57 protein-coding genes, 1 tRNA gene, 1 other RNA gene, 1 pseudogene and 1 other annotated feature (2 of these 61 cut by a window edge) are annotated in these 57,671 nt (G+C 34.1%); of the genes and pseudogenes, 53 read left to right on the plus strand and 7 right to left on the minus strand.

Features of this window, described 5'->3' with window-relative positions; all coding sequences use genetic code 11:
* The 14 genes from gltX to mprF form a co-directional block, all read left to right on the plus strand.
* On the plus strand, window positions 1–7 hold the 3' end of the coding sequence (gene gltX, locus AC3B6G_RS04720; protein WP_489849252.1) for a glutamate--tRNA ligase. The gene continues 1,484 nt to the left of window position 1, outside the view; only the last 7 of its 1,491 coding nucleotides appear in the window; the start codon falls outside the window, past its left edge; the stop codon is at window positions 5–7.
* Between the two features lie 111 nt (window positions 8–118).
* Window positions 119–1,543: a cysteine--tRNA ligase gene (gene cysS, locus AC3B6G_RS04725; RefSeq protein ID WP_489849253.1), complete on the plus strand. Its 1,425-nt coding sequence runs from the start codon at window positions 119–121 to the stop codon at window positions 1,541–1,543.
* A gap of 6 nt (window positions 1,544–1,549) precedes the next feature.
* Complete coding sequence (locus tag AC3B6G_RS04730; protein WP_489849254.1) at window positions 1,550–1,969, plus strand: Mini-ribonuclease 3; 420 nt, start codon at window positions 1,550–1,552, stop codon at window positions 1,967–1,969.
* Complete coding sequence (rlmB, locus tag AC3B6G_RS04735; RefSeq protein WP_489849255.1) at window positions 1,959–2,726, plus strand: 23S rRNA (guanosine(2251)-2'-O)-methyltransferase RlmB; 768 nt, start codon at window positions 1,959–1,961, stop codon at window positions 2,724–2,726. The genes AC3B6G_RS04730 and rlmB overlap by 11 nt, the downstream gene beginning before the upstream one ends.
* A gap of 24 nt (window positions 2,727–2,750) precedes the next feature.
* The gene (locus tag AC3B6G_RS04740) at window positions 2,751–3,272 is read left to right on the plus strand and encodes an NYN domain-containing protein (RefSeq protein WP_489849256.1); all 522 of its coding nucleotides are present in this window, start codon (window positions 2,751–2,753) and stop codon (window positions 3,270–3,272) included.
* A gap of 143 nt (window positions 3,273–3,415) precedes the next feature.
* A complete protein-coding gene (locus AC3B6G_RS04745; protein WP_489849257.1) occupies window positions 3,416–3,991 on the plus strand; it encodes a sigma-70 family RNA polymerase sigma factor in 576 nt (191 codons plus the stop codon).
* A gap of 56 nt (window positions 3,992–4,047) precedes the next feature.
* A complete protein-coding gene (gene rpmG / locus AC3B6G_RS04750; RefSeq protein WP_489849258.1) occupies window positions 4,048–4,197 on the plus strand; it encodes a 50S ribosomal protein L33 in 150 nt (49 codons plus the stop codon).
* A 9-nt stretch (window positions 4,198–4,206) separates the two neighbouring features.
* A complete protein-coding gene (gene secE / locus AC3B6G_RS04755; protein WP_489849259.1) occupies window positions 4,207–4,380 on the plus strand; it encodes a preprotein translocase subunit SecE in 174 nt (57 codons plus the stop codon).
* A 93-nt stretch (window positions 4,381–4,473) separates the two neighbouring features.
* A complete protein-coding gene (gene nusG, locus AC3B6G_RS04760; protein ID WP_489849260.1) occupies window positions 4,474–5,025 on the plus strand; it encodes a transcription termination/antitermination protein NusG in 552 nt (183 codons plus the stop codon).
* A gap of 114 nt (window positions 5,026–5,139) precedes the next feature.
* A complete protein-coding gene (gene rplK / locus AC3B6G_RS04765) occupies window positions 5,140–5,565 on the plus strand; it encodes a 50S ribosomal protein L11 (RefSeq protein WP_489849261.1) in 426 nt (141 codons plus the stop codon).
* Between the two features lie 93 nt (window positions 5,566–5,658).
* A complete protein-coding gene (gene rplA / locus AC3B6G_RS04770; protein ID WP_489849262.1) occupies window positions 5,659–6,351 on the plus strand; it encodes a 50S ribosomal protein L1 in 693 nt (230 codons plus the stop codon).
* A 69-nt stretch (window positions 6,352–6,420) separates the two neighbouring features.
* Window positions 6,421–6,531: a sequence feature (ribosomal protein L10 leader region), on the plus strand.
* A 23-nt stretch (window positions 6,532–6,554) separates the two neighbouring features.
* Window positions 6,555–7,070: a 50S ribosomal protein L10 gene (rplJ, locus tag AC3B6G_RS04775; protein ID WP_489849263.1), complete on the plus strand. Its 516-nt coding sequence runs from the start codon at window positions 6,555–6,557 to the stop codon at window positions 7,068–7,070.
* Window positions 7,071–7,106: 36 nt separating this feature from the next.
* Window positions 7,107–7,472: a 50S ribosomal protein L7/L12 gene (gene rplL / locus AC3B6G_RS04780; RefSeq protein ID WP_489849264.1), complete on the plus strand. Its 366-nt coding sequence runs from the start codon at window positions 7,107–7,109 to the stop codon at window positions 7,470–7,472.
* A gap of 141 nt (window positions 7,473–7,613) precedes the next feature.
* Complete coding sequence (mprF, locus tag AC3B6G_RS04785) at window positions 7,614–10,238, plus strand: bifunctional lysylphosphatidylglycerol flippase/synthetase MprF (RefSeq protein WP_489849265.1); 2,625 nt, start codon at window positions 7,614–7,616, stop codon at window positions 10,236–10,238.
* 62 nt (window positions 10,239–10,300) lie between these two features.
* Here mprF and nrdF read toward each other — a convergent pair whose 3' ends face one another.
* The 3 genes from nrdF to nrdH form a co-directional block, all read right to left on the minus strand.
* The gene (gene nrdF, locus AC3B6G_RS04790; protein ID WP_489849266.1) at window positions 10,301–11,275 is read right to left on the minus strand and encodes a class 1b ribonucleoside-diphosphate reductase subunit beta; all 975 of its coding nucleotides are present in this window, start codon (window positions 11,273–11,275) and stop codon (window positions 10,301–10,303) included.
* 93 nt (window positions 11,276–11,368) lie between these two features.
* Window positions 11,369–13,537 carry a class 1b ribonucleoside-diphosphate reductase subunit alpha gene (gene nrdE / locus AC3B6G_RS04795; protein ID WP_489849267.1) on the minus strand — a complete coding sequence of 723 codons (2,169 nt, stop codon included), beginning with the start codon at window positions 13,535–13,537 and terminating at the stop codon, window positions 11,369–11,371.
* A gap of 100 nt (window positions 13,538–13,637) precedes the next feature.
* Window positions 13,638–13,886, minus strand: coding sequence for a glutaredoxin-like protein NrdH (gene nrdH / locus AC3B6G_RS04800; protein WP_489849268.1), 249 nt, complete (start codon window positions 13,884–13,886; stop codon window positions 13,638–13,640).
* Window positions 13,887–14,110: 224 nt separating this feature from the next.
* On the opposite strand from nrdH, the gene AC3B6G_RS04805 reads away from it, so the two are divergent.
* The 16 genes and pseudogenes from AC3B6G_RS04805 (at window position 14,111) to tsaD (ending at window position 25,145) form a co-directional block, all read left to right on the plus strand.
* Window positions 14,111–14,713 (plus strand): class I SAM-dependent methyltransferase, encoded by a 603-nt coding sequence (locus tag AC3B6G_RS04805; protein WP_489849269.1) that lies wholly within the window; start codon window positions 14,111–14,113, stop codon window positions 14,711–14,713.
* A complete protein-coding gene (gene tadA, locus AC3B6G_RS04810) occupies window positions 14,688–15,197 on the plus strand; it encodes a tRNA adenosine(34) deaminase TadA (protein WP_489849270.1) in 510 nt (169 codons plus the stop codon). Before AC3B6G_RS04805 ends, tadA begins: the two co-directional genes overlap by 26 nt.
* 27 nt (window positions 15,198–15,224) lie before the next feature.
* Window positions 15,225–15,311, plus strand: an RNA gene (gene ffs / locus AC3B6G_RS04815) — signal recognition particle sRNA small type.
* Between the two features lie 142 nt (window positions 15,312–15,453).
* Window positions 15,454–17,217 (plus strand): annotated as a pseudogene (gene dnaX / locus AC3B6G_RS04820) (DNA polymerase III subunit gamma/tau); the annotation flags it as partial.
* Window positions 17,218–17,482: 265 nt separating this feature from the next.
* Window positions 17,483–17,794: a YbaB/EbfC family nucleoid-associated protein gene (locus tag AC3B6G_RS04825; protein WP_489849271.1), complete on the plus strand. Its 312-nt coding sequence runs from the start codon at window positions 17,483–17,485 to the stop codon at window positions 17,792–17,794.
* Window positions 17,795–17,812: 18 nt separating this feature from the next.
* Complete coding sequence (recR, locus tag AC3B6G_RS04830; RefSeq protein ID WP_489849272.1) at window positions 17,813–18,412, plus strand: recombination mediator RecR; 600 nt, start codon at window positions 17,813–17,815, stop codon at window positions 18,410–18,412.
* Between the two features lie 11 nt (window positions 18,413–18,423).
* On the plus strand, window positions 18,424–18,666 hold the full coding sequence (locus tag AC3B6G_RS04835; RefSeq protein ID WP_489849273.1) for a YaaL family protein: 243 nt from the start codon (window positions 18,424–18,426) through the stop codon (window positions 18,664–18,666).
* 62 nt (window positions 18,667–18,728) lie between these two features.
* The gene (gene tmk, locus AC3B6G_RS04840; protein WP_489849274.1) at window positions 18,729–19,379 is read left to right on the plus strand and encodes a dTMP kinase; all 651 of its coding nucleotides are present in this window, start codon (window positions 18,729–18,731) and stop codon (window positions 19,377–19,379) included.
* Between the two features lie 12 nt (window positions 19,380–19,391).
* Entirely contained in the window at window positions 19,392–19,718 is a 327-nt protein-coding gene (darA, locus tag AC3B6G_RS04845) for a cyclic di-AMP receptor DarA (protein ID WP_489849275.1), read from the plus strand.
* A complete protein-coding gene (holB, locus tag AC3B6G_RS04850) occupies window positions 19,718–20,749 on the plus strand; it encodes a DNA polymerase III subunit delta' (RefSeq protein ID WP_489849276.1) in 1,032 nt (343 codons plus the stop codon). Before darA ends, holB begins: the two co-directional genes overlap by 1 nt.
* 13 nt (window positions 20,750–20,762) lie before the next feature.
* Window positions 20,763–21,158, plus strand: a complete 396-nt coding sequence (locus AC3B6G_RS04855) for a DNA replication initiation control protein YabA (protein ID WP_489849277.1) — start codon at window positions 20,763–20,765, stop codon at window positions 21,156–21,158.
* A gap of 2 nt (window positions 21,159–21,160) precedes the next feature.
* Entirely contained in the window at window positions 21,161–22,036 is an 876-nt protein-coding gene (rsmI, locus tag AC3B6G_RS04860) for a 16S rRNA (cytidine(1402)-2'-O)-methyltransferase (protein ID WP_489849573.1), read from the plus strand.
* Between the two features lie 12 nt (window positions 22,037–22,048).
* Window positions 22,049–22,801: an acyl-[acyl-carrier-protein] thioesterase gene (locus AC3B6G_RS04865; protein WP_489849278.1), complete on the plus strand. Its 753-nt coding sequence runs from the start codon at window positions 22,049–22,051 to the stop codon at window positions 22,799–22,801.
* Window positions 22,802–22,806: 5 nt separating this feature from the next.
* Window positions 22,807–23,520: a tRNA (adenosine(37)-N6)-threonylcarbamoyltransferase complex dimerization subunit type 1 TsaB gene (gene tsaB, locus AC3B6G_RS04870; RefSeq protein ID WP_489849279.1), complete on the plus strand. Its 714-nt coding sequence runs from the start codon at window positions 22,807–22,809 to the stop codon at window positions 23,518–23,520.
* Window positions 23,504–24,097 (plus strand): ribosomal protein S18-alanine N-acetyltransferase, encoded by a 594-nt coding sequence (gene rimI, locus AC3B6G_RS04875; RefSeq protein WP_489849280.1) that lies wholly within the window; start codon window positions 23,504–23,506, stop codon window positions 24,095–24,097. Before tsaB ends, rimI begins: the two co-directional genes overlap by 17 nt.
* A 16-nt stretch (window positions 24,098–24,113) precedes the next feature.
* Window positions 24,114–25,145 (plus strand): tRNA (adenosine(37)-N6)-threonylcarbamoyltransferase complex transferase subunit TsaD, encoded by a 1,032-nt coding sequence (tsaD, locus tag AC3B6G_RS04880; protein WP_489849281.1) that lies wholly within the window; start codon window positions 24,114–24,116, stop codon window positions 25,143–25,145.
* A gap of 30 nt (window positions 25,146–25,175) precedes the next feature.
* Here tsaD and AC3B6G_RS04885 read toward each other — a convergent pair whose 3' ends face one another.
* Window positions 25,176–27,137, minus strand: coding sequence for an ABC transporter ATP-binding protein (locus AC3B6G_RS04885; RefSeq protein WP_489849282.1), 1,962 nt, complete (start codon window positions 27,135–27,137; stop codon window positions 25,176–25,178).
* Between the two features lie 160 nt (window positions 27,138–27,297).
* Here AC3B6G_RS04885 and AC3B6G_RS04890 point away from each other — a divergent pair, with 160 nt between their 5' ends.
* The 6 genes from AC3B6G_RS04890 to AC3B6G_RS04915 all read left to right on the plus strand — a co-directional run bounded on the left by AC3B6G_RS04890 (window position 27,298) and on the right by AC3B6G_RS04915 (window position 36,224).
* Window positions 27,298–27,933, plus strand: coding sequence for a redox-sensing transcriptional repressor Rex (locus AC3B6G_RS04890; protein WP_489849283.1), 636 nt, complete (start codon window positions 27,298–27,300; stop codon window positions 27,931–27,933).
* A 190-nt stretch (window positions 27,934–28,123) separates the two neighbouring features.
* The gene (locus AC3B6G_RS04895) at window positions 28,124–31,069 is read left to right on the plus strand and encodes a glycoside hydrolase family 32 protein (protein ID WP_489849284.1); all 2,946 of its coding nucleotides are present in this window, start codon (window positions 28,124–28,126) and stop codon (window positions 31,067–31,069) included.
* Window positions 31,070–31,196: 127 nt separating this feature from the next.
* On the plus strand, window positions 31,197–31,481 hold the full coding sequence (gene groES, locus AC3B6G_RS04900) for a co-chaperone GroES (protein ID WP_489849285.1): 285 nt from the start codon (window positions 31,197–31,199) through the stop codon (window positions 31,479–31,481).
* 41 nt (window positions 31,482–31,522) lie between these two features.
* On the plus strand, window positions 31,523–33,145 hold the full coding sequence (gene groL / locus AC3B6G_RS04905) for a chaperonin GroEL (protein ID WP_489849286.1): 1,623 nt from the start codon (window positions 31,523–31,525) through the stop codon (window positions 33,143–33,145).
* A gap of 130 nt (window positions 33,146–33,275) precedes the next feature.
* Window positions 33,276–35,111: an APC family permease gene (locus AC3B6G_RS04910; RefSeq protein WP_489849287.1), complete on the plus strand. Its 1,836-nt coding sequence runs from the start codon at window positions 33,276–33,278 to the stop codon at window positions 35,109–35,111.
* Window positions 35,112–35,129: 18 nt separating this feature from the next.
* Window positions 35,130–36,224, plus strand: coding sequence for a glycosyltransferase family 4 protein (locus tag AC3B6G_RS04915; protein ID WP_489849288.1), 1,095 nt, complete (start codon window positions 35,130–35,132; stop codon window positions 36,222–36,224).
* A 31-nt stretch (window positions 36,225–36,255) separates the two neighbouring features.
* Here the strand turns inward: AC3B6G_RS04915 and AC3B6G_RS04920 are convergent, their stop codons facing one another.
* Complete coding sequence (locus tag AC3B6G_RS04920) at window positions 36,256–36,918, minus strand: YigZ family protein (protein WP_489849289.1); 663 nt, start codon at window positions 36,916–36,918, stop codon at window positions 36,256–36,258.
* Window positions 36,919–36,967: 49 nt separating this feature from the next.
* Between AC3B6G_RS04920 and AC3B6G_RS04925 the strand changes: the two genes are divergently transcribed.
* From AC3B6G_RS04925 to whiA, 16 genes are all read left to right on the plus strand, one after another.
* Window positions 36,968–38,305: an ATP-dependent helicase ComFA gene (locus AC3B6G_RS04925; protein WP_489849290.1), complete on the plus strand. Its 1,338-nt coding sequence runs from the start codon at window positions 36,968–36,970 to the stop codon at window positions 38,303–38,305.
* Complete coding sequence (locus AC3B6G_RS04930) at window positions 38,295–38,969, plus strand: ComF family protein (RefSeq protein ID WP_489849291.1); 675 nt, start codon at window positions 38,295–38,297, stop codon at window positions 38,967–38,969. The genes AC3B6G_RS04925 and AC3B6G_RS04930 overlap by 11 nt, the downstream gene beginning before the upstream one ends.
* Window positions 38,970–39,084: 115 nt before the next feature.
* A complete protein-coding gene (gene secA / locus AC3B6G_RS04935) occupies window positions 39,085–41,448 on the plus strand; it encodes a preprotein translocase subunit SecA (protein WP_489849292.1) in 2,364 nt (787 codons plus the stop codon).
* Window positions 41,449–41,515: 67 nt separating this feature from the next.
* A protein-coding gene (prfB, locus tag AC3B6G_RS04940; protein WP_489849293.1) for a peptide chain release factor 2 occupies window positions 41,516–42,632 on the plus strand; the annotation gives its coding sequence in 2 pieces (ribosomal slippage) (window positions 41,516–41,587 and window positions 41,589–42,632; 1,116 coding nt in all).
* Between the two features lie 21 nt (window positions 42,633–42,653).
* Window positions 42,654–43,853, plus strand: coding sequence for a PDZ domain-containing protein (locus AC3B6G_RS04945; RefSeq protein WP_489849574.1), 1,200 nt, complete (start codon window positions 42,654–42,656; stop codon window positions 43,851–43,853).
* A gap of 67 nt (window positions 43,854–43,920) precedes the next feature.
* Window positions 43,921–44,238: a PspC domain-containing protein gene (locus tag AC3B6G_RS04950; protein ID WP_489849294.1), complete on the plus strand. Its 318-nt coding sequence runs from the start codon at window positions 43,921–43,923 to the stop codon at window positions 44,236–44,238.
* Window positions 44,239–44,247: 9 nt separating this feature from the next.
* Entirely contained in the window at window positions 44,248–44,604 is a 357-nt protein-coding gene (locus AC3B6G_RS04955) for a phage holin family protein (RefSeq protein WP_489849295.1), read from the plus strand.
* A 5-nt stretch (window positions 44,605–44,609) separates the two neighbouring features.
* Window positions 44,610–45,626 (plus strand): HPr(Ser) kinase/phosphatase, encoded by a 1,017-nt coding sequence (hprK, locus tag AC3B6G_RS04960; RefSeq protein WP_489849296.1) that lies wholly within the window; start codon window positions 44,610–44,612, stop codon window positions 45,624–45,626.
* Window positions 45,623–46,441, plus strand: coding sequence for a prolipoprotein diacylglyceryl transferase (gene lgt / locus AC3B6G_RS04965; protein ID WP_489849297.1), 819 nt, complete (start codon window positions 45,623–45,625; stop codon window positions 46,439–46,441). Before hprK ends, lgt begins: the two co-directional genes overlap by 4 nt.
* A gap of 20 nt (window positions 46,442–46,461) precedes the next feature.
* Window positions 46,462–47,481, plus strand: a complete 1,020-nt coding sequence (locus AC3B6G_RS04970) for an NAD(P)H-dependent glycerol-3-phosphate dehydrogenase (RefSeq protein WP_489849298.1) — start codon at window positions 46,462–46,464, stop codon at window positions 47,479–47,481.
* A 30-nt stretch (window positions 47,482–47,511) separates the two neighbouring features.
* Window positions 47,512–48,402, plus strand: a complete 891-nt coding sequence (gene galU, locus AC3B6G_RS04975; RefSeq protein ID WP_489849299.1) for a UTP--glucose-1-phosphate uridylyltransferase GalU — start codon at window positions 47,512–47,514, stop codon at window positions 48,400–48,402.
* 90 nt (window positions 48,403–48,492) lie between these two features.
* Entirely contained in the window at window positions 48,493–49,413 is a 921-nt protein-coding gene (trxB, locus tag AC3B6G_RS04980; RefSeq protein WP_489849300.1) for a thioredoxin-disulfide reductase, read from the plus strand.
* A gap of 95 nt (window positions 49,414–49,508) precedes the next feature.
* Entirely contained in the window at window positions 49,509–51,536 is a 2,028-nt protein-coding gene (gene uvrB / locus AC3B6G_RS04985; protein WP_489849301.1) for an excinuclease ABC subunit UvrB, read from the plus strand.
* Between the two features lie 20 nt (window positions 51,537–51,556).
* Complete coding sequence (gene uvrA / locus AC3B6G_RS04990; protein ID WP_489849302.1) at window positions 51,557–54,421, plus strand: excinuclease ABC subunit UvrA; 2,865 nt, start codon at window positions 51,557–51,559, stop codon at window positions 54,419–54,421.
* Window positions 54,422–54,485: 64 nt separating this feature from the next.
* Window positions 54,486–55,463, plus strand: coding sequence for a gluconeogenesis factor YvcK family protein (locus tag AC3B6G_RS04995; RefSeq protein WP_489849303.1), 978 nt, complete (start codon window positions 54,486–54,488; stop codon window positions 55,461–55,463).
* A gap of 28 nt (window positions 55,464–55,491) precedes the next feature.
* Window positions 55,492–56,430, plus strand: a complete 939-nt coding sequence (gene whiA / locus AC3B6G_RS05000) for a DNA-binding protein WhiA (RefSeq protein WP_489849304.1) — start codon at window positions 55,492–55,494, stop codon at window positions 56,428–56,430.
* A gap of 61 nt (window positions 56,431–56,491) precedes the next feature.
* Here whiA and AC3B6G_RS05005 read toward each other — a convergent pair whose 3' ends face one another.
* Both AC3B6G_RS05005 and AC3B6G_RS05010 read right to left on the minus strand, forming a co-directional pair.
* Entirely contained in the window at window positions 56,492–57,097 is a 606-nt protein-coding gene (locus AC3B6G_RS05005; RefSeq protein WP_489849305.1) for an ATP-dependent Clp protease proteolytic subunit, read from the minus strand.
* Window positions 57,098–57,216: 119 nt separating this feature from the next.
* A tRNA-Arg gene (locus tag AC3B6G_RS05010) sits at window positions 57,217–57,288 on the minus strand.
* A 273-nt stretch (window positions 57,289–57,561) separates the two neighbouring features.
* Between AC3B6G_RS05010 and gap the strand changes: the two genes are divergently transcribed.
* Window positions 57,562–57,671, plus strand: partial view of a type I glyceraldehyde-3-phosphate dehydrogenase gene (gene gap, locus AC3B6G_RS05015; RefSeq protein WP_489849306.1) — the start only. The gene runs 901 nt beyond the window's last position; only the first 110 of its 1,011 coding nucleotides appear in the window; it begins with the start codon at window positions 57,562–57,564; the stop codon falls past the right edge of the window.

Genomic DNA, 57,671 nt, shown 5'->3' on the forward strand with positions numbered 1-57,671 from the left:
AAAATAATTTTTTATTAATTGGTCTTGCCAAGTCATTTAATGATTCGGCAGACCTTTTTTAATTCGATTGGTATGATAAAATGAATTATAACGTTAAGAGGAGCGGAGGAATTGAACTTTGATTAAAATATACAATCAATTAACGAATAAAAATGAAACATTCGAACCGTTAAAAAGCGGCGAAGTTAGCATGTATGTCTGTGGACCAACTGTTTATAATTATATTCATATTGGAAACGCTAGAAGTGTAGTGGCTTTTGATACGATTAGACGTTATTTTGAATATTGTGGTTATCATGTTAACTATATTTCTAATTTTACCGATGTTGATGACAAAATGATCAAAGCAGCCAATGAAGCTGGGATTACCGTCCGTCAATTAGCGGATAAATTCATTCAAGCTTATAAGGAAGATACAGCCGCATTGAATGTGGAACCAGCTACTGTTAATCCCCGTGCGACAGATAATATTACGGAAATTATTGCTTTCGTAAAAGATTTGATTGCCAAGGGGTACGCTTACGAAGCGAATGGAAGTGTTTATTATCGGGTTCGTAAGTTCAACGGATATGGCCTTTTAGCCCATGAAAGTATTGATGATTTAGAAAGTGGTGCTAGTCAACATGTTAATAGTGAAGAGTTAGCTCAAAAAGAAGATCCTCTTGATTTTGCATTATGGAAAGCATCTAAGCCAAACGAGATTTCATGGGATTCACCATGGGGGAAGGGCCGTCCTGGTTGGCATATCGAATGTTCTACAATGGCTACTAAGTATCTTGGAGATACAATTGATATTCATGGAGGAGGAGAAGATCTTGCTTTTCCTCATCATGAAAATGAACGTGCCCAAAGTGAAGCTAAGACTGACAAACGATTTGTTAATCATTGGATGCACAATGGTTTCGTAACTGTTGGGGATGATAATGAAAAAATGAGTAAGTCATTAGGTAACTTTGTGACTGTTCACGATATTGTTAAAACAACTGATCCACAAGTTGTTCGTTTTTTGATGTCTACAACCCAATATCGGCGTCCAATTCAATATAATAAAACGAGCTTGGAAACAGCTTCAGCTAACTTAAAGAAGATTCGAACTGCATATAGTAATTTAGCATATCGTTTAGATCATGCTGAATCTGATAATGATCCAAAAGTTGATCAGGAAGTTCGTCAGATTCAAGCTGATTTTCAAGATGCAATGGATGAAGATTTTAATGTTCAAAACGGAATTGATAAGGTTTATGAATTAGCAAAGCTAGGAAATGTTTATTCTCAACGAGAAGTTGCCTTTAAGGGAACAATTGAATTAATGCTGAAAAAATTAAGAAGTCTAGCAAGTATTTTTGGAATTGATTTAAAGGTTGAAGAACAAACTAACGATGGAATTAGCGATGAAGATATTCAATCAATGATCAATGAGCGAAATCGGGCAAGAGAAAATAAGAATTTTGCAGTAAGTGATCAAATTCGTGATCAATTAAAAGAAATGGGTGTTGTTTTAGAAGACACTCCTCAAGGAACTAGATTTAGAAGGGAATCATAGGATTTAATGGATAGAGAAAAAGTTGATTATAATCAATTGAACGGGATTGCTTTAGCCTATTTAGGAGATGGAGTTTATGAAGTTTACGTTCGGCGGCATTTGCTTGCATTAGGTCTAACGAAACCGAATAAGTTACAAAAAACGGCTACGCGATACGTATCAGCAAAGGCCCAATCTGCTTTGATTAGTTTAATGGAAAAAGATAATATTTTGACTGATGAAGAACAATCAGTGTTTAAAAGGGGTCGGAATGCAAATAGTTATACTCATGCTAAAAATACAAAGGTAATTACTTATCGAATTTCCACAGGATTTGAGGCTTTAATGGGCTATTTGGACTTATCTAATCAAGATGATCGATTAGATAAACTTTGTGATTGGTGTATTAAACAGGTCGATGCAGGAAGGACACAATATGAACAATAATAAGGATAATCAAAATAGTGATTTCGTGATTGGTCGTCACCCCGCTGTTGCGGCTTTAAAAAGTAACCAATCTATTAATAAAGTCTTCCTACAAACTGGAATTCGTAAAACTGACGGGGTTGTAACGGAAATTATAAAGTTGGCAAAACAAAAACGGTTAGTTATTTCCATGGTTCCGAAAGCTAAACTAGATCTATTGTCTGATCATCAAAACCATCAAGGTGTTATTCTAGCAGTTGCTCCATTTGCATATGCTTCAATCGATGATGTTTTTGCTAAAGCAAAGGAACAAGGAACTGATCCTTTTATTTTGATTCTTGATTCAATTGAGGATCCTCATAACTTAGGTTCTATCATGAGAACTGCGGATGCTACCGGAGTATCTGGAATTATTATTCCTAAGCATCGAGCTGTTGGATTGACTTCTACGGTTGCTAAATCTTCTGCAGGAGCAATTGAACGGGTTCCAGTTGTTAAAGTAACGAACTTAGTAAATACGGTTAAAGATTTGAAAAAAGAAGGCGTTTGGGTCTTTGGAACTGATATGAAGGGTGAAAACTACCGAAAATGGAACGGAAACGGAGCCACAGCATTGGTAATTGGAAATGAAGGTAAGGGAATTTCACCATTACTTAAAAAACAAGTTGATCAAATGCTTACCATTCCAATGGTGGGGAAGGTCCAAAGCTTAAATGCTAGTGTTGCTGCTGGACTATTGATGTATCAATGCTTTAACTCACGAAATCCGCTTTCTTAATCTATAGAAAAGAAGGCATATTGAATGAAGCAGGAATTGTTAATTATTGATGGTTACAATGTTATTGGCCATTGGCCTGAACTAAATCAACTGAAATTGGATAATCGTTTAGACGAGGCTCGTAATAAATTATTAGAAGAGTTATCTGAATATAAAAAGTATCGGAACAAGAAAATGATTGTTGTTTTTGACGCAATGTATGTTCCTGGATTATCAAAACGTGATAAGCATTATAACTTAGACTTGGTTTGGACGAGTAAAAATGAAACAGCTGATAGTTATATTGAATCATTGGCAAGGAGAAAGCAGTCTAGATTTGTTCAAGTAGTTGTTGTAACTAGCGATAAGGCTGAACAATGGACTGTTTTTTCAACGGGAGCATTAAGATTGCCAGCCCGCGAATTGTATGAGGATGTTAAACGTGCTAAAAGAGAAATCAAGCAACACATTAAGTCTTATCAGGGGATTAGACATGTTCGTAAATCGCCTTTTAATCATGACCAGTTAGAAAAGTTAGCACATTTGAGAGACAATCTTTCTAAATAGTTTTTTATGCTTAAATTAATATTCAATATTTGATTTTTAATATTTTAAAATTGGTATAGGTTTATTGAATTTTTGTTCGCTTGTCAGCAATATATACTTCTTGTAATTTATTAAATAATATAAATCAAGGAGCGATATCCGTAATGCTAAAATGCAAAAATGATAAAGAATACGATCAAATTTTAATAAATAAAATTATTCATCATGATGAAATGGCATTTGAAACATTATTCGTAAAATATAAACCAATTGTGAATAAAATTTGGGGTAGTTATTATTTGAATGATTTTGAAATTGATGATTGGTATCAAGAAGCAAGGATCGTCATGTTTAAAATCATAGAAGAATTTGATAATAATAAAAAAGTTTCGTTTGGTTGTTATTATCGAAGTAGTCTAAAAAATCGATTTTTCGATTTATTAAGAAGAAGAAAGGCACAGAAACGGATTCCTGATCAGTGCCTAACGTCATTTAATGCTAACCAAGAAATATTAGAGGATATTTTAATGGATGGGAAAGCTGCTTGTCCTGAGAAAGTAACGATTATTAATTCAATCCTAAAAGATAATATTAAAGAGTGTTCTGGACTTGAAAAAAGAGTATTGATCAGTGTGTTAAATCGTAAGAGTTATCATGAAATTGCACTTCAAGAACATTGTTCTGTTCAACAGATTGTTAATGCTTTTGAGCGATGCAAAAAGAAATGTAAGTTTCAGTAATTTATTGACGATTATAGGTTCAAATGATAGTATTATTTTGATTAGAGGAGTACAAAATGACTCAAAGAAAAATCGCGTTAGAATGTTCGGTTTGTGGTTCACGGAATTATTCTGTTACTACTAACGAGAAGCGTTCAACAAGATTAGAAGTAAAAAAATATTGCAAACACTGTGGAAGACACACTTTGCATCGTGAAACGCGTTAGGAGGATCTTATGCGATTATTTAAGTTTTTGAAGAGTGTTATTCAAGAAATCAAAGAGGTTGTTTGGCCAAATGCAACTCAAACTAGAAATGATACTGCAACTGTTATTGGAGTTTCAGCATTTTTTGCCATTTTCTTTGCAATTGTTGACTCACTAGTTCAATTGTTATTGAAAGTATTGTAAAAATAGATCTCTATCATTAGGTTGATAGAGAACTTTTTTATTGTGATATAATTTTAATTAATGTGGAATGAGATATAAAAGGAGAGCTTTCAAATGGTAGAATCTGCTGAAAAGAAATGGTATGTCCTTCATACGTACTCTGGTTATGAAAACCGAGTTAAGTTAAACATTGAATCTCGTAAAGATTCAATGGGCATGTCAGACTACATTTTTCAAGTAATTGTTCCGGCTACGCCAGAAGAAGAAAAGAATAAAGATGGTCAAGAACAAGTTAAAATGGATAAGACTTTTCCAGGTTACGTTATTATTCAGATGGTAATGACTGATCAATCCTGGTATATTGTCCGAAATACCCCAGGAGTTACTGGTTTTATTGGTTCTCATGGACAAGGTAGTAAACCAACACCATTGCTAGATAGCGAAGTTGACTTAATTCTAAAACGGTTGCATCAAGATCCTAAACCAAAAGCTATTCATGTTGATGTTGGTGAAAATGTTACTATTACTGACGGAGCTTTTTCAGGACTTTCTGGTAAGGTGACTGAAGTAGATAATGAAAAATCTAAATTGAAAGTTAATATTGATATGTTTGGCCGTGAAACAAATACTGAACTTGATTTCAGTCAGGTAAAACCTGCTGAATAAACTTGTTCTTTTGAAAAAAGTGTGGTATATTCATAAAGTATGTTTAATCATACATGTGGGAGGAGAAATTTGTATCTCCAATTACCACACACGGACTTTAAGGAGGTATGTCTCGTGGCAAAAGAAGTAGCTAATGTTGTTAAATTACAAATTCCTGCGGGTAAAGCAACCCCAGCTCCTCCAGTTGGACCTGCATTAGGTCAAGCTGGAATTAATATCGTGGGCTTCACTAAGGAATTCAATGCACGTACTGCTGATCAAAATGGATTACTTATTCCAGTTGTTATCACTGTATATGCTGACCGTTCATTTGATTTCGTAACTAAGACTCCTCCAGCTGCTGTTCTATTAAAGAAGGCTGCTGGTGTTAAGAGTGGTTCTGGTGAACCTAACACTAAGAAAGTTGCTAGTGTTACTAAGGATCAAGTTAAAGAAATCGCAGAAACTAAGATGAAAGATCTTAACGCAGCTGATGTTGAAGCCGCTATGCGTATGATCGAAGGTACTGCACGTAGTATGGGATTCACTGTTAAAGATTAATTCTATTACTATGAGTAACGCCCGAGATGCACAAATGTGCATCGTGTGGGAGGTATAATCCGTTACAACCACAATTGCAAGGAGGAAAAACTGATGGCTCGTAAAAGAGGTAAAAATTATCAAGATGCCGCAAAACAAGTTGATGCTGATAAAGCATACAATGCTAAAGATGCGGTTGAATTAGTTAAAAAAATTGACTTCGCTAAGTTTGATTCTTCAATCGAAGTTGTTTACAAACTTAACGTTGATACTAAACAAGCAGATCAACAATTACGTGGTGCTGTTGTCTTACCAAATGGTACAGGTAAAGACCAAACTGTAATCGTATTTGCTAAGGGTGAAAAAGCTGAAGAAGCTAAAAAAGCTGGTGCCGACTTTGTTGGTGACTCTGATTTAGCTGAAAAGATTCAAGGTGGATGGTTAGACTTTGATGTTGCCATTGCTACTCCTGATATGATGGCCACTGTTGGTCGTTTAGGACGTGTTCTTGGACCTAAAGGTTTAATGCCAAACCCTAAGACTGGAACTGTTACTATGAACGTAGAAAAAGCTGTTGCTGATTCTAAGTCTGGTAAGGTTACTTATCGTACTGACCGTGATGGTAATGTTTCTGTTTTAATTGGTAAAGCATCATTTGATGCAGATAAGTTATACGGAAACTTTGAAGAAATTAACAACGTAATCACTAAGAACCGTCCAGCTTCTGTTCGTGGTACTTATATTCAAAACGTTTCTATTTCTTCAACTTTCGGTCCTGGTGTTAAGGTTAACCCAGAATCATTCTAGTTATATTTCACATGAAATAGTAAAAAATTCCTTTCTTTCATAATTGTCATATGTTATGATTAATGATGAATTGAATAACAATCTCTACCTAAGACTCAGGTGGTTTATCCTTAATATCCTGACGAGGAAACAAATGTTTCTCTATGTCTCTAGGTGGCGTAGGGATTTTTTATTAAGTCCCGTGATTTGGGAGGTGAACAAGTATGCGTGAAGATGTATTAAATGCTAAAAAAGATTTAGTAAAGACTTTTACTGATAAGTTTGAAAAAGCAAATTCCGCAATTGTTGTTAATTATCGTGGTTTAACTGTTCAAGAAGTTACCGATTTAAGAAAACAATTACGTGATGCCGGTGTATCAATGAATGTTGTAAAAAACAACATTGTTAGCCGTGCCGCTGATGCAGCTGGTTATGATGACCTTAAGTCCACTTTTGTTGGACCTACTGCTGTTGCTTTTTCTGATGAAGACCCAATTGCTCCTGCTAAAATTCTTAAGAATTTTGCTAAGGAAAATGATGCTCTTGTTATTAAGGGTGGAATTATTGAAAAGAAGGTTGCTTCATTAGAAGAAATCGACGAATTTGCTGCATTGCCTAGCCGTGATGAATTACTTTCTACTCTTGCCAATATCTTACAAGCTCCTATTCGGAACTTTGCTTATGGTGTTAAGGCAATTGCTGACAGTAAAGACGGCGACGATGATGCCGCTAATGCTTAATTAAAAAATATTTATCCAAAAATGGAGGAAATTAAAATGGCTTTCGATAAAGATAACATTATTGATCAACTTAAAGATGCTTCAATTACTGACTTAAACGATTTAGTTAAGTCTATTGAAGATGAATTTGGTGTTTCAGCATCAGCTCCAGTTGCTGCTGCAGGTGCTGCAGGTGGTGACGGTGCTGCTAAGGATAGCTTCGATGTTGAATTAACTGAAGCAGGTAGTGCTAAGATTAAGGCTATTAAGGCAGTTCGTGAAATTACTGGCTTAGGCTTAAAGGACGCTAAGGACTTAGTTGACGGTGCTCCTAAGGTTATTAAGGAAGGCGTAAGTAAAGATGACGCTAACGAAATGAAAGAAAAACTTGAAGCAGCAGGTGCTACTGTTACTTTGAAGTAATTCTTCAAAACCTTAATTTAAAGCGTGTGATATTTTTATGTCACACGCTTTTTATTATGGTATAATTTTACCCGAGTTTTATTTTGAATATTAGATTGATAAAGGCTTTCAATTTAGTTTCAAACGAAGGGAGAACTTTCTTTGAAAAAATTATATCAACAAATACGTCAATTTATTGAAGAAAGATGGGGCATTATAAAAGTTATTTTTGCTTTTTCTTTTTTTATTTTTGTAATTCGTGAATTGGTAAGAATTATTCTTGATAGTAATAAAGAACATTCTTATGTTAAAATTGATTTTTTGAATTTACATTGGTCCACTTTTCTTATTTTGGTGTTATTAGGACTTTTATCTGTCTTCCCAATGATTATTTATGACTTTGCAGTTGTAAAATTCTTAGGAGAAAAATTCAAACCGATTAAAATCATTACAAATGGTTTTATTGCCAATACTTTTACAAATCTGATTAACTATCGAAATCAACTTGATGCCGGAATTAGATCTAAATTATATTCAGATGATTTTGATAATGAGGATATGGCTAAAACCATTCATAAGTTCGATGTCTTTTTTCCAGCTGGATTAGCATTATTTAGTGGTCTTGCATTAATTATAGCGTTGTCTATAAGTAGTGTTTCTTATTTAGATAGTTATTGGTTTTGGTACCTAGGATATTTCTTATATTTTCCAATTAGATATTATATTCATAAAAGACATAATCCTGGAGAATATGAAAACGTCACTGTTAAACGAACATTAGAATTATGTTCTGCTTCGATTTTAAAGTATGTAATTAAAATTATTTTGTTTTTGATGATTGGTTATTTAATGATTGGAAGAATTGAATATTCATTTATTTTAGTTTTTCTAATTTTTATATTAGCTAACATCATTGGTAAATTTTCTTTATTACCTGCTGGATTTGGAGCATTTGATTTTATCTTAATCATAGAACTTTCAATGATTGGTGTTCCAATTAGTGTTGCAATTGCTTGGGATATTGTCTATCGATTGATTTATGATATTATTCCATTTATATGTGGATTATTATTGTTCTTATATATTTATGGTAAAAAAGTTAATGATTTTTTGGATGACTTACCAAAAACAATTATTCAAAGAGTTGCTCAAATTATTGTAACAGGGTATTTATACTTTGCAGGAATAATGTTGTTGCTATTATCTACGGTTCCAAATATTGCATTATCTAATCAAATTTATTTATCGTTGGAACCATATTCATTTTATTTTTTGAATCAACTAACAACAATTGTATTTGCCATTGTTTTGATTGGTTTAGCAAGAGGAATTGGTTCAAAAGTAAAACGGGCTTTTTGGCCAGCTTTAATCGTTTTGTTAATTTCAATGGGGAATACGCTTTGGAAACAAGATTTTCCAATAACCATGTGTGTCACGTTTATCTTTATTCTCCTATGTCTATGGTGTTCTCATGGAATTCTTTATCGAACTAGATTATCTCATTCTTGGGGACAGATAATAATGGATATTATCGTATTTGCGGGAACCTTTATTTTATATACAATTGTAGGAATATATAATTTTATTTCTTTTCATAGTCATCATTGGCAATTACATCATTTTAATAGTGCTTATTTCTTTCCATCTCAACAAATTTGGTTGGCTGGATTTATTGGCCTAATTGCGGCTAGTTTAATTTTAGTGCTAATATACCGTTTCTTATCTTCTGGAAAAGATACTTGGCTAGAAGAGGGCTTTGATAGTGAACGGGTTCATCATGTTATTGATGAATTCGGTGGTAATGATGTTAGTCATTTAGCTTTTGTTCGAGATAAACACATTTATTTTTATACCGAAAATGGAGAAGATCAAGTCTTCTTTATGTACAAACATATTGCTAATAAGTTAATTATTATGGGTGAACCTGTTGGAAATTCTGATAAAATTGAAGATGCACTTGATAAATTCATGGTTGATGCTGATCAACAGGGATTGTCATTAGTATTTTATGAAGTTGGAGAGAATTTTACGATGATGCTTCATGAAAAAGGTTTTGATTTCACGAAGACGGGTGAGGAAGGATTGGTTGATCTTTCTAAATTTACCTTAGTCGGGAAAAAGCATCGCGGAGAACGAGCGTTGATTCATAAGTTCGAGCGAGAAAATTATAAATTTGAAATTTTAAATCCACCTTTCTCCAATGATTTTATTAACGAACTCAGGAACGTTTCTGATCAATGGTTGCATGGAAATCCAGAAAAAGGGTTTTCATTAGGATATTTTGATGATTATTATCTTCAACAAGCTCCAATTGCAGTTATGAAAGATGAAAATGGAAAAGTAATGGCATTTGCTAATTTAATGCCGACTGGCGATCATAATATTACTTCTATTGATTTAATGCGTTCTGATAATGACTCACCATCAGGAATCATGGATGGTATTTTCATTAATTTATTCCAAAAATCGTTAGAGGATGGTTATCATTACTTTAATTTAGGAATGGCGCCACTTTCTAATGTTGGAGAGTCTAGGTTTAGTTTTATTGATGAAAAGATTGCAAATTTAATTTATCAATATGGACAAGCTTTTTATAGCTTTAAGGGGTTACGTTCATATAAAGAAAAATATGTTAATAAATGGGTTCCAAGATACATTACTTATCGTCGAAGAAGTTCTTTAGTTTTTACGATGATTCAAATTTTGATCATTGTAAATAAAAAAATGACGAATAATCATGAAGATAAAAATAAATTATTCCGTTGGATTTTCACTAAAAACGATTAATATTGATTTTAAATAAAAAAACAGTTCATAATATTTATATTATGAACTGTTTTTTATTTTGATTATTTTTTATCTTTTGGATACCATTGGGTGTAATCTTGATCACTCATTGCTTCAACGTTACCTAGTCTATAACCATTTCCTACTTGAGAGAAGAAATCATGGTTTGCAGTAGAGGTTGAAATTCCATTCATAACAATTGGATTAACATCATCAGCAGTATCTGGGAATAATGGGTCTTGACCAAGGTTCATTAAAGCCTTATTAGCATTATAACGAGTAAATGTTAGGACATCGTCTTCCCAGCCAACATTACCATAAAGGATGTGAACATATTTTTCTTCGTTTGCATACAACTCATATAAGAAATTGTACATCCAGTCCTTGGTTTCTTGTTTTTGATTATCGCTTAATTGGTTAAAAGCAAGTTGAAATTTATAGCCAATATAAGTTCCATGAACAGATTCATCACGTAATATTAATTTAATAATTTCAGCTACGTTAGGTAATTTGTTATGACCTAGGTACCAAAGAGGAGTATAGAATCCAGAGTAGAATAAGAATGTTTCAAGAAAGACACTTGAAATTTTCTTTTTTAATGGTTCTTCATCATCATGGTATAATTCGTAAATTTTCTTTGTTTTATTTTGAAGAAATTCTTCACTGTCACTCCAGTTAAAAATTTCAGTGATTTCTTCAGGCGTATTTAGTGTCGAAAAAATGGAGGAATAACTCTTAGCATGGACAGATTCCATAAATTGAATATTATTTAAAACAGCAGTTTCATGTTGAGTTCTAACGTCTTTTCTAAGGGCAGCCATTCCATCTTGTGATTGAAGCGTATCCAAAAGAGTTAAACCACCAAATACGTGGCTAACGACCCATTTATGATCGTCATCTAATTCTCGCCAGTCTTTTAAATCATTAGATAAAGGAACCCGCGTATCTAACCAGAATTGTTCGGTTAGTTTTTCCCAAGTGGCTTTATCAATTTGATCACTAATTGCATTCCAATTAATTGCTTTATAATTATTCATTCTTTAGATACCTTTCTTTAATTCGCAAAATAAAATAGTCAATACAAGCAGACCTGCATTGACTATATCATAGCTATAACAGACCACGTAATTCTAAATTACACAGCTTTCACATTCACTGGCACCAACTTCTTGTTCATCATCAGTATAAGTTCTAACGTAGTATAAGGACTTAATTCCCTTATGATGAGCATAATTTCTTAGAATTGTTAGATCACGAGTTGTCATTTTGTCAGTTCGTCCATTCTTCCATTCGTATAATCCGGTCGGAATTGTTGAACGCATGAATAATGTTAAACTCATGGATTGATCAACGTGAACTTGAGCAGCAGCATAAATATCAATTACTTTTCGCATGTCAGTATCATAAGCTGATTTATAGTATTTAATTGTGTCATTTGAAAGATAAGGAGCGGGATAGTAAACTTTACCGACTTTTGATTCGTATCTTTCTTCGATACGGCTAATAATAGGATGTAGACTAGCAGTTGTATCGTTGATATAAGAGATAGAACCATTAGGAGCAACAGCCATTCTATTTTGGTGATAAATGCCGTCCTTCATTACAGCTTGTTTTAACTCCTCCCAATCTTTAGCACTAGGAATAAAGATGTCTTTGAATAGAGTTTTAACAGCTTGAGTTTTAGGGCCCCAATCTTTTTGGGTATATTTATCAAAATAACTACCATCAGCATATTTACTATTTTCAAAATTATTGAAGGTTTCGTTACGTTCGATTGCAATTTTATTTGAGGCTTTTAATGTCCAGTAGTTAAGAAGCATAAAATAAACACTAGTGAATTCAACTGATTCATTAGAACCATATTCAATTTGATTTTTAGCTAAGAAACTATGTAATCCCATAGCTCCTAAACCGATTGAGTGGGCCAACTTATTACCATGTTGAACAGAAGGGACTACATCAATGTTAGAGTGATCAGTAACAAAGGTTAATGCTCTTGTCATTGCTTCTACAGATTTACCGAATTTTTCACCATCTAACATTAGGTTAGCAATATTAGTGGATCCTAAGTTACATGAGACATCAGTTCCAAGTTTGGTAAAATGTTGTTGATTATCAACCGTAGAAGGTTTTTGAACCTGCATGATTTCTGAACATAGATTACTCATTACAATCTTACCATCGATTGGATTAGCTCGATTAGCGGTATCAACATTAATAATATAAGGATATCCAGATTCTTGTTGAAGTTTACCTAATTCGGTTTCTAATTCACGAGCTCGAATCTTTTTCTTGTTGATTTCAGGATTTTTAACCATATTATCATATTCTTTAGTGATATTAACATATGAAAAAGGTTCACCATAAACTCTTTCAACATCATATGGACTAAATAAATACATATCCTCATCATTTTGAGCAAGTTCATAAAATTTATCTGGGACAGTTACACCTAATGATAAAGTCTTTACCCGAATTTTTTCATCTGCATTTTCTTTTTTAGCCGATAAGAATGAAATAATGTCAGGATGGAACAAGCTCAGGTAGACAACTCCAGCTCCTTGACGCTGACCTAGTTGGTTTGAGTATGAAAAACTGTCTTCTAGTAATTTCATAACTGGAACAACGCCACTTGCGGCACCCTTAATATGCTTAATAGGATCTCCTGCAGCTCGAAGATTAGAAAGATTGATTCCAACCCCACCACCAATTCTAGATAGTTGTAAAGCGGAGTTAATTGTTCTACCAATTGTATTCATATCGTCAGTTGTTTGAATTAAGAAACATGAAACTAATTCTCCCCGACGTTTCCGTCCGGCATTTAAAAAGCTGGGTGTAGCAGGTTGATAACGTTGATGAACAATTTCATCAGCTAGTTGTAATGCTAGTTGTTCATCACCATCAGCAAAATATAATGCATTCATTGCAGCTCGATCATTGAAATTTTCAAGATAATATTCATTATCATTGGTTTTTAATGCGTATTGAGCATAAAATTTATATGCAGCCATAAATGATTTAAAATGAAAGTTTTGTCTTTTAAGATAATCATATAGTTTTTCGATGAAAGCAGGACTGTACTTATTAATGAAACCTTCTTCGATGTAGTCATTATCAATTAAAAAAGCAAAACGTTCTTTTAAAGAATTGAATGGTTTAGTATTTGGTTGAACATTTTCTTTTAAGAAAGCAGCCAGGGCTTCTTGATCCTTATTAAGTTGAATTTTACCATCAACAGGGATGTTGATTTCATTATTTAAATCATAATAAGTCACATTTTTTAAATCACTTAATGCCATAATTTCACTCTTTCTGTTAAAATAAAAATATTAAATAAATTTGGCGAGACCCATTTGGGTTTCGCCAATGTTAAAATATATTTTATTGATCTTTAAATTATTAAAATGCTAATTGTTGGTTGTTAGCAATTTGGTTCAATTTAGCTGGTTGAAAACCAGTAAAGGTGTCAAATCCTTCGGCATCAACAACGGGGACACGCATAAATCCGGAAGCTTTTAATTCATCAACATATTGTGGTTGCTCACTAATGTTTTTTTCTTCAAAATTAATGTTATGTTCCGTTAAAAATCTTTCAGTCATTTTGCATTGCATGCAGTTGTTCTTTGAATATACAGTTACTTGAGCCATATGAATCACCTTTCTTAATGTATCATTTCTTTGGATTCGAAAATTAATTACAAGAATTAGTTTACACCACTGAAAGTAAATTTCAATAGATAAAAACACTATATTTAGTGTTACATGTCTTAGTTAGCTACTAAATATAGTGTTTCACAACTTAAAATATTTTTATGTAAATTTTTTGCTTGACAATCAAAAAACATCAATAACAAAAAAAGGAAGCTTTTATAATGACAGAATTTTATTATACATCAAATCCACAGGTTGGTCACGATTTAAAAACAGTAAAAATTAATTTATTAGGAAATGATTTTACATTTACAACGGACAACGGTGTTTTTTCAAAACATGCAATTGATTATGGATCCCGAACTTTGTTAAATAACTTGAGTTTAGATAATTTACCAGCTGGTTCAATTTTAGATTTAGGATGTGGATATGGACCAATTGGAATTAGTTTAGCTAAAAAATTTCCAGATCGTCAGTTCGTACTTTCGGACGTAAACAATCGGGCAATGAATTTAGCTAAAAAAAATGCGACTGATAATAATGTAAATAATATAGTAGTAAAAGAGTCTTCAGTATACGATCAAATTGAAGATAAATTTGCTGCAATTATTACTAATCCACCTGTAAGAGCTGGGAAAAAGATTGTAGATGCAATGCTAATAGGTGCTAAGGAACATTTAGTTGATAATGGTAGTTTAACGATTGTATTACAGAAAAAGCAGGGAGCTCCTTCTGCTAAAAGGGTAATGGAATCACAATTTGGAAATGCAAAAATTTTAAAACGAGATAAGGGATACTATGTCATTACAAGCATCAAAAGATAATTTTTACATGAAGGAAGCACTTTCAGAAGCTCAAGCAGCTTTCATATTGAATGAAGTTCCAATTGGCGCAGTAGTTGTTTATAATGATTGTATTATTGGGAGAGGGTATAATCTACGTGAGTTAAGTGAGGATGGAACTAACCATGCGGAAATACTTGCAATTCAGGAAGCTTGTGCAAAGCTAAATAGTTGGCGGTTAGAAGATTGTACAATGTATGTAACGGTTGAACCATGTTTGATGTGTGCAGGGGCAATTTTAAATACTAGAATTCCTAGAGTGGTGTATGGTGCAAAGAATCCTAAAGCTGGCGTAGTCGATAGCTTGTATCATACCTTCAGTGATGAACGATTTAATCATCAAGTTGAATATCAACAAGGGCTCTGTGAAGAACAAGCGGCTAATTTGTTAAGAAAATTTTTTAAACAAGCACGAAAAAAACGAAAATTAGCAAAAAAGAAACATTTGGTAGACAAACAGGAATAAATAAGTTATGATAATAAATGCCGTAAGGCCTTGAAGCAAAGAAGTGCTTACGAACCGTGTCAGGTCCGAGAGGAAGCAGCACTAAGTATCCTACCTCTTGTGCTTCATGTAATTAGAAATTAAGCTCTTAATCATTTTTGGTTAAGAGATTTTTATTTTTAAAGCCTTTTTATGAAGAAAGGGCTTTTTTTATTGTTATAATAGAAATATAATTTTTATATGATTATAGCGAGATTTGATGGAAAGGAAGTTGTGCATGAGTTATCAAGCATTATATCGTGTTTGGCGCCCCCAACGTTTTGATGAATTAGTAGGGCAAGAAGTCATTACGACAACTTTAAAGAATGCAATCATTACAAATCAAATTAGTCATGCATATTTATTTGCTGGACCCCGTGGAACTGGAAAAACATCGGCTGCTAAAATTTTTGCGAAGGCAGTTAACTGTCCTAATTCAAAAGATGGGGAACCTTGTAATAAGTGTGCGATTTGTAAAGCCATTACTAAGGGAACTTTAAACGATGTGATTGAAATTGATGCAGCTTCAAATAATGGTGTTGAAGAAATTCGTGATGTTCGTGATAAAGCTAAATATGCGCCAACTGAAGCCAAATATAAAGTTTATATTATTGATGAAGTTCATATGCTATCGATCGGTGCTTTCAATGCTTTATTAAAAACATTGGAAGAACCACCTGAAAATGTGATTTTTATATTAGCTACGACTGAACCGCATAAAGTGCCAGCCACGATTATTTCACGAACACAACGGTTTGATTTTAAACGAATCAAGCCTCAAGCAATTCTTGATAGAATGGAATTTATTTTAAACAGCAAGAAATTAAAGTATGATGACAGGGCTTTAAAAGTAATTGCAAAAGCTGCTGAAGGTGGGATGCGGGATGCTTTGAGTATCTTGGATCAAGCGCTTTCTTATGGGGATGACACGGTAACGTATGAAAATGCCTTGCAAGTTACCGGAAGTGTTACCAAACAATTATTACATGAATATTTTGCATCAGTAGTTGATCAAAATGTTAAAAAAGCATTATTGGATGTCCAGAAGATATTTGAAGAAGGTAAGGATGTTAATCAATTTATTGATGATATGATTAACTATTGCCAAGATATTTTGTTATATCAACAATCACCAGAAATGGTGGAAGAAGCTGAATTAGGAGTTCTTGATGATAATTTTAAATCTGATGCTGAAGCTGCTTCTGATCAGTTGATATACCGAATTGTTGAACAATTAAACGGGATTCAATACCAAATGCATTTTTCGAACCATCCTGATGTTTATTTGGAAGTTTTAACCGTTAAAATTGCTACACTTCCAAAGAATGTTTCCAAGAGTAACGATAGTGTAAATAAACATAATGCTGAAGAAGTTCAAGAATTGAATCAACAAGTTAAATCTTTGCAAAATCAACTTGATGAGTTAAGACAAAACCAATCAGAAAATGTTAAAATAATACATGCAGAATCTGAAAGTTCTAATCAATCAGATGAGGTCAGTGTTCCTAAAAAACATGTAGAAGAAAATGCTTCAGTAGAAAAGACTAACAAAGAACCTGAGCAAAATATTGCTGATAGTATTGATGTTAAGGCTGTTTACAACGTTTTAGATAATGCTACTCGTGATGATGTTAATAGAATTAAGGACGTGTGGTCTGAATTACAACAATCTTTATCTGTTACCCAACAGTCAATTCTGGGGGATTCCGTCCCTGTTGCTGCTAGTAATGATGGTGTCGTAATTGATTTTGAATTTGATTTTATGTATAAACGAGCCTTTGAAGATGCTCATCTACTTTCTGAGATTGATGAGGGCTTTAGTAAGACAATTGGGTATGCCCCTAAGGTTATCTTTATTTTTAATGAACAATGGTTAAAATTAAGGGATGAATATCTGAAGGAAAATCATTCAATTTCAGATGACGATTCTCAAAATAATAATCAAGTTGATGATTATCATGAAAATATTAATTATGACGATCAACCACCTTATGACGATCCACAAGATATTAATTACGATAATCAGCCACCTTATGATGAAGAACCCCCTCAAAATCCAGAAGATTTATTTGATGCAGGTTCGATTGATGTTAATGAATCGAAAAATCAACATTCGCTCAATCGTTCTGATGAAAATTTACCAGTTGATGAGACTGATTCTGCTAATAAATCATCAGCCAATAAGGAAGATAAGGATATTAGACGTATGAAATCTCTGTTTGGTGATGCTTTAAATATTAAAAATGATTAAAAAGGAGATACTAATTATGATGAACGGAATGAACATGAATAAAATGATGAAACAAGTAAAAGAAATGCAAGCTAAGATGGGTGCAGAACAAGAAGAATTAAATAAAACTGAATTTGTTGGAATGTCGCCTGATAATATGGTAAAAGCTACTTTTACTGGTGATCATAAAATGAAAGATTTACAAATTGATCCTAAGGCAATCGATCCAGATGATCCAGATATGTTATCTGACTTAGTTATAAGTGCAACGAATGATGCTTTATCTAAAATTGATGGGGCAACTCAAGCCACATTAGGTAAATACACTCGTGGTATTCCAGGAATGTAGTTTAATAAGGAGGGTCTAATGCAGTATCCAGAATCACTTGCTAAATTGATTGATAGTTATATGCATTTACCTGGCATTGGTCGTAAAACGGCAATTAGATTAGCTTATTATACCGTTAACATGAACAAGGATGATGTTAAGAACTTTTCTCAATCATTAGATGATGTTAAAGAAAAATTGAGATATTGTTCAATTTGTGGGAATCTAACGGAAGAAGATCCATGTGAAATATGTCGTGACCCAAGTCGTGATCAAACTAAGATTTTAGTTGTTGAAAGTCCTAAGGATATTATGGTCATGGAGAACATGAAGGATTATCATGGCCTTTATCATGTCTTGAATGGTGTTCTTTCGCCGATTGATGGTAAAGGACCTGAAGACTTGAATATTAGTAGTTTAATTAAAAGACTACAAAAACATGAAGAAGTTAGTGAAGTGATTATAGCTACGAATGCCACTCCTGAGGGTGAAGCGACAGCAATGTATCTCGCAAAATTGATCAAACCAGCTGGAATTAAAGTGACTCGCTTAGCTCACGGTTTGTCAGTTGGTAGTGATATTGAATATGCTGATGAAATGACTCTTTATAAGGCCATCCAAGGTCGGACTGAAATTTAGGAAGTGAAATTATGTTTGGAAAACGACATTTAGATTTTAAAAAGGAGTTTGATGGCTTCTTATTAGATTCCATTAATCAAGCAAAATCAGAATGGAACCATGCCCAAGAAACAGAAGAAGCAATTTCTGAAGTTGATGATGAAATCGTTGCGCAAACACAATTAGAACGACAAAAATACTTATATTTATATCGTGAAGCCCGATTTAGAAAAGTTCATAACAATCGAATTCAGTCTTCTGTGATTGGTTATTAAAATGTGTCTTAATTCGTTTAGAATAAGGCACTTTTTTAATTTTAGTGAAGGAGTTATAACATATGAATGGAAAATTCATTACTTTTGAGGGACCTGATGGTGCTGGTAAAACAACTGTCTTGAATAGATTAAGGGAAAAATTAAATTCTGTTTTAGCTGATCGTTTTATAATGACTAGAGAACCAGGTGGTAATCCCATTGCGGAACAAATCAGATCAATTATTTTAGATAAAAACAATCAAGACATGAATGCAAGAACTGAGGCATTATTGTATGCAGCATCGAGATCACAACATTTGTATCAAACCATTCTTCCGGCAGTTAAGGTCGGAAAATTAGTTCTTTGTGATCGATTTGTTGATAGTTCAATTGCATATCAAGGTGGTGGTCGTCAATTAGGAACAGATGCGATTAAGGAGATTAATCAATTTGCCACTGGTGGAATTGAACCTGATTTAACGATTTATTTTGATGTACCAGTTAAAGTTGGTTTAAAAAGAATTAAAGAACATCGTCCTGATAATGAGGTTGATCGCCTAGATGTAGAAACGACCATGTTTCATGATCGGGTTCATGCTGCCTATCAAAATTTATTAAAGAATAATCCAGAACGGATTGAAGTAGTAGATGCAACTCAACCAGTTGATGAAGTATTTGACCAGGTTTGGAAAATATTAGAAAATAGTAGTGTAAATTTGTTTAATCAGAAATAAGGAGTGCTCGAAATGAAATTAATTATTGCTGTCATCCAAGATAAGGATACTAGTGAACTTCAAAATGCTTTTATTAAAAATAACATTAGATCAACTAAATTATCCACTACCGGTGGTTTTTTAAAGTCTGGGAATACGACTTATATGATTGCTAGTCAAGATGAAAAGGTGCAAGATACTTTAGATATTATCAAAAATATTTCTAGAACTCGTAAGAAATACATGACTCCTCCAGTTAATTTAGATGGTGGTGCAAATGATGGTTCATACCCAGTTAAAATTCAAGTTGGTGGAGCCACCGTCATGGTAATGCCAATGGATAATTTTTATCAATTCTAATGGATGAAGAAAGTGCAATTGCGCAACATGTAGTGACTTCGGCGCAAAAAAAACAACCTAATATTGTGGAACATTTTCAAAAAGTATTACAACAACATGATCTTTCTCATGCGTATTTGTTCAATGGAGAAGATGGTTCTGGGAAAATGGCGGTTGCATTAATGGTTTCGATGGCACTTTTTTGTCCAAACGTTAAAGACGGAATTCCATGTGGTAAATGTAATGAGTGTCGACGAATTGCGACTCATCAACATCCTGATGTAGTAATGATTGAACCAGATGGAAATAATATTAAAATTGACCAGGTTCGTTTTTTAAAATCTGAATTTTCCAAAAGTGCGGTAGAAGGTAGTCAAAAAGTATTTATTATTGATGAAGTCGAAAGAATGACAACTGAAGCGGCTAATAGCTTGTTGAAATTTATAGAAGAACCAACCGGTAAAATTGTATCTTTTTTACTAACTGATAATAAACTAACGATTTTACCAACAATTATTTCCAGAACGCAAGTAATTGATTTACCATCATTAACTCCTGCATTATTTAACCAGGAATTAAAATCGATCGATATTAGTGCTAATCAATTCAATTTAATTGCGACAATGACGAATAATTTAAATGTTGCAAAAGAATGGAATCAAGATAATTGGTTTTCAAATTTACAAAATGCGGTTTCAACTTGGTTCAGTAAATTGGCCAGTGGAGAATACCAGGCATTTGTAATGGTTCAAACCAATTTAATGCCATTAATAAATAATCATGATCAACAAAAGATTGCAATTAATATGATTATTCAAGTATGGCGAGATGTTTTGAACGTTCGATTCAAACAAATATCACAGCCTGAATTGAACTTTCCAAATAATTATCAAGAAATTAAACATTTAGCGAATCATTTTACCAGTAATCAATTGTTGAGCATAATGAATTTGTTATTAGAAAATAATATCTATTTAGAACATCACGTTAATTTTCAAAATATTCTAGAAGCTTCTACGCTTCAAATATTAACTATTATTAGGAAAAAGTAGGGGGAGGATTTAATTGGACGATCAGGATTTATATTCGGGATTTAAAAATGCGGAGTCACAATTGAAATTTCTATTAGCACGTTTTTCTGAGTTACGTGATGGGATGACTAAATTATTAGAATCAAATGAGGAATTAAAAATTGAGAATCAACATTTGAGAGAACTACTCAAGAGTTCTAATGACGAAACAATTAAAAATGACGATGCAAAATCAAATAAATCACAAAAACAATTATTTAAATCACGTGAGAATCTTCAAAAGCTTTATGACAAGGGTTTTCATGTTTGTCAGATGTACTACGGAGAACATAGAGATCCAGATGAGACATGTGTTTTTTGTACTGAAGAAATTCTTTATCGGGATAAAGATAAACAAAAGCATACTAAAAAGAATAAAAAAGAAAGTTAGTGATTAACTTGCAGATACAAAAAAGCTTTGCACCTAATCAATTTGGAACGCTATATTTGGTTCCAACACCCATTGGTAATTTGGATGATATGACTTTTCGGGCGGTTCAAACTTTACGTGATGCAGATTTGATTGCTGCTGAAGATACTAGAAATACGCAAAAATTATTAAACCATTTCGAAATCACAACAGATAAAATTAGTTTTCATGAACATAATACGCAAGAACGAATTCCAACGTTGATTGAAAAGTTAAAAAATGGAGTCAGTATTGCTCAAGTTAGTGACGCTGGAATGCCTTCGATTAGCGATCCAGGACATGAATTAGTCGTTAAGTGTATTCAAGAGAATATTCCAGTAGTTCCGTTACCTGGAGCAAATGCTGGAATTACTGCATTGATTGCATCTGGACTATCTCCGCAACCGTTTTATTTTTACGGCTTTTTAAATCGAAAACCTAGTGAACAAGTTACTGAATTGGAAGCGTTGAATAAAAGAAAAGAAACGTTTATTCTCTACGAGGCACCACATCGTTTAAAGAAAACGCTTAAAAATATGGTGAACGTATTAGGACAAGAAAGAAAAGCCGTTTTAGCTCGGGAACTTACTAAAAAATTCGAGGATTTTCATCGAGGAACATTATCAGAACTGTTCAATTGGGCTAATACAGAACAAATCCGGGGTGAGTTTGTTATTTTAGTTGAAGGTAATCAGGAAGCTGAAAGTGAAGAAGTTGATCCATTAGAAGGATTGCCACTTGAAAAACAGGTTCAAAAGTTAATTGATGATGGACAACGTCCTAATGATGCAATTAAAGTAATTGCAAAGAAACACAATCTTAAAAAACAAGAAGTTTATAATTTATATCACAATCTTTAAGGAGTGACGATGATGGCATTAAAATTTAGTGAAGACCATCGAATTACATATTATGAGACTGATTGGAATGGATTTGTATCCCCTGCAATGTTGATTGATATGGCTATTTTGGTATCTGGTGATCAGAATATATCATTGAATTTAGGACGAAATTATATTGATTCTTTTAATATCGCTTGGGTTGTCGTTCAATATTCTATTGATATTAAAAGAATGCCAAAAGTTAATGAAAAAGTCACTTTGACCACACAGGGTAGTTCTTATAATAAATTATTTGCTTTTCGTGAGTTTTGGATTGTGGATGAAAATGGAAATGAGTGTGCCTATATTAGGAGTACTTGGGTCATGATTAATCTTAAAACCCGTAAATTAGCTGTAATTCCAAAAGAAATTGTTCAGCCTTATCAATCAGAAATGTTAAATCAACTTCCCCGATTGAGAAGACCGAAACGAATTAACAATGACGATGGTCAAAAATTCAATCAAGACTATCGAGTTCGTTATACTGACATTGATTCTAATAAACACGTTAATAACGCTAAATATCTTGATTGGATGATTGATGTATTACCCGCTCAATTTTTAGATATTCATCAGGTTAGTAAAATCGATATTAAATTTGAAAATGAAGTTTTGTATGGAAATAATATTTTGAGCGAAGGGCAACTTTTAACAGATGGACTTCACACTAAACATGAAATAAAAAATGGAGATACCATTTCAGCAGTAGCTAATATTGAATGGATAAATAAATCAAAGGAGTAAACGAAATGAATATTTTAGCATTAGATACTTCTAATCGGCCATTGAGCATTGCGATTGTTCAGGATCGAAAAGTCCTTTCCACTACCACAACGACTGTTCATCAAAAACATGCCCAATATGTATTACCAATCATTGATGATTTAATGAAACATGCGAAGATGGAACCTGAAGATTTGGATCGCGTTGTTGTTGCAGATGGACCTGGATCATATACTGGAATTCGGGTTGCTGTTTCTGTTGGAAAGGTATTGGCATTTACTTTAGGAATCGACTTAGTTGGCGTTTCTAGTCTACAAACAATGGCTCTAAATGTTCAGGATGAAGGAGTGCTCGTTAATCCGATGTTTGATGCAAGAAATCAGAATGTATTTACTGGTCTATATCGGATTAAAAATGAGAAACCAGAACTTGTATTACCAGATCAACATATTAGTGTTTCCGAGTGGATCCAAAAATTAGGTCAATTTAATGAACCAATTATTGGATTGGGGGATGCAGATCATTTCGATGATTTGAAAGCCGTTACTCAATATAAAATGAGAAATGGAATGGAAAATCTTCCGCAAGCTGCTAACTTAGGTATTTTCGGCTATCAATTAGCTCCTGTTAAGAATATCGATAAATTTGTTCCACGTTATTTACGATTGACACAAGCTGAAGCAGATTGGAAGGCTAAACATCCAGAAGAGGACGAAGAATCGTATGTTAAAAAAGTTTAAAAGTGTTTATAATCAATTCTTTAATAATCAGAATTATCAACGTCAAGAACAACTTTCAATTAAAAATCATATTGTAGATATTAAAGGAACAAAATATTTCTTAGCTAAAGCAATGATGACAGATGTTCCAGAAATTACACGATTAGAAAAATCAGTTAGTAACCTGATTCCATGGAAGAAACGTGCTTTTAAAAAAGATATTAAGCAAAAACAAAGTCGACTATATCTTGTGTTACGGCATCAAGATAAGATGGTAGCTTTTATTGGGTGCCATTTTGAATATGCAGAACATGATTGCCACATTAGTAATATTGCAGTGATGCCTGATTATCAGAATCATGGGCTTGGCTATTATTTGTTAACTGAAATTGTAAAAAAAGCTCGTCGCTTAGATTTAAATACCGTCACTTTAGAAGTACGTAAAAGTAATAAGAATGCTATTAATCTTTATCATGATTTGGGATTTATTGAAAATGGTATTTTACCAAAGTATTATTATGATAATCAAGAAGATGCTTTAAAGATGACTTTAAATATTGTTGATATTGATAAGCATCCGAATAATTTTGGCCTTTAGAGAGGATTCGTGAATCATGAAAAGAAATTTAATTATGTCTTTTGAGTCAAGTTGTGATGAAACTAGTGTTGCGATTATTGAAGATGGACATAAAATTTTATCAAACATTGTAGCAACGCAAATTAAAAGTCATCAACGTTTTGGTGGCGTGGTTCCAGAAGTTGCTAGTCGTCACCATATTGAAGCAATTACAATGTGTATTGGTGATGCTTTAAAGGAAGCTAATGTTACCTATGATGACTTAAATGCGGTGGCTGTTACATATGGTCCTGGATTAGTTGGAGCATTGCTGATTGGGGTCACTGCTGCTAAAACGGTAGCGTGGGCACATCATTTACCATTAATTCCTGTTAATCATCTTGCAGGTCATATTTATGCTGCTCGATTTATTAAGCCAATTCAATTTCCAGCACTAGCATTAGTAGTTTCTGGTGGTCATACTGAGTTAGTTTTGATGCCGTATGAAGGAGCATTTGAAATTATTGGTGAAACCCGTGACGATGCTGCTGGTGAAGCATATGATAAAGTAGGTCGATTATTAGGGATTAATTATCCAGCTGGCCCTGAAGTTGATCGTTTGGCTAGTGAGGGAAAAGACACATTTAATTTTCCGCGAGCAATGGATAAAGAAAATAACTATGACTTTAGTTTTAGTGGGCTTAAAAGTGCAGTAATTAATACCGTTCATCATGCAGATCAAATTGGTGAAAAATTAAGCCGCGAAGATTTAGCAGCTAGTTTTCAAGCAGCGGTGGATGATGTTTTAATTGATAAAACAAAACGGGCTTTGCAAAATTTTCCTGTTAAACAATTAATTTTAGCTGGTGGAGTTGCTGCAAATCATGGCTTACGATCAAGATTAGATGATTTGATGAAGAGCTTTCCTCAAACTGAATTATTGAAAGCTCCTCAGAAATATTGTGGTGATAATGCTGCAATGATTGGAGCTGCAGGATACATCTTTTATAAGGAACATCATGATGCGAAGTTAGACTTACAGGTTGAACCTGGACTAGAATTTGACTGGTTACCTGGAACTGAACAATAGAAAAAGGTTGCTGAAAACTCAGCAGCCTTTTTAATTTTTATTAATATCTTCTAATTCTAAACCTAGTTCTGTCCAATGATTAGACACGTCATCATTTTTTTGATTGATCGATTCCAACTGTTGCTGCAATTGATTTAGTTTGGAAATATCTTTAAGTGTATTTGGGTGGGTCATTTCTTTTTCAATTTCACTTTTTTGTTCAGTTAACTGATTCATTTCAGTTTCTAGTTTCTTCATTTCACGTTCTAGTTGTCGTTTCTTTTTTTGGACTTGCTTATTGATTACATATCCCTTGGCACCTTCTGTAGTTACCTTGTGGTCCTTTTTGGGTTCTTGAGGTGCTTCTTGAGCTGCTTGATGATCTTTAATAGCTTTTTCTTCTTCTTTTTTTGCAAGATAATAATCATAATTACCAAGATATAAGTGTGATCCATTATGATCAATTTCTAAAACATCGGAAGCAATTTGATTAATGAAATAACGATCATGAGAAACGAATAAGATTGTTCCTTCGAATTGTTTTAAAGCAGTTTCTAAAATTTCTCGACTTTCGATGTCTAAATGATTGGTTGGTTCATCTAACATTAAGAAGTTATCATGGCGCATTGATAACTTAGCTAACATTAAGCGGGCTTTTTCGCCTCCAGAGAGATTAGCAACAATTTTATCAACTTCTTCACCTGAAAAAAGGAAACTTCCTAAAACAGTTCTAATATGGCCCTCGTTAGTTGTAGGATAATCGTCCCATAGTTCGTTTAAGACCTTTTTATTAGGATGGAGCGTAGCTTGTTTTTGATCATAATAGCCAACTTCAACTCCAGTTCCAAAATCAATTTGCCCGTGAATAGGGGGGATTTTACCTAAAATTGTTTTTAGAAGTGTTGATTTACCAACCCCATTAGGGCCAATAACAGCTAATCGTTGTTTACGATTTAAATTAATATTGATTGGAGAAGATAGGATTGTATTTTGATATCCAATTGCTAAGTCCTTTACAGTTAAAACAACGTTTCCACTTTGCTTATCTGGTTTAAAATTAACCCGAGCTACTTTATCATTATTCCGTGGCTTATCGATTCGTTGCATTTTATCAAGTTGTTTACGGCGTGCTTGGGCACGTTTTGTTGTTGATGCTCTTACGATATTCTTTTTAATAAAATCTTCTTCTTTTTGAATTTTAGTTTGTTGCTTTTCATATTCTTGAAGTTGAATTTGATATTGCTTTTTCTTTTCTTGAACGAATTTAGTGTAGTCACCTTGATAGTGGGTTAAAGTTCCATTTGCTAAATCATAAACATTATCCACAATCTTATCCATAAAGTAACGGTCATGAGAAATAATTAATAGCGCTCCAGAATAGCCCTTAATATAGTTTTCTAACCAAGTGATTGTTTCAACATCTAAATGGTTGGTTGGTTCATCAAGAATTAAAAGATCACGTTTTTCCAAAAGTAATTTGGCTAGCGCTAATTGGGTCTGTTGACCTCCTGATAATTCATTAATATTTTTATTATAAGAATCAGGTTTGAAGCCAAACCCTGCTAAGACTCCTCGAATTTCATTTTGATATCCATACCCATTGTTAGCGGTGAAGTCAGCTTGAACTTGATCATAAGTTTGTGTAATTTGTTTCAAACGTTCAGAATCATTATTGAGTTTCGGATCACTCATTTGGGTTTCTAATTCATGCATGCGACATTCTTTTGCTTTCAAGGCTGCAAACACAGATTCCATTTCTTCCCAAATTGTTTTTTGTGAGTGCAGACCAGTGTTTTGGGCAAGATAACCAATTCTTATTCCCTTAGGGGTAGTGATGGTTCCCTCATCTACTTCTGATTGTCCGGTTATCATTTTAACGAGAGTTGTTTTTCCGGCACCATTTCGACCTACTAGAGCAGTTCGACTATGTGCATCTAATGTCATGTTGACGTGACTAAAAATGTCGACGCCTTCAAATCTTTTTGTAACATTATTTACTTGAAGAATTATCATCCTATATTATCCTCTAATCGTTATTATTTAGCCATATTTTAGCATATTTCACAAACAGATAAAACTGATTTAACGGGGTTACTTAATAATTATTTCACAAAGTTTAAATTTATGGTAGAATAGCAATACAGCTTTTAAACAATTAAAAGGAAGTGATACAATGGCTGATACAAAAATTCCACGGGCAACAGCTAAGAGATTACCAATTTATTATCGTTATCTTAGCTTACTTCACGATGCTTCTGTTGAGCGAATTTCATCAGAAAAATTTGCTGATGCAATTCAAATTGACTCGGCAACAATTAGACGTGATTTTTCTTATTTTGGTGCCTTGGGTAAACGTGGTTATGGGTATGATGTTGAGAGCCTGTTAACTTTCTTTAAAAAGATTTTAAACCAAGACCATTTGACAAACGTTGCGTTAGTCGGAATTGGTAATTTTGGGCGAGCACTACTAAATTTTAATTTTCATCGTAATAGTAACATTCGAATTGCTGCAGCATTCGATACGAAACCAAAAATGATTCATACCGTTCAAGATAATGTGCCGGTATATTCTCCTAATGACTTAAAAAAACAGTTAGCTGACCAACAAATCAAGATTGTGATTTTAACCGTGCCTTCACGTGTAGCCCAGAAGGTATGTGATGACGCAATTGCTGGTGGAGCAAAGGGAATTCTTAATTTTACCCAGGTTCGATTATCCGTTCCTAGTGATGTACGGGTACAAAATGTGGATTTGACGAATGAATTACAAACACTGATTTATTTTGTCGAAAATTATTCTAAAATTTAATTATACTTTTTATTAGAGTTCCTATTTTGAGGAACTCTTTTTTATAGACTAATGTTTTAGAACAGATTATCGTATTATAAAGAAAAAATAAAATTATATTATAATTATTAAACTATTATGAGTGATATGGGATATAATTAATGTAATAATTGAAATGAAGATTAGGAGATAGGGGGGAGAAGTTAAACTTATGCGATTGAATAAATATAATGTTCAGCAAGTTAATGAAAAAAATAAATTTAACGGATCCAAAAATCAATGGATTATTGTAGGAGCAGCAACACTAATGGCAATGGTATCTGGAATGGCATTTACAAATACGATCAAAGTTCATGCTGATGATAATCCAGATCAAAGCGCGAATAATTCGGTATCATCAATATCATCCACAAGTAGTTCCCAAACTAGTGAACCTGCTTCTAGTGAAGTTGTAAGTTCATCTAACCAATCTAGTCAAAGTGTAGATCAAATCGATAATAGTGTGGTTAGTAAGTCCAATACTGAATCATCAAGTACTGCCAATGAAACTAGTACAAGTGTTGTAGTTAGTTCTGAAGTTAATTCGGATTCATCTAACCCTAATAATGATAGTGTTAACACCGTTCAAACAAGTAGTGCGGTTCCTAGCGGTAGTTATGTATCGCAAGGTAGTGCTAATTTGGAAAATACTCCAACAAGTAGTTCATCATCTAATGACGATAATAGTAGTTTATCTAGTGCATCGTCTAATGCTACCAGTGCATCAATAACAGAATCAAGTATTGCTTCAAATAATAATTATTTAAATGATTACAGCGTATTGATTAATGGTCAATATAATCAGAATGATTCTAATGCTACCGATAGTCCTGATACAGATTCTACATATAAGCAGAACACTCATTTAACTGAGTCAGCAGGTTTTATGAATGATATTCAAACAATGTTCAAGGATAGTAATGGAACTTGGCATGTCTATTATTTAGATAATCCAGAAGCATCTACCCAAAATGGTAATTCTGGATGGAAGCAAGCGACTACGACTGATTTTATTCATTGGAATCAGGATGATAACTTAGCAATTGCTCCTCAGGGTCAAACTAAGAATGGTCAAACTGTACCATGGGGATCAGTTGCGACTGGGTCGGTAATTCAAAATACAGATGGGCTTGTATCTGGAATCCCTAAATCAGCAGTTGTTGCTTATTTTGCTAGCTATCAAGATAATCAACAAAAAATATATGCTGCTTATAGTGTAGATAATGGGAATACTTTTGTTCCCCTTCAAGAGCAACCAATCATGGCTCAAGCTGCAACTAATAATGGAAATGGTAACTTTAGAGATCCAAGTGTGATGGTATATAACAATCAATTAATTATGCATACTGCTGAGGGACAATCTGTTGGTACCTACAGTAGTACTAATGGAATTGATTGGACTTATCAAGGAAGTACATGGATAGATAATAAATCTGAAAATGGTGGTCAAGATTTAGGGATGATTGAATGTCCTGTCATTAAACAAATGAGGGCTAGTGATGGGACGACTCAATGGGAAATGTTCTTTGGGGGCAATCAGTATTTAACTGGTCAAACAACTGGGACTTTTGCAATCAATGGCCAAATGGAGTCAAATGGTTTCTTTAAGATTGCAGATGGGGCCCATCCCGTTCGACTAGACCAAGGAACTGACTTTTATGGTGCTAATTTTGGTCAAGATAATTTAAACTCAGTTTATATGATGGGTTGGGTCAATAATTGGGGATATTCTCCACAAAGTTTGCCTGGTCAAAACGATACTAATACCATGAGAATGGGAACGGCTAGTTATGTTCGAAAGATGGAATTGATTAAAAATGACCAAGGTCAATATGTTCCTCAAACTGTTAAAATGTATACTCCTCAAGAAAGTAATCAAGTTATCAGTACGACTAATAACCAAAAATTTGATCAAACGGTAACGACTCAACCAAATGCCCAATATGATTTTACATTTAATAGTTTGAACAGTGATGCTACATCAAATGTTGCCCACCTAGTTTTTAACTACGGAGATAGTCAAATGAACCTTGATTTAGATTTAGCGAAGGGTTCATATACAGTAAATAGAACAACTGGCAGCTATGATAAGGAAGAGTATAGTAAAAAGTCGTATTCAGGTCAGTTTGATTTAGGAAGTCAATTGAACAAGCAACATCTTAATGTCCAAGTTTTCACTGACCGGCAAAGTATTGAAGTTTATTTTCCTGACTATCATCAAACTGCAACATTCTTGAGAATTGCTAATGATGGGGACAATAACGGTAAACAAACGTTGCATGTTTGGACTGATAATAAAATGAATACAGTTTTTAGTCATGGGACAAGTACTTTAGTTGATCCGGATGCCATTAGTTCATTATCTGATACTGAATTAAGTTCCGACGTTGCAACTAATGATGTTTCTAATAATGAAAATGGTCATTCAGTAAAAATGTTGAGTTCAGTAAGACCGGTGGTGAATAGTGCTTCTAATTATTCAAAGCCGACAAACAAATCAAATAGTAATGCAGTTATTGATGTCGAAAGTTCAGCTGCCGATTTATCAAGTACAAACTCATCAAGCGATTCATTGAACGCAACCACAAGTGATGGTTTACAAGATGATGAAAATTATTCTGATTCTTCAAATAAAGAATCAGAATTAGATAATGAAGAAACTAATTCTCTAAATTCTGATCAACAAAATTCAGCAGAAGATTTGGATAATTTAGAAACGAATAGTTCATCAGATAATGTTATGGATGATGTTAATGAAAATGGACATCAAGTTGCTAAACAGCATAAAACTAACTCATTAGTTACTCAATGGTTTCATCAAACGTCTCGGCATGCGGTTTATTATAATAAATTAAATCCAATCAAGAATAGCCATTTCTTTATTATTAAAACTTTAAAACCAGTTTTAGTTCATTTGAAAAATAGGAAGATTCTAAATAATAAGAGTTATATTTTAGTTAGGGCTGATCAATACTTGAAAATTAAGAGATTGATTCGATCTGGATCAATCTGTTATGGAATTACGGCCAATAATAATTTAATTCCTTTAAATCGAAAGTACGTTGAAAATGTGTATCAAGAGCAACAAGTAAATTCGAATAGATTATTATCTATTTAGTTAGAAAGACTCTGAATTTTTCAGAGTCTTTTTACTTGCATTCAAATCTTAAAAATAATACTATGAAAATAGAAATTAGCACTAGAATATAACGAGTGCTAAATAATAATTTGGAGGGATTGTTAAAATGTTAAAACCATTAGGCGATCGCGTCTTAATTGAAGTTGAAAAAGAACAAGAAGAAACTGTTGGCGGAATTGTCCTTGCTAGCAATGCAAAGGAAAAGCCACAAACAGGAACTGTTGTAGCCGTTGGTGATGGCCGTGTTTTAGATAATGGGAATAAAATTGAACCAGCTGTTTCAAAGGGTGATAAGGTTTTATTTGATAAATATTCTGGAACTTCCGTTGATTACGATGGCAAAAAGTATCTTGTTTTACATGATAAGGATATCGTAGCAATCGTTGAATAATTAAATTAAAACATTAAATATTTTTTAATGAGGTGAATAATATGGCTGAAAAAGAAATTAAATTTGCTGAAGACGCCCGTGCTGCAATGCTACGTGGTGTTGATAAATTAGCTGATACTGTAAAAACAACTTTAGGACCAAAGGGACGTAATGTCGTTCTTGAAGAATCAACAGGTCCTAACATTACTAATGATGGGGTTACAATTGCAAAATCGATTCATTTACCTGATCATTTTGAAAACATGGGTGCTGAATTAGTTGCAGAAGTTGCTTCTAAGACTAATGACATTGCTGGTGATGGTACTACTACTGCCACTGTTTTAACTCGTGCAATTATTAATGAAGGGATGAAGAATGTAACTGCTGGTGCTAATCCAGTTGGTGTTCGTCGTGGAATTGAAAAAGCAACAAAGGTTGCTGTTGATGCTCTTCATAAAATGTCACATAAGGTAAATGGAAAAGAAGATATTGCTAAGATTGGAGCAATTTCTGCTGCTAATGAAGAAGTAGGTAAGTTGATTGCCGATGCAATGGATAAGGTTGGTAACGATGGAGTTATCACCATTGAAGATTCTCGTGGTGTTGATACGACCTTAGACGTTGTTGAAGGAATGCAATTTGATCGTGGCTACATGTCACAATATATGGTTACTGATAATGATAAGATGGAAGCTAACTTAGATAATCCATATATCTTAGTAACTGATAAGAAGATCAATAATATTCAAGAAATCTTACCTGTTCTTCAATCCGTAGTTGAACAAGGTCGTGCATTATTGATTATTGCTGATGACATTGGTGGAGAAGCTCTTCCAACATTAGTATTGAATAAGATGCGAGGAACATTTAACGTTGTGGCTGTCAAGGCTCCTGGTTTTGGTGACCGTCGTAAAGCTCAATTACAAGACATCGCAACCTTAACTGGTGCTACTGTTGTAACTGATGAATTAGGCTTGAGTTTAAAGGATGTTAAAATTGATCAACTAGGTCAAGCGAACAAGGTTAATGTTACGAAAGACAAGACTACCATCGTTCAAGGTTCTGGTGATAAGGCTAAGATTGCAGAAAGAGTTTCTGAAATCAAGACTCAAATTACAAAGACCACTTCTGATTTTGATCGTGATAAATTAAAGGAACGTCTTGCTAAGTTAGCTGGTGGAGTTGCTGTTATTCGGGTTGGAGCTGCAACTGAAACCGAACTTAAAGAAAAGAAATATAGAATTGAAGATGCTTTGAACGCCACTCGTGCAGCCGTTGAAGAAGGTTATGTTCCTGGTGGTGGAACTGCTTACATTAACATTTTAAAGAATATTGATGATATTAAAGCTAAGGGTGATGAAGCAACTGGTGTTAAAATTGTTCTTCGTGCTCTTGAAGCTCCAGTTCGTCAAATTGCCAAGAATGCTGGTGTAGATGGCTCTGTTATCGTTGACCACTTAAAGAAACAAAAGAGTGGAATTGGTTATAATGCTGCCGTTGATAAATATGAAGATATGGTTAAAGCAGGTGTAATTGACCCAACAAAAGTTAGTCGCTCTGCTTTGCAAAATGCCGCTTCTGTTTCAGCATTATTGTTAACCACTGAAGCTGTTGTTGCTGATAAACCAAGTGATGATAACAATACTCCTATGCCTCCACAACCAGGCATGGGCGGAATGATGTAAAAGCTGAATTAATTAAAAATATGAAGAGATTGTAAGTTGCCCTGCTTACAATCTCTTTATTTTTATGCTTTTTTTTAATATTTGTAGTAAAATGAATTAATAAAATACATAATGAAAGCGAGGGTCCAACATGTGGCATTATCTTAAACGATTAATAATCGGGAAGCCACTTAAGACGACCGATGAGCATAAACAGTCTTTGAACTTCTTTCAAGGACTAGCGTTTCTATCCTCGGACGCATTATCATCGATCGCCTATGGAACTGAGCAAATTACAACGATTCTTTTAACATTATCAGCAGCTGCATTGGTGTATCAACTATGGATTGCTGCAATTGTGTTGTTTTTATTATTTGTTCTAACCATAACCTATCTTCAGATTATTAAGGTGTATCCATCTGGAGGTGGAGCATATTTAGTTGCTAGTGATAATTGGGGCTATAAAACGGGGTTAATTGCTGGTGGATCACTATTAATCGATTACATGTTAACGGTTGCAGTATCTACAGTGTCGGGAACATTAGCAATAACATCAGCGTTTCCAATATTATCTAAACATCAGGTGTTACTAGCAAGTTTGATTGTGATTATAACAATGGTAATGAATTTAAGAGGAATGCGTGCCTCATCAAGTGTCTTAATCATTCCTGTATATTTATTCATCTTACTAGTTATCGTTATGTTGGCTGGGGGAATGTATCAATTATTGACAGGACAATTTGCAAATTATCATCCTGCTTCTATCCATGGTGCAGTTAAAGGGATGTCTTTAGTCATGTTTTTAAGAGCTTTTTCTTCGGGTTCAGCTTCCTTAACTGGAATTGAAGCAACTAGTAATTCGATTCCTAATTTTAAAAAACCAAGAGTTAAGTTAGCTCGTCAAGTATTGATAATAATGGCGATCATTTTAGGAATCTTTTTTGCTGGGGTGACATTTTTAAGTTATCGAATGGGGATCATCCCAAATCAACAAAGAACCGTCCTATCCCAGATTGTGGGATTATTATTTGGCCAAGGATTATTTTATTATCTTTTCCAAACAGTGACATTGTTAATGATGTTTGTAGCTGCCAACACTGGATTTTCAGCTTTTCCAATTTTAGCTTATAATATGGCTAAAAGAGGGATTCTTCCTCATGCTTATCGTAGTCGTGGGGATCGATTGGTTTATTCAAATGGAATCATTTCATTATCAATTGGAGCAATCATTTTAATTGTTATCTTTAAAGGAAATTTGAATTGGCTAGTTCCATTGTATGCAATTGGGGTATTTATCCCATTCACGTTAGCACAATCCGGAATGGTAATTCATTGGTATCATAATCGTGGTAGCTGGTGGGTCATTAAAGTAATTATTAATATTGTAGGAGCGATGATTTCACTTATATTAGTTCTATCATTGTTAATTTTTCATTTCTTTAGTATTTTACCGTACTTAATTATGTTACCAGTTTTGGTTAAGACGTTTGATGCAATTAAAGATCATTATGAGGACTTAGATAATCAATTATTGGTTGGTAAACAATCAGATTTAAATGTTTCAATCAACAAGGGAGCAAATGTAATTGTTTTGATTAGTAATGTGACTAAGGTTACTGAGGAGGCAATCGAATACGCTAATTCGATTGGTGATTATGTAATTGCGATGCATGTTTCTTTTGATGATAATAAAGAAAAAGAAGCCTTGATTGCTAAGCAATTTAAAGAGATGTTCCCAGATGTTAGATTTGTTGATATTCATTCTTCTTATCGTTCAATTATTCAACCAACAATTAGATTCTGTGATGTAATTGCAGAAAGAGCTGAACGTCATGATAGTACAACGACAGTTCTTGTTCCTCAATTTGTACCTCGTCATTCGTGGCAACAGATTCTGCATAATCAAAGTGCTTTACGGTTAAGAAGAGCATTAAATACACGTCAAAATATAGTTGTTTCAACATTTAATTATCATTTAAAAAAATAATGGAAGGAAAATGTTACTTTGAGATTAAAAATTATTGTTTGTTTATTTGCAACAATGATCCTTTCAGCAATTCTAACACCATTTGTTAGACGCTTAGCTTTTAAAATTGGGGCTGAAGATGATCCCAATAAACGTCGGATGAATAAAATCCCGATGCCAACGATTGGGGGCTTGGGTATTTTTGTGGCGTATACTTTTGCAACAATGTTTTTGATGCATAATCAAATACCAACGCGTTCCTTATGGGGGATTTTTGCTGGTGAAGTTATTATTGTTGCTACTGGAATGATTGATGATGTTTATGTTTTAAAACCCCGGCAGAAAATGGCTGGAATTGTTTTAGCAGCAGTTGCGGTTTTCTTTTTAGGCCAAATTCAAATGACAACGGTTTCGTTTCCATTTATTGGTAATTTTGGTTTAGGATGGTTTAGTTTACCAATCACTATTATTTGGATTATATCGATTACAAATGCGGTTAATTTGATTGATGGGCTTGATGGTCTAGCAACTGGAGTTGCTATTATTGCGTTAACAACAATGGGAATTACCGGAATTTTCTTTTTGAACGTTGGAAATACTTACGTGTCGATTATGATTTTTTCATTGGTAGCAGCTTGTCTTGGCTTTTTGCCATACAACTTTTTTCCAGCCCGGATTTATTTAGGGGATACCGGTTCGTTGTTTATTGGATTTATGATATCTGTCTTTTCCTTGAACGGGTTAAAAAATGCGACGTTCATTACTGTTATCATTCCAGTGATTATTTTAGGGGTGCCAATTACTGATACGGTATACGCAATTTTAAGAAGGTTATTAAATCGGCAACCAATTTCGCATGCTGATAAACATCATTTGCATCACCGTTTAATGGAAATTGGATTAACACATCGTCAATCCGTATTGGTTATTTACGGAATTGCAATTATCTTTTCCTTTATTTCGTTGCTATATCCAGTATCTAACTTTTGGGGGGCAATTTTATTAACGATTGCCACTTTATTCGGCTTAGAATTATTTGTTGAGTCGATTGGATTAGTTGGGACAAATCGACGACCGTTGTTGAATTGGATTGGAAAGATTGTAAAAAATAATACTAGTAAAAGTAATCATTAAAAAAGAGTGTTGAATAAAAATTCAACACTCTTTATTTATTTTCATTATTTTCAGGATGTGGTTGATAATCAACTTCCACGTATTGTTGACCATTGTCACTAATCTTAAGCCGATCGTTCAAGAGATTGATGATTTGACTTTTAAATGTTTCAACTTGAGGAGTATCAATTGATACAGATATTGTTACATCACTAGTATATTCTGTATTAGTAATCGTGTAATTGTTTTGATCTAAAAAATATTTTAGTTGTTCGGCTAATGAATAATCAATTTTAATGGCTAATTGGGTTTGAAGGACTCTTTTTACGATGCCGACCTTATTAATTGCTTCTGTTGAAGCATTACTGTAAGCTCTGATCAATCCACCAGCACCTAATTTAATTCCACCAAAATATCTGGTAACAACAATTGCAACGTTGTGTAGTTTTTGCAATTTGATTGCATCAAGAATTGGTAATCCAGCAGTTCCTGATGGTTCTCCGTTATCACTTTTTCTTTGAATATGATCGTCTTGGCCAACCATGTATGCAAAACAATTATGGGTTGCTTTAGCGTGAATCGTTTTAATTTTATTGATAAAGGCTTGAGCTTCATCATCTGAATTGACCCTGGCGATTGTACCAATAAAACGAGATTTCTTGATATCGATTTCATTGGAACCACCATTTTTGATTGTTAGATAATCTTGTTCCACAAGAAACAACTCCTTTTTTCGTATTTTATGATTGAGGGAGGATTTTAAAATGATAAATGAGATTGAGTGTTTGTATGGTCGTCAAATAAGGACGATTGACATTGACAGTGGATTATTAAATCATCCTAAAATAAACAAACGTTCAGCCATATCGATGGCTGGAAATCAAATTATTTGCCAGCGTTGTGGTCAAAAGACTGATAAGCAAATCGCTCAATTGCCAAATAACCATTTTTATTGTCCCCAATGTATTAATTTAGGGCGAATGAGTACGCTCCATTCTTTGTGTTCAATTAATGAACCGAATCATTTTCCTATTAATGATAACCCTTTAACATGGGATGGGCAACTAACAACATCTCAAGAACAATGTTCTAAGGAAGTAATTTCTAGGTTTAAAAATAATCAAGATCAATTATTATGGGCAGTGACGGGAGCTGGAAAAACTGAAATGTTGTTTCCAGGAATTGAATGGGCAATTCGGAAGGGGTTTCGTATTTGCATTGCTTCTCCGCGTGTAGATGTTTGTATTGAGTTAATGCCAAGGCTTCAAACAGCTTTTTCTAATGTATCGATAGTAATACTCCATGGAAAACAAGAAGAAGAGTATCATTACGCACAATTAACGATTTGTACTACTCATCAGCTACTTCGCTTTTACCACGCTTTTGATATCTTAATAATTGATGAGGTTGATTCGTTTCCGTATGTTAATGACCCGGGACTCCATTATGCAGTTAATAACGCTTTAAAAATATCAGGGCGAAGATTATACTTAACTGCTACCCCCAGTCCAGATCTGTTAAAACAAATCAGTAAGAAACAGCTAGCAGTTAGCTATTTACCATTGCGTTTTCATCAACATTTACTGCCAAAGATTAACCTTCATTGTAAAATGAACTGGCATCAAAAGTTGGAAAAAGGAAAATTGCCAGGTAAATTATTAACAGATATTCACCAAAGATTAAATGATAAAATTCGGTTTTTAATATTTGTTCCAAAGATAAAAGATCTATCGTTAGTAGATAGAGCTATTCGAAAAAATAAGGTTCAAGGGAAATGGCAAACGGTTTATTCAGCTGATCCAAAAAGACTAGAAAAAGTTCAAGCGATGCGAAAAAATGAACTTGATTTTTTGATTACCACGACCATTTTAGAACGAGGAGTTACATTTCCAGGAATTGACGTGATTGTTTTAGGGGCTGATGATCCTGTTTTCTCAACATCTTCGTTAGTTCAAATTGCTGGACGAGTTGGTAGAAAACAAGATCGCCCAACTGGAAATGTTGATTTTTGGGCAGCCTTTAATAATCGAAGAATTAATAAAGCTAGACGCCAAATTTTACATATGAACTATTTAGGAGAGAAATTACGGGATGGAAAATGATTGTTTGTTGTGTGGTCATCGAATATCGCAATCATTATCTTTTAAAGAAATTATTTTGATTAAACAAGCAAGTAAGAGGTTGATTTGTGACAGATGTGAACAAAAATTTGAAAAAGTTGTTTCAGGATGTCAATTTTGCTCTAAGGGCGGTCATTTTAAAAACGGAATTTGTCATGATTGTTTAAAATGGAAACAAAATGGACAACTTTTGATCAATAAGAGTATCTATTGTTATAATGATTTTTTTCGTGAATATATGAATCAATATAAATTTCGTGGAGATTATCGATTAAGAAAAGTTTTTTCAACAGAATTGACTAGTAAAATTGGTTCAAATCAAATAGTTGTTCCAATTCCAGTTAGTCCAGAAACGATGTCTAAAAGAGGGTTTAATCAGGTGACGGGATTGATAGAGTGTGACTATGTTGAAGCATTAAAGACTGAGAAAAAATTTAAGCAATCCCATAAAACTGAACAAGAACGATTGTTGATGGAGCAGCCATTCCAAATTGTGAAATCAAAAGGTGACAAAATTAAGAACAAAGATATTTTATTGGTTGATGATATTTTTACGACTGGTACAACTTTACATTTAGCAGCTCAACTAGTTTTGGATGCGGGTGCCAGTTCAGTTCAATCGTTGACTTTAGCACGAACAGTTTAATAAATCAGAACTTATCATTTTCAACTTAGCAATAAAATGTTAGAATAGACTAGTTATAGTATATGAAAATAAAATAAAAATATTAAAAACAAGTTTTTAAGAAAGGATTTTTGTATTGGCTAATATTATTAAAAAATGGGTCGAAAGTGATAAAAAGACTATTAAAGAGCTTAGCAAATTAGCTGACAAAGTTGGAGAATGGTCCAAAAAATATCGCCAATTATCCGATGAAGAATTACAAGCAAAAACGCCAGAATTTCAACAACGTTTTAAAAATGGTGAAAGTCTAGATGATTTATTACCAGAAGCATTTGGTGTGGCTCGTGAAGGAGCACGTCGTGTTCTCGGTTTAAATCCATTCCATGTTCAAATCATGGGGGGAATTGTGTTACATCGTGGTAACATTGCCGAAATGAAGACTGGTGAAGGAAAAACTTTAACTTGTACGATGCCAGTTTATTTGAACGCAATTTCTGGATATGGAGTTCATGTTATTACTGTTAATGAATACCTTTCTCAACGTGATGCTGAAGAAATGGGTGAATTATATAACTGGTTAGGATTATCAGTTGGAGTTAACGGTTCTGATAAGTCACCAGAAGAAAAACGAGCAGCTTATAATGCAGATATCACTTACTCTACTAATGGTGAAATTGGTTTCGATTATCTTCGTGATAACATGGTTGTTTATAAAGAAGATATGGTTCAGAGACCATTGAACTTTGCGGTGGTTGATGAAGTGGATTCTATTTTAATTGATGAAGCTAGAACTCCATTGATTATTTCTGGACAAGCAACAGCATCTTCTGATTTATATAAGAGTGCTGATAAATTCGTTAAAACGTTAACTGAAAAAGAAGATTATAAGATTGATCTTGAAACCAAGACAATTGCCTTAACTGATCATGGAATTGAAAAAGCAAATAAGTTCTTTAACTTAAAGAACTTATTTGATACTGATAACACTGCTTTAACCCACTACATTGATGAAGCATTACGTGCTAATTACATCATGATTCGAGATAAAGATTACGTTGTTCAAGATGGTCAAGTTCAAATCGTTGATTCATTTACTGGACGAATCATGGATGGACGTCGTTTCTCTGATGGACTTCACCAAGCAATTGAAGCCAAGGAAGGCGTTGAAATTCAACAAGAAAGTAAGACAATGGCTAACATTACTTACCAAAACTTGTTTAGAATGTACAAAAAGCTTTCCGGAATGACTGGTACTGCTAAGACTGAAGCTGATGAATTCCGTGAAATTTATAACATGGACATCATTAGTATTCCTACTAATAAGCCTGTTATTCGGGTCGATCAACCTGATGTTTTATATCCAGATTTGGAATCTAAGTTCGAAGCAGTTATTGCACGTGTTAAGAAGCTTCATGCTACTGGTCAACCCGTATTATTAGGAACTGTTGCCGTTGAAACTTCTGAATACTTATCAAATCGTTTGGATGAAGAAAACGTTCCGCACGTTGTTTTGAATGCGAAGAACCATGCTCGTGAAGCTGAAATTGTTTCTAATGCTGGACAACAAGGTGCTGTAACCATTGCTACCAATATGGCTGGTCGTGGAACTGATATTAAGCTTGGCCTTGGTGTTGTTGCATTAGGTGGATTAGCAGTTATTGGGACTGAACGACATGAATCACGAAGAATTGATAATCAACTTCGTGGTCGTTCTGGTCGTCAAGGAGACCCTGGTATTTCACAATTTTATCTTTCTCTTGAAGATGATTTAATGCGTCGTTTTGGTTCTGATCGAATCAAGAACTTATTGAAGCATTTAAAGGTTGAAGGAGATAGTGCGGTCATTAAGAGTCATATGATTACTAAGCAAGTTGAATCAGCTCAAAAACGAGTTGAAGGTAATAACTACGATTCTAGAAAACAAGTTCTTCAATATGATGATGTTATGAGACAACAACGTGAAGTTATTTATGCCCAACGTTATCAAGTTATTAATGAGGACAAGTCTCTTAAGTGGGTCATGATGCCAATGTTTAAACAAACGATTGATCGTATCGTTGATTTACACACTCAAGGTGACCAAGACAAATGGAACTTACAAACGATCTTAGACTTTGCTATCAGTGTTTTAGTCGGACCCGATGACATTAGTCTAAGTGATCTTCAAAATAAGAGTAAAGATCAAATTAAGAATTACTTAATGTCATTAGCTGATAAGGTTTACCAAGACAAGCAAAGTGAATTATCTGATCCTACTCAAATGCTTGAATTCGAAAAGGTTGTTTTACTTCGAGTAATTGATTCACATTGGACTAATCATATTGACGCGATGGATCAACTTCGTCAATCAATTGGATTACGTGGATATGGACAGTTAAATCCATTAGTTGAATACCAACGTGAAGGATATCAAATGTTTGAAGAAATGGTTGGTAACATTGAATACGATGCTACTAAGCTATTTATGAAAGCTGAAATTAGACAAAACATGGAACGATAATTAAAGCAAAAGCGAAGAAACTAAAATCTGGTTCCTTCGCTTTTTTTGCTTTTTAGGAGGACTTTATATGGACTTAGCTGAAGCTAAATCACAAATTGAACCAATCAAAAAAGCCATTTCTGGTTTTGGGAGGTCGCTTTGACTTAGATTCATTAGATGAGGATATTCAAATTAATGAAGCTAAGATGGCTGAACCAGGTTTCTGGGATAATCCAGAAAAAGCAAAACAATTAATTGATTCAACCAATGAATTAAAAGAAAAACATGATAATTTTAAAGCACTATCAAAAAAATTGGATGATGTTGAAGTTAATTTAGAGTTATTGAAAGAAGAGCCAGATAAAGATTTAATGAATGAATTTGAACAAGAATTAGAAAAGCTGCAAAAAGATGTTCAAACTTATGAATTGAATTTATTACTTTCTGGTCCTTACGATAAGAATAATGCGATTTTAGAAATCCATCCAGGAGCAGGTGGAACTGAGTCTCACGATTGGGGAGCAATGTTATTCCGAATGTACACTCGCTGGGCAGAACAACATAACTTTAAGGTTGAGATTATGAATTATCAACCTGGTGAAGTTGCTGGGATTGACACGGTCACTTTCATGGTAATTGGCAAAAATGCTTATGGGGAATTGCGTTCAGAAAAAGGTGTTCATCGATTAGTTAGATTATCTCCTTTTGATTCTGCAGGGAGACGTCATACTTCATTTGCATCTGTAGATGTAATGCCAGAACTAAATGATGATGTGAAAATTGACATTAACCCTGCAGATTTAAAAGTGGATGTTTATAGAGCAAGTGGAGCAGGAGGGCAACATGTTAATAAAACTTCTTCTGCGGTTCGAATTACTCATTTACCAACTGGAATTGTTGTTGCTAGTCAAGCTCAAAGGTCTCAGCTTCAAAATCGAGAAACAGCCATGAATATGTTAAAATCCAAATTATATGAACGAGAAGAAGAGAAAAAAGCTGAAAAAAGAGCGGCAATTGAGGGTGAACAACTTGATATTGGATGGGGATCACAAATTCGTTCATATGTTTTTCATCCATATTCAATGGTTAAAGATCACCGGACAAACTATGAAACTGCAAATGTCCAGGGAGTTATGGATGGGGATTTAGATCCATTTATTAATGCCTATCTTCAATGGCAATTAAGCCGTAAAAATCCACAATAAGAGGTAAATAAATTGAGTATTATGAAATTTTTATTTCCATTTTTAATATTTTTTTGTCAGCCAGTACTTTGGATTGGATTGATTCGGATTATTTTGAAATCTAATCAAAGAATTAAAGATAGTCGAGAACAATTTGGTAAGGCGATTTTTGCAAATCATTTTGAAGTATGGCATTTTATAATTAATTCGATTATATTTGGCTTTTTACTGTCAGTAATTGGATTTATTATCGGACCAACAATTTCCTTCAATTGGTATTTGATTTATCAAACTTTATTATTAATTAATATTATTTTATTACCACAAACCATTTTACCGATTACGATTGCAATTGTGGCTTCAGTTATTGATATATTAATGAAAGCCTTTAACGTTGTTTATTTAAGTACTTATTTTAAACCAATCTCTAATGATTATTATCCATTAAGTATCAATTATTTGTTAATTGCTGGAATCATCATTTTTAGTTTGGGACTATTATTGAAAAAAGACGGTGGTAAGTTCTTAGTCCCAAGAATTTATCGGAATCAACGTCAAGTGCGGGTAGCTGGATATTCTTATCACGAATTTACGATTGCGCCAATGTTAGTACTTGTTCCAGGAAATATTTTCCATCATTTTATTTCCTTCCTTCCATTGTTCAATATTGATAATCATTCGTTTGGAATTATGTTTTTACCGGTACTCTTAGGATTGAGATTAACTTTCTTTAAGAATGATCCTAGGATGCTGTTCATTAAGTTAGGAAAGCAATTTATCAAATGGGGCTTAATTAGCTCATGCTTATCTGTAATTGTGATTATTCTTAACTATTTTGTAACCATTCCACTTAATAGAAATCGTTTTAACGTCGTGATTTTATTTTTATTGATTTTGCTATTAATGATTATTTATCATTCAATCAAGAAAATTAAAAAGGATGATAATGATCATGGAGAACTTTATACTGAGGCTTTAGATGGTGTCAGAGTATTGGGGATTGAACCTAATACCCCGGCTGCTAAAATGAATCTTAAGGTTGGCGATACAATCTTAGATGTGAATGAAGAGAAGGTTACTAACGAAGATAACTTTTATTCTGCATTATTAAAGCAACCCACTTATTGTCGGTTGCGCGTTTTGGATCATGATGGGGAGCTTAAATTGACTGGCTCAGCAATTTATAATAATTCTCCACATGAAATTGGTATCATTTTATTTAAGAAATTAGTTAATGATTGACTTTGGTTTGGTTAATTTTTATGATTAGTGAACAAGATTTTAATTTTAACGGAGGGTTCACATTAAAATGTCAGATAAAAAGTTAACCAAATCAAATCATAATCGATTATTAACGGGGACATTAGCTGGAATTGCAGAATACTTTGGTATTTCAGCACGTGCCGTAAGAATTGCTTATCTAATTATGAGTGTATTAACGATTCATTTTTTACTGGGTCTTTGGATATACATTGTGTTGGTAGTTTTAATTCCTAGCCAAACAATTAATGATGGTTTTAGTAATTTGTGGGGTCGAATGGGTGATTTTGGTAATAATTCAAATGATGATCGTCGTAATCGTAAAATCCTTCATAATGTTGAGGAAAAAGATGACCATAAAAGTTAGGAGAAAATGATGAGCTTTATTAAACAGATTTTTTTTAATATGTTGTTGTTTATGGCTTTATCTGTTGTTTTTAGGAATAGTTTTTTCGTTGCTGATTGGAAAGTTGCTCTTATAGCAGCATTTGTTTTAAGTCTATTGAATACGTTGGTTCGACCAATCCTATTTATTTTATCGTTGCCAATTAATATTTTGACGTTAGGATTATTTACCATTGTGTTGAATGCATCAATGTTAGAATTAACTTCTGTTGTGGTTGGACGATTAGTGTTTGCTTTCTCATCCTTTAACATTGCCTTACTAGTAGCATTAATAATGGGGATTGCTAATTTAATAATAGAAAGCCATTATAATGAAATAAGGAGATAGTTAAAATGACGGAGAAAGTAACTGTTCAAGATTTAGTTAATAATACGCATTTAAATGTGTACTACGGTAAAGAATATCTTGATCGAAGAATAACGACCAGTGATATTTCTCGTCCTGGCTTGGAATTAACAGGCTATTTTAATTATTATCCTGCGAAACGAATTCAATTATTAGGGATTACAGAAACATCTTATGCAAAGGGCATGTCGAGTGATCAATTGTTTGATGTGATGCAAAAAATGTGTCAACCAGAGACACCAGCATTTGTAATTTCAACGCAATTAGATCCCCCTGAAGAGTTAATTCGGTCTGCTAAAACAGCTCAGTTACCGATTCTGGGATCAAAGTTAACGACTTCACGCGTGTTAAGTAATATGACGAACTATTTGGAAGCTAAACTAGCTGATCGTAAATCAATTCATGGTGAACTAGTTGATATATATGGATTAGGAGTTTTGATCACCGGAGATTCAGGAGTTGGAAAAAGCGAAACGGCTTTGGAATTGATAAAAAGAGGTCATCGCCTAATTGCTGATGATCGAGTTGAGGTGTATCAACAAGATGAACAAACTTTGATCGGTCAATCGCCCAAAATTTTAAGACATCTTCTTGAAATTAGAGGAATTGGGATTATTGATGCAATGACGTTGTTTGGAGCTGGAGCTGTTCGTAGTGACACGAGAGTAGATTTAATCGTTCATCTTTCCAATTGGGATGAAAAACAACCTTATGACCGATTAGGGAATAATCATGAGACCCGAAGGATTTTTGATGTTGATGTTCAAAGAATTACGATTCCAGTTAAAACTGGACGAAACTTAGCTGTCTTGATTGAATCAGCCGCAATGAATTTCAGAGCGCAATCCATGGGATATGATGCAACTAAATCATTTGAAAAAAATTTAAATAATCTTATTAAAGAAAATTCCATTCATGATTTAGAAAATCAACAAGAAGAAAAGAAAATCATGATGGAGAATCAAAAGGCACTTCATAAGAATGGAAAGGATGATAAAAAATGATGGCAGCATTAAATCCGATTGCTTTTCATTTGGGCCCAATTTTAGTTCATTGGTACGGAATATTTATCGCTAGTGCAGTTTTATTGGCAGTTTATTTATCTGTAAAAGAAGGGGCGTCATTAGGAATAAAAGCAGATGCTTTTTATGATTTAGTATTATATGCCTTACCAGTAGCAATTATTAGTGCGCGAATTTACTACGTTGTTTTTCAATGGGGGTACTATCAAGACCATTTAAATCAAATTATTGCAATTTGGGATGGTGGAATTGCGATTTACGGAGCATTAATTGGAGCCGGATTTGTGGTATACTTTTTTTGTCGACATCATCAAATCCCAATTAGTTTAATGCTTGATGTGATGGCTCCAACGATTATAATGGGCCAAGGAATTGGTCGTTGGGGTAACTTTATGAATCAAGAAGCATTTGGACAAATTACAACCTTAGCCTTCTTGCAACATTTACATTTACCAACGTTGATTATTAATCAAATGTTTATTGGTGGTTTTTATCGTCAGCCAACTTTTCTTTATGAATCACTTTGGGATTTATTAGGATTTGCAATTCTGTTATCATTAAGACATGTTCCTCATCTCTTTCGACAAGGCGAAGTGTTTTTTACATACGTGATTTGGTATTCATTTGGCCGTTTCTTCGTAGAAGGAATGAGAACTGATAGTTTAATGATCGGTAACATCAGAGTTTCACAATGGTTATCGATCTTATTATTTGTAATTTCAATTGTATTAATTATCTATCGAAGATTACATCATAGCAGTGATTGGTATTTAGATGGGTATTTAACAACTAACTAATAAAAGGAATGAATAAAAATATGACTGAAAAAATTGCTGTTTTAGGTGCTGGATCTTGGGGAAGCATGTTAGCTAATATTTTAGCTACTAACGGTCAAGATGTCCGTTTATGGTCTTATAAACCAGCTCAAGTTGATGAATTAAATCAAAAGCATACTAATTCAAAATATTTAGCTGATTTTAAATTTTCACCAGCATTAAAAGCATATTCTGATATGAAAGAAGCAATTAATGGTGTAGATGACATTTTATTTGTTGTTCCTGCTCAAGTTACTCGTTCTGTAGCTAAACAAGTAAATCCGATTCTATCTGAATTAGGGATTAAACCAAACATTATCCATGCTAGTAAAGGGATTGAAGTCAAGACTTATAAAAGAATGTCTGAAGTTTTAGCTGAAGAAATTGACCCTAGTAATCGAAATTCAATATCAGTAATTTCTGGACCTAGTCAAGCTGAAGATGTTGCTCGTGGTGATATTACATTGGTCACAGTTGCTAATTCTGATATTAGAATTGCTGAACATATTCAATCATTATTTATGAGTGATTATTTCCGGGTCTATACTAACCCAGATGTAATTGGAGTAGAATTAGGTGGGGCTTTGAAGAACATTATTGCTTTAGGAGCAGGAGCTTTAGTCGGCCTCGGCTATGGTGATAATGCTAAAGCTTCATTGATCACTCGTGGACTAGCTGAAATTGCACGGCTTGGGACTTCATTTGGAGCTAATCCGTTAACTTTTACCGGATTATCTGGAATGGGTGATTTAATTGTTACTGCAACAAGTAGTGATTCTAGAAATTGGCGAGCCGGAAACCAACTAGGAAAAGGGCAATCTTTAGATGACATTGTTAAAAATATGGGAATGGTAATTGAAGGAGTTGCAACTACTAAAGCAGCTTATGAATTATCGAAAGATCGGGGAGTTGATATGCCGATCACAAGTGCCATTTACCATGTTTTATATGATAATGTAGCAATTAAGGATGCTATTCATGAATTGATGATGCGTCAAGGACGTTCTGAACTAGACGATTAATAAGAACTTAATTTAGAGAGGAATTTAAAAATGAAAAAAGTTAAAAAAGCGATTATTCCAGCGGCGGGATTAGGAACTCGTTTCTTACCAGAAACCAAAGCAATGCCAAAAGAAATGTTACCAGTTGTTGATACCCCTGCGATTCAATTAATTGTTGAAGAAGCAGTTAAATCAGGAATTACTGATATTTTAATTATCATTGGAAAAGGAAAAAGAGCAATCGAAGATCATTTTGATTCTAATCCAGAATTGGAAATGAACCTTGAAAAAAAGGGGAAAATGAAGATGTTAGATGCTGTTCGGAAGACTAATGGTATGAACATCTACTTTATTCGCCAAAGCCATCCACGTGGTTTAGGAGATGCAGTATACACAGCTCGGACATTTGTTGGCAATGACCCATTTGTAATTTTACTTGGTGATGATTTAGCCAAGTCCAAGGTACCTTTGACCAAGCAATTGATCGATAGTTATGAAGAAACTGGTTCTTCTACTCTTGCAGTGTTAAGAGTTCCTCACGAAGAAACATCTAAGTATGGGGTTATTAATCCAACAAAAGAAATTAAAGATGGCCTTTACGATGTTTCTAATTTCGTTGAAAAACCAAATCCAGAAGATGCTCCTAGTGATTTAGCAATTATTGGTCGTTACCTATTGAATCCTGAAATTTTTGATATTTTAAAGGATACTAAGCCTGGTAAGGGAAATGAAATTCAATTAACAGATGCAATTGATACATTGAACAAGAGCCAAAAGGTTTACGCGCATGAATTTAAGGGTGATCGTTACGATACTGGTAACAAGTTCGGTTGGTTAAGAACGAACATCGAATATGGTTTGGAACATCCAGAAGTGGCTGATGAATTACGTCCATATATTAAAAAAATGGCTAAAAAGTTAGAAGAAGAAGACAATAAATAAAAATTAAATCGTATCCAAAATAATAGACATTACTGTTGAAAAATAGTAGTCTATTATTTAGTTAACAACGAAATAAAGGAGGCTCACAATTTGAAGAATTATGATGTTATTGTGATTGGAGCAGGTCCTGGTGGAATGACGAGTGCCTTATACGCTTCAAGAGCTAATCTATCAGTGATGATGATTGACCGTGGAATTTACGGTGGTCAAATGAATAATACGGCTGAAATTGAAAATTATCCGGGATTTAAATCAATTTTAGGACCTGATTTAGCAGAAGCAATGTACGGGAATGCAACCAATTTTGGAGCAAAGTATCAGTATGGAACTGTTGATTCAGTCGAAAATATGGGAGACCATAAGGTTGTCCATACTGATAGTGGCGATTTCAGTGCTACTGTCGTTATTATTGCCACTGGTTCTAAGTACCGTGAATTAGGAGTCCCTGGAGAAGCTGATTATAGTGGACGCGGAGTTTCATATTGTGCGGTTTGTGATGGAGCGTTCTTTAAGAATAAGCATGTTGTCGTTATTGGTGGTGGTGATTCTGCCATTCAAGAAAGTATTTATTTAGCTCAATTAGTGGATAAGGTAACTGTAATTCACCGTCGAGATCAATTGCGGGCTCAAAAGGTCCTTCAAGATCAAGCATTTGCTAATGATAAGATTGAATTTGTATACAATACCAATGTTACTGCTATTAAGGGAAATGAAATGAAGGTAACAGGGGTTGAAATTACGAATAATCAAACCGGTGAAGCTGGTGAATTAGCTACTGATGGAGTATTTATTTACGTTGGGAATGTTCCAATGACTGATGCTTTCCGTAATCTGGGAATTACAGATGATAAGGGATGGATTGAAACTAATGACCAAATGGCAACTAATGTGCCTGGAATTTTTGCAATTGGAGACGTTAGAAAGAAGCAACTTCGTCAAATTGTAACCGCTGTTGGAGATGGCGGAATTGCTGGTCAAAATGCTTTTGAATATATTCAAAATCAAAAATAGAACGATTCTAATTGTGTTGTGTTAAAATAATAATAAGAGTGATGGGGGGCAATCGTGCCACCCATTTTTTATTGGAACGAAAAGGGAGGTCAATTATGACTGACTCAATAAATCGAAAAACAGATAACAAGTTTGATTTGGTTTCAGACTATAAACCAACGGGTGATCAACCCCAAGCAATTAAGAAATTAACGCAAGGAGTTGAAGATGGTGATCATATTCAAGTCTTGTTAGGAGCGACTGGAACTGGGAAGACTTTTACCATCTCGAATGTAATTAAAAACGTAAACAAACCAACTTTGATTCTTTCACATAATAAGACATTAGCCGGGCAATTATATAGTGAATTTAAACGTTTTTTCCCGAATAACGCGGTTGAGTATTTTGTTAGTTATTATGATTACTATCAACCAGAAGCATATGTTCCTTCTAGTGATACTTATATTGAAAAGGATTCATCGATTAATGATGAAATTGATCAATTACGACATGCGGCAACCAGTGCATTGTTAGAACGGAACGATGTTATTGTGGTTGCTTCAGTATCTGCAATCTTCGGGTTAGGAAGTCCAGAAGAATATTTTAAACACACAATTCCATTAGAAGTCGGCCAAGAAATTGAGCGAAATGAATTGCTTCGTAAGCTAGTTGATATTCAATTCGATCGAAATGATATTGATTTTCAACGAGGACGATTTCGGGTTCGTGGGGATGTAGTCGAAGTTTTCCCAGCTTCTGGAAGTAAGTATGCTTATCGAATTGAATTCTTCGGTGATGAAATTGATCGAATTAGAGAAGTGGATACATTAACTGGTGAAATTGTTGGTGATCGGAAAAAAATTATCATCTTCCCTGCCACCCACTTTTTGACTAATGACCATACAATGGATCGGGCTCTAGATGGAATTCAAAAAGAATTAACTGATCGATTAGCTACTTTACACAAAGAAGGTAAATTACTAGAAGAACAACGGTTAAAACAACGAACAACGTATGATATTGAAATGATGCGTGAAATGGGATATACCAATGGGATTGAAAATTATTCGCGGTACATGGATAATCGGAAACCTGGGGAAGCACCATATACATTGATGGATTTCTTTCCAAAGGATTTCTTATTGGTAATTGATGAATCTCATCAAACAATTCCACAAGTTGGTGGAATGTATAATGGTGATAAAGCTCGAAAGCAACAATTGATCGATTACGGATTTAGATTACCAAGTGCGTTGGATAATCGTCCATTAAAGATGCCAGAATTTGAAAAGCATATTAATCAAGCTATTTTTATGTCAGCAACGCCTGGTCCATATGAAATGGAACATTCGGACCAAACAGTTCAACAGATTATTCGACCAACGGGATTACTTGATCCAACGGTTGAGGTAAGACCGATCGAAGGACAAATGGATGATCTGGTTGGAGAAATTAATAAGCGGATTGAACGAAATGAACGAACGTTTGTTACTACATTGACTAAAAAGATGGCGGAAGATTTAACTGATTATCTAAAAGATTTAGGAATTAAAGTTCGTTATCTACACAGTGACATTAAAACTCTTGAACGAACGAAGATTATTCATGATTTGCGGGCTGGAAAATTCGATGTCTTGATTGGAATTAACTTATTGCGAGAAGGAATCGATGTCCCTGAAGTATCCTTGGTTGCTATTTTGGATGCCGACAAGGAAGGTTTCTTGAGAAATGAACGGTCACTGATTCAAACGATTGGTCGTGCTGCACGAAATGAGCATGGGGCAGTAATTATGTACGCTGATAGTATGACTGATTCAATGAAGAGAGCAATCGATGAAACTAAACGGCGGCGGGAAATTCAAGAGAAGTATAATAAAGAACATCACATTACTCCTCATACGATCAAGAAGAAATTGGAACCAGTTATTTCCGTCCAATCACACGATAATACTGAGTCGGCTGAAGAAATTAAGAATGACGAAGAAGTTATCAAAGACTTTGCAAAGATGTCTAAAAAAGACCAAGGTGCGATGTTGGATAATCTAACTGAAGAAATGCAAACAGCATCCAAAGAATTAGATTTTGAACATGCAGCTAATTTAAGAGATACGATTATTGAATTAAAAGGTAAAATGAAAAAATAATTTAGAACGGAGGTAACAAGATGGCAAATGATAAAATCATTATTCATGGGGCACGAGAACATAATTTAAAAGACATTGATGTTAGTATTCCAAAAAATAAATTAACAGTTATGACTGGATTATCTGGTTCCGGAAAAAGTTCACTTGCTTTTGATACGCTATATGCTGAAGGACAACGACGATATGTTGAGAGTCTATCTTCATATGCACGGCAATTTTTAGGTCAAATGGATAAACCGGATGTGGATTCGATCGACGGATTAAGTCCAGCCATTTCAATCGATCAAAAGACGACTTCGCATAATCCTCGGTCAACAGTTGGAACCGTAACTGAAATTAATGATTATTTTCGCCTATTATGGGCAAGAGTGGGAACTCCAATCTGTCCTAACGATGGAACTAAAATTACCAGTCAATCTGTTGACCAGATGATGGGAGAAATGGATCAATTGCCTGATCGAACTAAGATGCAAATTTTATCTCCCGTGGTTCGTGCAGAACGAGGACAACACAAAAAAATGTTGGCCAAGATTAAACGGGAAGGTTTCGTACGGGTCCAAATTGATGGAGAAACGATGGATTTGGATGATTCAATTGAATTGGATAAGAACAAACGTCATGATATCAACGTTGTAGTGGATAGAATCATTATGAAAGACGGAGTTAGATCTCGATTATCTGATTCATTAGAAACGGCGTTACGGTTAAGTGACGGATATGCAGTGATCGATTTAATGGGAAAGGGAAAGAATCTTGTCTTTTCTGAACATTATTCATGTCCTTATTGTGGTTTTACGGTTGGTAAGTTGGAACCACGCCTCTTTTCTTTTAATTCGCCACTTGGCGCTTGTCCTGATTGTGATGGATTAGGAATTAAGTTAGATGTTGATCCTGATTTAGTAATTCCAGATAAAAGTCAAACGATTTATAATGGTGCAATTGCTCCTTGGGATCCTAGTGGTTCTGAATATTATGGAAATATGCTGAAACAAGCATGTGAACAATTCAAGATTGATATGAATAAACCATTCAATAAGTTAACTAAGAAACAACGTGATTTGTTAATGTATGGTTCCGGAACGAAATTATTCCACTTTAAGTTTGAAAGTCATTATGGTGGGATGAAAGATTTAGATATGCCATTTGAGGGAGTCATCAAGAACATTGAACGGCGTTTTAACAATACTCATAGTGAATTTACAAGAAAAGTATTACGTCAATATATGACGGAATTGACTTGTCAAACTTGTCATGGATATCGACTTAATCCTAAGGCGTTAAGTGTTAAGATTGATGGAAAACAAATTAGTGAGACGAGTAATTTAGATATTGAAAAAGAAATAAACTTTTTTGATGGATTAAAGTTTGGCGAACAAGATGAAGTTGTAGCTAAACCAATTTTGAAAGAAATTCATGATCGACTAAGTTTCTTAGAGAACGTGGGGTTAGGTTATTTGACGTTATCTCGAGCTGCAGGAACTTTATCTGGTGGTGAAGCCCAACGGATTCGATTGGCAACCCAAATTGGTTCTAATTTATCTGGCGTGTTATATGTGTTAGATGAACCTTCAATCGGGTTACATCAACGGGATAATCAACGTTTGATCAATTCGTTAAAATCAATGCGTGATTTAGGAAACACACTTGTGGTAGTAGAACATGACCGTGATACCATGGAACAGGCTGATTATATTGTTGATGTCGGCCCGGGAGCTGGAGTTAAGGGTGGCGAAATTATGGCTGCTGGAACTCCTAAACAGGTTGCTAGAAATCATCATTCAATCACCGGTGATTATCTTGCAAATCGAAAGTTTATTCCGGTTCCTTTGAAACGCCGGAAAGGAAACAAGAAAAAAATTACCGTTACTGGAGCTCAGGCTCATAATTTAAAGGATATTACAGTATCATTTCCACTAGGAGAATTCGTTGTGGTTACTGGGGTCTCTGGATCCGGGAAATCAACGTTAGTTAATATGGTTTTAAAACGGGCATTAGCTCAAAAGTTAAACCATAATTCAGAAAAACCAGGTAAATATAAGTCAATCCGCGGTTATAAGAATATTGATAAAATCGTTAATATTGACCAGAGTCCAATTGGTCGAACACCACGAAGTAACCCTGCTACTTATACTGGTGTTTTTGATGATATTCGCACCTTGTTTGCTGAGACGAATGAGGCTAAACTACGTGGTTACCAGAAGGGACGTTTTAGTTTTAACGTTAAGGGTGGTCGTTGCGAAACCTGTCATGGAGATGGAATTTTAAAAATTGAAATGAATTTCTTGCCGGATGTTTATGTTCCTTGTGAAGTTTGTCATGGAAAACGCTATAATTCCGAAACTTTGGAAATTGAATATAAAGGAAAGAATATTGCTGATGTTTTGGATATGACTGTAGATGAAGCATTGGATTTCTTTAGTGCAATTCCTAAGATTACTCGTAAACTTAAAACGATTTCTGAAGTTGGTTTAGGCTATGTTAAGCTGGGTCAATCCGCAACAACTTTATCTGGTGGTGAAGCTCAACGAATGAAGTTATCAGCAGAACTGTATAAACAATCGCGTGGGAAAAATCTTTACATTTTAGACGAACCAACGATTGGGCTGCATACTGATGATATTGGACGCTTATTAAAGATTCTTCATGCCTTGGTCGATAAGGGTAATTCTGTTTTGATCATTGAACATAGTTTAGATGTAATTAAAACGGCTGATTACTTAATTGATATGGGACCTGAAGGTGGCGATGGTGGTGGACAAGTAATTGCTACTGGAACCCCTGAAGAAGTGGCGAAAGTTAAAGAAAGCTATACTGGTCAATTTTTGAAACCGGTCTTAAAACAAGATACTGCCTTGACTAAAGAGGCATTGAAAAAGAAGAAATAAGTATTCTAGATTAATTTGTGGTATACTACAGTCTGATTTAAAACAGAAGAAGGGAGGGATTAACATGACGAATGCAACCCGAAAACCTAAAATTGTTGTGATTGGTGGTGGAACAGGTTTACCAGTTATTTTAAAACAATTACGAGATCAAACAGTTGATGTAACTGCAGTGGTGACCGTCGCAGATGATGGTGGATCATCGGGGATTTTAAGAAATGATATTAAATTGGTACCCCCTGGTGATTTAAGAAATGCGATTGATGCGTTATCAACAGATGATGAATTAAGTAAACAGTTGTTTCAATATCGTTTTCACAGGGATGATCATTTTTTAGGTGGTCATACGGTTGGAAATTTATTAATCGCGGCTTTATCTGAAATGAAGGGCGGAATTAATAATGCAGTTCAAACCCTCTCTCAAATAATGCATATCAAGGGGCATGTTTATCCTTCTTGTGATAAGTTAATTACGCTGCATGCCCGATTTACTGATGGAACTGAAGTGGCTGGTGAAACTGAAATCACTAACACTTTAAAACCAATCATTAAAGAATGGGTAACTCGTGATGATAAACAGGGAGATCCAACTGCAGTTCCTGAAGTGATTGATGCCATTATGAATGCAGACCAAATTGTAATGGGGCCAGGAAGTTTATTTACTAGTATATTACCGAACCTATTGATTCCAGATTTAGGAACGGCGGTTTTGAAGTCGCCAGCTCCCGTTATATATATATGTAATATTATGACGCAATATGGAGAAACTGAACATTTCAGTGATGCAGACCACGTTAGGGCATTGAACCATAATTTGGGACATCAATTTATTGATACTGTGTTGGTTAATTCAAGACCAGTGCCTAATGATTATATTAATGAAAATGAGTTTGATGAATCATCACATCAAGTAACTCATGACGAAAAAGGTCTTGCTGAACAACATTGTAAATCAATTCAGGGGGATTTCTTACGATTGGTTAATCATGGCGCTTATCATAATGGACAAGCCGTTGTGGAGCAATTATTAAAATTACTTCATTGATTATTAAAATGAAGTGGAGGAATTTAGATTGTCTTACGCTAGTCACGTTAAAAAGGAACTAACAACTCTAAACGTTCATCGGGACAATGCCAAAGCAGAATTAATGGCATTGATTAGAATGAATGGCTCACTGACGATTGTTGATCATTCTTTTAACTTGAATGTTCAAACCGAAAATCCTGCAATTGCACGGCGAATTTATCTTTTGCTTCTTCAATTTTATGATGTGGAAAGTAACGTTGTTGTTCGAAAACGAATGAAACTAAAAAAGAATAACTTGTATGTTGTAAGAGTTAATAGTGATGTTTCTGCAGTTTTAAAAGATTTAGGGATTCTAGAAAATTATCAGTTGGTAGAACGAGTTCCTAAAGAATTGTTACAGTCCGATGCTCAAGTTCGTTCATATTTACGTGGCGCTTTTTTAGCTGGCGGATCTGTTAATAATCCTGAAAAATCACGTTATCATTTAGAGATTTATTCCCAATATGAAGATCACAATGAAATGATTGCTGAAATGATGAATCATTATAATTTAAATGCTCGAATGACTGAACGAAGAAATGGATACATCACCTATTTAAAGGGTGCTGAACAAATTGCTGACTTCTTGCAGTTAATTGGGGCAACTAATTCAATGTTACAATTTGAGGATATTAGGATTATGCGTGATATGCGTAACTCGGTTAATCGTTTAGTTAATTGTGAAAATGCAAATATGAATAAAGTTGCTAATGCAGCGACCAAGCAGATTGCTAATATTAAATTGATTAGTGATACAGTTGGGCTAGATCATTTACCTGAAAAATTAAAGGAAGTTGCTGAAGTTCGAATTCAAAATCCAGAAGTTAGTTTAAAAGAATTAGGAACAATGTTACCTAGTGGTTCCATTTCAAAATCTGGAATTAATCATCGGCTTCGAAAAATTAATGAATTTGCTGAAGAATTAAAAGATGAAAAAGTTGAATAGTTAATTTAGATACAAAAAGAGCCATCGGATTTAATCCGATGGCTCTTTTATTTTTTTAAGATTATTTCTTCGTATTACGAGGATCATCTTTGTTAGTCATAATACCATCAAGTAATCCATATTTAACAGCTTCTTCAGCAGTTAAGTAGTTATCACGATCAGTATCACGATTGATTTTAGCAACTGTTTGACCAGAATTTTCAGCTAAAATCTTATTTAACATCTTACGGGCACTTAAGATGGATTCAGCGGCGATTTCAATATCACTTTGCTTTCCTTGAGCACCACCAGAAGGTTGGTGAATCATAACTTGAGCATGTGGTAAAGCAAAACGCTTCCCCTTAGTACCTGAAGAGCAGAGAACACTTGCCATTGAAGCAGCCATTCCCATTACGATGGTTTGAACATCTGATTTAACAAATTTCATTGTATCGTAAATTGCCATTCCAGAAGTAATGACACCACCTGGAGAATTAATGTATAAGTAAATATCTTTATCGGAATCTTGAGCATCTAAGAATAATAATTGAGCGATGATCGAGTTTGCCATGTTATCTTCGATTGGACCAGAAAGCATAATGATACGATCCTTTAATAATCGAGAATAAATATCGTAAGCTCTTTCGCCACCACCTGATTTTTCAATCACTGTTGGGATTAAGTTCATAAATAATTCCCTCCTTAAATAATTATCTAAATTAACAACCTTAATTTTAAATGATTGGTCAATTAAGGTCAAAACATTTGCCTAAAAATAAAGACTCATTTAATAAAATGAGTCTTTAATGCGCCTGGGGGGAATCGAACCCTCATCTCAAGAACCGGAATCTTACGTGCGATCCATTACACTACAGGCGCAAAATAATTAATAAATCTGGTTTAAAACACTTATCTAATATATCTTAAATTGAACTTTTTTTCAAGCTGAAATAACTTTGTAAGTTTTAAGCACAACAGTTGCAAATGAAAAAATTGACTGATAAAATTAGTCTTGTAATGAAGTTGCTGGGTAATTTGAAGTTATTTATAAGTAGAACTTCATTGCTGACATACTATTTCAAAAGTGGTAGAATACTAACGTACTGCTTTTAAATAATATAAAAATATTATTCCCTAAGGAGGAAATACAGTATGACAGTAAAGATTGGTATTAATGGTTTCGGCCGTATTGGTCGTTTAGCTTTCAGACGTATTAAGCAATTAAACTCAAAGGATATTGAAGTTGTAGCTATCAATGATTT

It is taken from the genome of Nicoliella sp. ESL1149 (genome assembly GCF_058107265.1).

Excerpts from the sequence above, each read along its gene's own strand:
- AC3B6G_RS04930 (WP_489849291.1), top strand. The coding sequence starts at position 38,295 with ATGGAAAATGATTGTTTGTTGTGTGGTCATCGAATATCGCAATCATTA.
- AC3B6G_RS04740 (WP_489849256.1), top strand. The coding sequence starts at position 2,751 with ATGAAGCAGGAATTGTTAATTATTGATGGTTACAATGTTATTGGCCAT.
- AC3B6G_RS05005 (WP_489849305.1), bottom strand. The coding sequence starts at position 57,097 with ATGAACTTAATCCCAACAGTGATTGAAAAATCAGGTGGTGGCGAAAGA.
- AC3B6G_RS04945 (WP_489849574.1), top strand. The coding sequence starts at position 42,654 with ATGAAATTTTTATTTCCATTTTTAATATTTTTTTGTCAGCCAGTACTT.
- AC3B6G_RS04895 (WP_489849284.1), top strand. The coding sequence starts at position 28,124 with ATGCGATTGAATAAATATAATGTTCAGCAAGTTAATGAAAAAAATAAA.
- uvrB (WP_489849301.1), top strand. The coding sequence starts at position 49,509 with ATGACTGACTCAATAAATCGAAAAACAGATAACAAGTTTGATTTGGTT.
- nrdH (WP_489849268.1), bottom strand. The coding sequence starts at position 13,886 with ATGGCTCAAGTAACTGTATATTCAAAGAACAACTGCATGCAATGCAAA.
- AC3B6G_RS04925 (WP_489849290.1), top strand. The coding sequence starts at position 36,968 with ATGATAAATGAGATTGAGTGTTTGTATGGTCGTCAAATAAGGACGATT.
- AC3B6G_RS04890 (WP_489849283.1), top strand. The coding sequence starts at position 27,298 with ATGGCTGATACAAAAATTCCACGGGCAACAGCTAAGAGATTACCAATT.
- lgt (WP_489849297.1), top strand. The coding sequence starts at position 45,623 with ATGATGGCAGCATTAAATCCGATTGCTTTTCATTTGGGCCCAATTTTA.
- AC3B6G_RS04805 (WP_489849269.1), top strand. The coding sequence starts at position 14,111 with ATGACAGAATTTTATTATACATCAAATCCACAGGTTGGTCACGATTTA.
- tmk (WP_489849274.1), top strand. The coding sequence starts at position 18,729 with ATGAATGGAAAATTCATTACTTTTGAGGGACCTGATGGTGCTGGTAAA.
- nusG (WP_489849260.1), top strand. The coding sequence starts at position 4,474 with ATGGTAGAATCTGCTGAAAAGAAATGGTATGTCCTTCATACGTACTCT.
- secE (WP_489849259.1), top strand. The coding sequence starts at position 4,207 with ATGCGATTATTTAAGTTTTTGAAGAGTGTTATTCAAGAAATCAAAGAG.
- nrdF (WP_489849266.1), bottom strand. The coding sequence starts at position 11,275 with ATGAATAATTATAAAGCAATTAATTGGAATGCAATTAGTGATCAAATT.
- recR (WP_489849272.1), top strand. The coding sequence starts at position 17,813 with ATGCAGTATCCAGAATCACTTGCTAAATTGATTGATAGTTATATGCAT.
- nrdE (WP_489849267.1), bottom strand. The coding sequence starts at position 13,537 with ATGGCATTAAGTGATTTAAAAAATGTGACTTATTATGATTTAAATAAT.
- tsaD (WP_489849281.1), top strand. The coding sequence starts at position 24,114 with ATGAAAAGAAATTTAATTATGTCTTTTGAGTCAAGTTGTGATGAAACT.
- AC3B6G_RS04995 (WP_489849303.1), top strand. The coding sequence starts at position 54,486 with ATGACGAATGCAACCCGAAAACCTAAAATTGTTGTGATTGGTGGTGGA.
- AC3B6G_RS04950 (WP_489849294.1), top strand. The coding sequence starts at position 43,921 with ATGTCAGATAAAAAGTTAACCAAATCAAATCATAATCGATTATTAACG.
- rpmG (WP_489849258.1), top strand. The coding sequence starts at position 4,048 with ATGACTCAAAGAAAAATCGCGTTAGAATGTTCGGTTTGTGGTTCACGG.
- AC3B6G_RS04970 (WP_489849298.1), top strand. The coding sequence starts at position 46,462 with ATGACTGAAAAAATTGCTGTTTTAGGTGCTGGATCTTGGGGAAGCATG.
- rplJ (WP_489849263.1), top strand. The coding sequence starts at position 6,555 with ATGCGTGAAGATGTATTAAATGCTAAAAAAGATTTAGTAAAGACTTTT.
- darA (WP_489849275.1), top strand. The coding sequence starts at position 19,392 with ATGAAATTAATTATTGCTGTCATCCAAGATAAGGATACTAGTGAACTT.
- AC3B6G_RS04955 (WP_489849295.1), top strand. The coding sequence starts at position 44,248 with ATGAGCTTTATTAAACAGATTTTTTTTAATATGTTGTTGTTTATGGCT.
- groES (WP_489849285.1), top strand. The coding sequence starts at position 31,197 with ATGTTAAAACCATTAGGCGATCGCGTCTTAATTGAAGTTGAAAAAGAA.
- AC3B6G_RS04730 (WP_489849254.1), top strand. The coding sequence starts at position 1,550 with ATGGATAGAGAAAAAGTTGATTATAATCAATTGAACGGGATTGCTTTA.
- AC3B6G_RS04885 (WP_489849282.1), bottom strand. The coding sequence starts at position 27,137 with ATGATAATTCTTCAAGTAAATAATGTTACAAAAAGATTTGAAGGCGTC.
- rimI (WP_489849280.1), top strand. The coding sequence starts at position 23,504 with ATGTTAAAAAAGTTTAAAAGTGTTTATAATCAATTCTTTAATAATCAG.
- AC3B6G_RS04865 (WP_489849278.1), top strand. The coding sequence starts at position 22,049 with ATGGCATTAAAATTTAGTGAAGACCATCGAATTACATATTATGAGACT.
- tsaB (WP_489849279.1), top strand. The coding sequence starts at position 22,807 with ATGAATATTTTAGCATTAGATACTTCTAATCGGCCATTGAGCATTGCG.
- AC3B6G_RS04835 (WP_489849273.1), top strand. The coding sequence starts at position 18,424 with ATGTTTGGAAAACGACATTTAGATTTTAAAAAGGAGTTTGATGGCTTC.
- groL (WP_489849286.1), top strand. The coding sequence starts at position 31,523 with ATGGCTGAAAAAGAAATTAAATTTGCTGAAGACGCCCGTGCTGCAATG.
- rlmB (WP_489849255.1), top strand. The coding sequence starts at position 1,959 with ATGAACAATAATAAGGATAATCAAAATAGTGATTTCGTGATTGGTCGT.
- rplL (WP_489849264.1), top strand. The coding sequence starts at position 7,107 with ATGGCTTTCGATAAAGATAACATTATTGATCAACTTAAAGATGCTTCA.
- galU (WP_489849299.1), top strand. The coding sequence starts at position 47,512 with ATGAAAAAAGTTAAAAAAGCGATTATTCCAGCGGCGGGATTAGGAACT.
- AC3B6G_RS04745 (WP_489849257.1), top strand. The coding sequence starts at position 3,416 with ATGCTAAAATGCAAAAATGATAAAGAATACGATCAAATTTTAATAAAT.
- holB (WP_489849276.1), top strand. The coding sequence starts at position 19,718 with ATGGATGAAGAAAGTGCAATTGCGCAACATGTAGTGACTTCGGCGCAA.
- tadA (WP_489849270.1), top strand. The coding sequence starts at position 14,688 with ATGTCATTACAAGCATCAAAAGATAATTTTTACATGAAGGAAGCACTT.
- uvrA (WP_489849302.1), top strand. The coding sequence starts at position 51,557 with ATGGCAAATGATAAAATCATTATTCATGGGGCACGAGAACATAATTTA.
- hprK (WP_489849296.1), top strand. The coding sequence starts at position 44,610 with ATGACGGAGAAAGTAACTGTTCAAGATTTAGTTAATAATACGCATTTA.
- rplA (WP_489849262.1), top strand. The coding sequence starts at position 5,659 with ATGGCTCGTAAAAGAGGTAAAAATTATCAAGATGCCGCAAAACAAGTT.
- AC3B6G_RS04825 (WP_489849271.1), top strand. The coding sequence starts at position 17,483 with ATGATGAACGGAATGAACATGAATAAAATGATGAAACAAGTAAAAGAA.
- AC3B6G_RS04910 (WP_489849287.1), top strand. The coding sequence starts at position 33,276 with ATGTGGCATTATCTTAAACGATTAATAATCGGGAAGCCACTTAAGACG.